54 protein-coding genes, 4 tRNA genes and 1 pseudogene (2 of these 59 cut by a window edge) are annotated in these 55,951 nt (G+C 61.0%); 34 read left to right on the top strand and 25 right to left on the bottom strand.

The window, feature by feature from the left end:
- A protein-coding gene (locus PSH80_RS08300) for a PLP-dependent aminotransferase family protein (protein ID WP_170045000.1) crosses the window boundary here: on the bottom strand, window positions 1–873 show its 5' portion. The gene continues 294 nt to the left of window position 1, outside the view; 873 of the gene's 1,167 nt are visible here — the first part of the coding sequence; it begins with the start codon at window positions 871–873; its stop codon lies beyond the left edge, outside the window.
- Between the two features lie 81 nt (window positions 874–954).
- Between PSH80_RS08300 and PSH80_RS08295 the strand changes: the two genes are divergently transcribed.
- The 3 genes from PSH80_RS08295 to PSH80_RS08285 all read left to right on the top strand — a co-directional run bounded on the left by PSH80_RS08295 (window position 955) and on the right by PSH80_RS08285 (window position 3,631).
- A complete protein-coding gene (locus PSH80_RS08295) occupies window positions 955–1,386 on the top strand; it encodes a MarR family winged helix-turn-helix transcriptional regulator (protein WP_057959041.1) in 432 nt (143 codons plus the stop codon).
- Window positions 1,387–1,609: 223 nt separating this feature from the next.
- Entirely contained in the window at window positions 1,610–2,941 is a 1,332-nt protein-coding gene (locus tag PSH80_RS08290) for an NCS2 family permease (RefSeq protein ID WP_178112265.1), read from the top strand.
- A gap of 63 nt (window positions 2,942–3,004) precedes the next feature.
- A complete protein-coding gene (locus PSH80_RS08285; protein WP_057440711.1) occupies window positions 3,005–3,631 on the top strand; it encodes a LysE family translocator in 627 nt (208 codons plus the stop codon).
- A gap of 155 nt (window positions 3,632–3,786) precedes the next feature.
- On the opposite strand, the gene uraH is transcribed toward PSH80_RS08285, so the two are convergent.
- Complete coding sequence (gene uraH / locus PSH80_RS08280; protein WP_057440709.1) at window positions 3,787–4,140, bottom strand: hydroxyisourate hydrolase; 354 nt, start codon at window positions 4,138–4,140, stop codon at window positions 3,787–3,789.
- Window positions 4,141–4,558: 418 nt separating this feature from the next.
- On the opposite strand from uraH, the gene puuE reads away from it, so the two are divergent.
- From puuE to PSH80_RS08240, 8 genes are all read left to right on the top strand, one after another.
- The gene (gene puuE, locus PSH80_RS08275) at window positions 4,559–5,485 is read left to right on the top strand and encodes an allantoinase PuuE (protein WP_057440707.1); all 927 of its coding nucleotides are present in this window, start codon (window positions 4,559–4,561) and stop codon (window positions 5,483–5,485) included.
- Entirely contained in the window at window positions 5,482–5,997 is a 516-nt protein-coding gene (uraD, locus tag PSH80_RS08270) for a 2-oxo-4-hydroxy-4-carboxy-5-ureidoimidazoline decarboxylase (RefSeq protein ID WP_170059797.1), read from the top strand. Before puuE ends, uraD begins: the two co-directional genes overlap by 4 nt.
- 41 nt (window positions 5,998–6,038) lie before the next feature.
- Entirely contained in the window at window positions 6,039–7,034 is a 996-nt protein-coding gene (gene alc / locus PSH80_RS08265) for an allantoicase (protein WP_057440703.1), read from the top strand.
- Window positions 7,035–7,154: 120 nt separating this feature from the next.
- Window positions 7,155–7,658, top strand: a complete 504-nt coding sequence (locus PSH80_RS08260; protein WP_057440701.1) for an ureidoglycolate lyase — start codon at window positions 7,155–7,157, stop codon at window positions 7,656–7,658.
- A 51-nt stretch (window positions 7,659–7,709) separates the two neighbouring features.
- Window positions 7,710–9,008, top strand: coding sequence for a urate hydroxylase PuuD (locus PSH80_RS08255; protein ID WP_057959037.1), 1,299 nt, complete (start codon window positions 7,710–7,712; stop codon window positions 9,006–9,008).
- A gap of 136 nt (window positions 9,009–9,144) precedes the next feature.
- A complete protein-coding gene (locus PSH80_RS08250; protein ID WP_305419787.1) occupies window positions 9,145–10,491 on the top strand; it encodes a nucleobase:cation symporter-2 family protein in 1,347 nt (448 codons plus the stop codon).
- A gap of 44 nt (window positions 10,492–10,535) precedes the next feature.
- Window positions 10,536–10,931 (top strand): hypothetical protein, encoded by a 396-nt coding sequence (locus PSH80_RS08245; protein ID WP_147283328.1) that lies wholly within the window; start codon window positions 10,536–10,538, stop codon window positions 10,929–10,931.
- Window positions 10,928–11,713, top strand: a complete 786-nt coding sequence (locus PSH80_RS08240) for an outer membrane protein OmpK (protein ID WP_057959035.1) — start codon at window positions 10,928–10,930, stop codon at window positions 11,711–11,713. The genes PSH80_RS08245 and PSH80_RS08240 overlap by 4 nt, the downstream gene beginning before the upstream one ends.
- A 116-nt stretch (window positions 11,714–11,829) precedes the next feature.
- On the opposite strand, the gene PSH80_RS08235 is transcribed toward PSH80_RS08240, so the two are convergent.
- Complete coding sequence (locus PSH80_RS08235; RefSeq protein ID WP_057959034.1) at window positions 11,830–12,984, bottom strand: patatin-like phospholipase family protein; 1,155 nt, start codon at window positions 12,982–12,984, stop codon at window positions 11,830–11,832.
- Window positions 12,985–13,019: 35 nt separating this feature from the next.
- Window positions 13,020–13,952 (bottom strand): lipid A biosynthesis lauroyl acyltransferase, encoded by a 933-nt coding sequence (locus PSH80_RS08230; protein ID WP_057440694.1) that lies wholly within the window; start codon window positions 13,950–13,952, stop codon window positions 13,020–13,022.
- A gap of 117 nt (window positions 13,953–14,069) precedes the next feature.
- Between PSH80_RS08230 and minC the strand changes: the two genes are divergently transcribed.
- The 7 genes from minC to PSH80_RS08195 all read left to right on the top strand — a co-directional run bounded on the left by minC (window position 14,070) and on the right by PSH80_RS08195 (window position 20,970).
- Window positions 14,070–14,807, top strand: a complete 738-nt coding sequence (minC, locus tag PSH80_RS08225) for a septum site-determining protein MinC (RefSeq protein WP_115127724.1) — start codon at window positions 14,070–14,072, stop codon at window positions 14,805–14,807.
- Between the two features lie 201 nt (window positions 14,808–15,008).
- Window positions 15,009–15,821, top strand: a complete 813-nt coding sequence (gene minD, locus PSH80_RS08220) for a septum site-determining protein MinD (protein WP_057440689.1) — start codon at window positions 15,009–15,011, stop codon at window positions 15,819–15,821.
- A gap of 3 nt (window positions 15,822–15,824) precedes the next feature.
- Window positions 15,825–16,079: a cell division topological specificity factor MinE gene (gene minE, locus PSH80_RS08215; protein WP_003175252.1), complete on the top strand. Its 255-nt coding sequence runs from the start codon at window positions 15,825–15,827 to the stop codon at window positions 16,077–16,079.
- 96 nt (window positions 16,080–16,175) lie between these two features.
- The gene (locus tag PSH80_RS08210) at window positions 16,176–16,811 is read left to right on the top strand and encodes an RluA family pseudouridine synthase (RefSeq protein ID WP_120732313.1); all 636 of its coding nucleotides are present in this window, start codon (window positions 16,176–16,178) and stop codon (window positions 16,809–16,811) included.
- A gap of 135 nt (window positions 16,812–16,946) precedes the next feature.
- Window positions 16,947–18,236 (top strand): M18 family aminopeptidase, encoded by a 1,290-nt coding sequence (locus PSH80_RS08205; RefSeq protein ID WP_029300406.1) that lies wholly within the window; start codon window positions 16,947–16,949, stop codon window positions 18,234–18,236.
- A gap of 307 nt (window positions 18,237–18,543) precedes the next feature.
- A complete protein-coding gene (locus tag PSH80_RS08200; RefSeq protein WP_162947716.1) occupies window positions 18,544–18,720 on the top strand; it encodes a hypothetical protein in 177 nt (58 codons plus the stop codon).
- Window positions 18,721–18,792: 72 nt separating this feature from the next.
- Window positions 18,793–20,970 carry a mechanosensitive ion channel family protein gene (locus PSH80_RS08195; protein WP_057959033.1) on the top strand — a complete coding sequence of 726 codons (2,178 nt, stop codon included), beginning with the start codon at window positions 18,793–18,795 and terminating at the stop codon, window positions 20,968–20,970.
- Here PSH80_RS08195 and PSH80_RS08190 read toward each other — a convergent pair.
- A complete protein-coding gene (locus tag PSH80_RS08190) occupies window positions 20,946–21,659 on the bottom strand; it encodes a UTRA domain-containing protein (RefSeq protein WP_057959032.1) in 714 nt (237 codons plus the stop codon). The genes PSH80_RS08195 and PSH80_RS08190 overlap by 25 nt on opposite strands.
- A 349-nt stretch (window positions 21,660–22,008) precedes the next feature.
- On the opposite strand from PSH80_RS08190, the gene PSH80_RS08185 reads away from it, so the two are divergent.
- The 6 genes from PSH80_RS08185 (at window position 22,009) to PSH80_RS08160 (ending at window position 27,341) form a co-directional block, all read left to right on the top strand.
- The gene (locus PSH80_RS08185) at window positions 22,009–23,076 is read left to right on the top strand and encodes an ABC transporter substrate-binding protein (protein ID WP_057440683.1); all 1,068 of its coding nucleotides are present in this window, start codon (window positions 22,009–22,011) and stop codon (window positions 23,074–23,076) included.
- A gap of 158 nt (window positions 23,077–23,234) precedes the next feature.
- The gene (locus PSH80_RS08180) at window positions 23,235–24,041 is read left to right on the top strand and encodes an alkaline phosphatase family protein (RefSeq protein WP_057959031.1); all 807 of its coding nucleotides are present in this window, start codon (window positions 23,235–23,237) and stop codon (window positions 24,039–24,041) included.
- The gene (locus PSH80_RS08175) at window positions 24,038–24,883 is read left to right on the top strand and encodes an ABC transporter permease subunit (RefSeq protein WP_057959030.1); all 846 of its coding nucleotides are present in this window, start codon (window positions 24,038–24,040) and stop codon (window positions 24,881–24,883) included. Before PSH80_RS08180 ends, PSH80_RS08175 begins: the two co-directional genes overlap by 4 nt.
- Window positions 24,870–25,670 carry an ABC transporter permease gene (locus tag PSH80_RS08170; RefSeq protein WP_057440678.1) on the top strand — a complete coding sequence of 267 codons (801 nt, stop codon included), beginning with the start codon at window positions 24,870–24,872 and terminating at the stop codon, window positions 25,668–25,670. Before PSH80_RS08175 ends, PSH80_RS08170 begins: the two co-directional genes overlap by 14 nt.
- Window positions 25,667–26,656 (top strand): ABC transporter ATP-binding protein, encoded by a 990-nt coding sequence (locus tag PSH80_RS08165; RefSeq protein WP_057445233.1) that lies wholly within the window; start codon window positions 25,667–25,669, stop codon window positions 26,654–26,656. Before PSH80_RS08170 ends, PSH80_RS08165 begins: the two co-directional genes overlap by 4 nt.
- A 31-nt stretch (window positions 26,657–26,687) precedes the next feature.
- Window positions 26,688–27,341 (top strand): HAD family phosphatase, encoded by a 654-nt coding sequence (locus PSH80_RS08160; protein WP_120732310.1) that lies wholly within the window; start codon window positions 26,688–26,690, stop codon window positions 27,339–27,341.
- A 149-nt stretch (window positions 27,342–27,490) separates the two neighbouring features.
- Here the strand turns inward: PSH80_RS08160 and PSH80_RS08155 are convergent, their stop codons facing one another.
- Window positions 27,491–28,453 carry a zinc-binding dehydrogenase gene (locus tag PSH80_RS08155; RefSeq protein WP_198792477.1) on the bottom strand — a complete coding sequence of 321 codons (963 nt, stop codon included), beginning with the start codon at window positions 28,451–28,453 and terminating at the stop codon, window positions 27,491–27,493.
- 138 nt (window positions 28,454–28,591) lie between these two features.
- Between PSH80_RS08155 and PSH80_RS08150 the strand changes: the two genes are divergently transcribed.
- Window positions 28,592–30,673, top strand: coding sequence for a carboxy terminal-processing peptidase (locus tag PSH80_RS08150; RefSeq protein ID WP_169989423.1), 2,082 nt, complete (start codon window positions 28,592–28,594; stop codon window positions 30,671–30,673).
- 118 nt (window positions 30,674–30,791) lie between these two features.
- A complete protein-coding gene (locus PSH80_RS08145; RefSeq protein ID WP_057440674.1) occupies window positions 30,792–32,549 on the top strand; it encodes a bifunctional diguanylate cyclase/phosphodiesterase in 1,758 nt (585 codons plus the stop codon).
- 9 nt (window positions 32,550–32,558) lie between these two features.
- On the opposite strand, the gene PSH80_RS08140 is transcribed toward PSH80_RS08145, so the two are convergent.
- The 5 genes from PSH80_RS08140 to PSH80_RS08120 all read right to left on the bottom strand — a co-directional run bounded on the left by PSH80_RS08140 (window position 32,559) and on the right by PSH80_RS08120 (window position 35,363).
- Window positions 32,559–32,945 (bottom strand): tetratricopeptide repeat protein, encoded by a 387-nt coding sequence (locus PSH80_RS08140; RefSeq protein WP_057440672.1) that lies wholly within the window; start codon window positions 32,943–32,945, stop codon window positions 32,559–32,561.
- Entirely contained in the window at window positions 32,946–33,317 is a 372-nt protein-coding gene (locus tag PSH80_RS08135) for a hypothetical protein (RefSeq protein ID WP_057440671.1), read from the bottom strand.
- Window positions 33,314–33,652 carry a helix-turn-helix transcriptional regulator gene (locus PSH80_RS08130; protein ID WP_115127719.1) on the bottom strand — a complete coding sequence of 113 codons (339 nt, stop codon included), beginning with the start codon at window positions 33,650–33,652 and terminating at the stop codon, window positions 33,314–33,316. The genes PSH80_RS08135 and PSH80_RS08130 overlap by 4 nt, the downstream gene beginning before the upstream one ends.
- Window positions 33,653–33,749: 97 nt before the next feature.
- A complete protein-coding gene (locus tag PSH80_RS08125) occupies window positions 33,750–34,205 on the bottom strand; it encodes a YkvA family protein (protein ID WP_032863275.1) in 456 nt (151 codons plus the stop codon).
- A 429-nt stretch (window positions 34,206–34,634) separates the two neighbouring features.
- Window positions 34,635–35,363 carry an FKBP-type peptidyl-prolyl cis-trans isomerase gene (locus PSH80_RS08120; RefSeq protein WP_057959025.1) on the bottom strand — a complete coding sequence of 243 codons (729 nt, stop codon included), beginning with the start codon at window positions 35,361–35,363 and terminating at the stop codon, window positions 34,635–34,637.
- A 258-nt stretch (window positions 35,364–35,621) separates the two neighbouring features.
- On the opposite strand from PSH80_RS08120, the gene PSH80_RS08115 reads away from it, so the two are divergent.
- A complete protein-coding gene (locus tag PSH80_RS08115) occupies window positions 35,622–37,430 on the top strand; it encodes a di-heme-cytochrome C peroxidase (RefSeq protein ID WP_120732306.1) in 1,809 nt (602 codons plus the stop codon).
- Between the two features lie 29 nt (window positions 37,431–37,459).
- Window positions 37,460–38,593, top strand: coding sequence for a catalase family protein (locus PSH80_RS08110; RefSeq protein ID WP_120732304.1), 1,134 nt, complete (start codon window positions 37,460–37,462; stop codon window positions 38,591–38,593).
- A 46-nt stretch (window positions 38,594–38,639) separates the two neighbouring features.
- Here the strand turns inward: PSH80_RS08110 and PSH80_RS08105 are convergent, their stop codons facing one another.
- Genes PSH80_RS08105 through PSH80_RS08095 form a run of 3 tightly spaced genes read right to left on the bottom strand, consistent with a single transcriptional unit; the run spans window position 38,640 to window position 43,279 of the window.
- Complete coding sequence (locus PSH80_RS08105; RefSeq protein ID WP_169989425.1) at window positions 38,640–39,608, bottom strand: LysR substrate-binding domain-containing protein; 969 nt, start codon at window positions 39,606–39,608, stop codon at window positions 38,640–38,642.
- A gap of 50 nt (window positions 39,609–39,658) precedes the next feature.
- The gene (locus PSH80_RS08100; RefSeq protein ID WP_120732300.1) at window positions 39,659–41,668 is read right to left on the bottom strand and encodes a CocE/NonD family hydrolase; all 2,010 of its coding nucleotides are present in this window, start codon (window positions 41,666–41,668) and stop codon (window positions 39,659–39,661) included.
- 27 nt (window positions 41,669–41,695) lie between these two features.
- Complete coding sequence (locus PSH80_RS08095; RefSeq protein WP_057959020.1) at window positions 41,696–43,279, bottom strand: BCCT family transporter; 1,584 nt, start codon at window positions 43,277–43,279, stop codon at window positions 41,696–41,698.
- A gap of 643 nt (window positions 43,280–43,922) precedes the next feature.
- Here PSH80_RS08095 and PSH80_RS08090 point away from each other — a divergent pair.
- Together PSH80_RS08090 and PSH80_RS27330 are read left to right on the top strand one after the other, a co-directional pair.
- Window positions 43,923–44,117 (top strand): hypothetical protein, encoded by a 195-nt coding sequence (locus tag PSH80_RS08090; RefSeq protein ID WP_198800033.1) that lies wholly within the window; start codon window positions 43,923–43,925, stop codon window positions 44,115–44,117.
- Window positions 44,118–44,336: 219 nt separating this feature from the next.
- A pseudogene (locus tag PSH80_RS27330) lies at window positions 44,337–44,435 on the top strand (winged helix-turn-helix domain-containing protein); the annotation flags it as partial.
- Window positions 44,436–44,522: 87 nt separating this feature from the next.
- Here the strand turns inward: PSH80_RS27330 and PSH80_RS08080 are convergent.
- The 4 genes from PSH80_RS08080 to PSH80_RS08065 form a co-directional block, all read right to left on the bottom strand.
- Window positions 44,523–44,599, bottom strand: a tRNA-Asp gene (locus tag PSH80_RS08080).
- Between the two features lie 18 nt (window positions 44,600–44,617).
- Window positions 44,618–44,693 (bottom strand) — tRNA-Val (locus PSH80_RS08075).
- A gap of 301 nt (window positions 44,694–44,994) precedes the next feature.
- Window positions 44,995–45,071 (bottom strand) — tRNA-Asp (locus tag PSH80_RS08070).
- A 19-nt stretch (window positions 45,072–45,090) separates the two neighbouring features.
- Window positions 45,091–45,166: transfer RNA gene (locus PSH80_RS08065), tRNA-Val, on the bottom strand.
- Window positions 45,167–45,325: 159 nt separating this feature from the next.
- On the opposite strand from PSH80_RS08065, the gene rdgC reads away from it, so the two are divergent.
- The 3 genes from rdgC to sugE all read left to right on the top strand — a co-directional run bounded on the left by rdgC (window position 45,326) and on the right by sugE (window position 47,770).
- Window positions 45,326–46,246 (top strand): recombination-associated protein RdgC, encoded by a 921-nt coding sequence (gene rdgC / locus PSH80_RS08060; protein WP_057438902.1) that lies wholly within the window; start codon window positions 45,326–45,328, stop codon window positions 46,244–46,246.
- A 147-nt stretch (window positions 46,247–46,393) separates the two neighbouring features.
- Window positions 46,394–47,350: a bile acid:sodium symporter family protein gene (locus tag PSH80_RS08055; RefSeq protein WP_057438901.1), complete on the top strand. Its 957-nt coding sequence runs from the start codon at window positions 46,394–46,396 to the stop codon at window positions 47,348–47,350.
- A 105-nt stretch (window positions 47,351–47,455) separates the two neighbouring features.
- Entirely contained in the window at window positions 47,456–47,770 is a 315-nt protein-coding gene (gene sugE, locus PSH80_RS08050) for a quaternary ammonium compound efflux SMR transporter SugE (RefSeq protein WP_057438900.1), read from the top strand.
- Window positions 47,771–47,839: 69 nt separating this feature from the next.
- On the opposite strand, the gene PSH80_RS08045 is transcribed toward sugE, so the two are convergent.
- From PSH80_RS08045 to PSH80_RS08035, 3 genes are all read right to left on the bottom strand, one after another.
- Entirely contained in the window at window positions 47,840–49,714 is a 1,875-nt protein-coding gene (locus tag PSH80_RS08045) for an MFS transporter (RefSeq protein WP_305419768.1), read from the bottom strand.
- A 67-nt stretch (window positions 49,715–49,781) separates the two neighbouring features.
- A complete protein-coding gene (locus tag PSH80_RS08040; RefSeq protein ID WP_305419766.1) occupies window positions 49,782–50,936 on the bottom strand; it encodes a TDT family transporter in 1,155 nt (384 codons plus the stop codon).
- Window positions 50,937–51,028: 92 nt separating this feature from the next.
- Window positions 51,029–52,213, bottom strand: coding sequence for an MFS transporter (locus PSH80_RS08035; protein ID WP_198830557.1), 1,185 nt, complete (start codon window positions 52,211–52,213; stop codon window positions 51,029–51,031).
- A gap of 90 nt (window positions 52,214–52,303) precedes the next feature.
- Here PSH80_RS08035 and PSH80_RS08030 point away from each other — a divergent pair, with 90 nt between their 5' ends.
- Window positions 52,304–52,849, top strand: coding sequence for a TetR/AcrR family transcriptional regulator (locus PSH80_RS08030; protein WP_057959012.1), 546 nt, complete (start codon window positions 52,304–52,306; stop codon window positions 52,847–52,849).
- Window positions 52,850–52,988: 139 nt separating this feature from the next.
- Here the strand turns inward: PSH80_RS08030 and PSH80_RS08025 are convergent, their stop codons facing one another.
- From PSH80_RS08025 to PSH80_RS08010, 4 genes are all read right to left on the bottom strand, one after another.
- Window positions 52,989–53,768, bottom strand: a complete 780-nt coding sequence (locus PSH80_RS08025) for an ABC transporter permease (RefSeq protein ID WP_057438896.1) — start codon at window positions 53,766–53,768, stop codon at window positions 52,989–52,991.
- On the bottom strand, window positions 53,765–54,697 hold the full coding sequence (locus PSH80_RS08020) for an ABC transporter ATP-binding protein (RefSeq protein ID WP_057438895.1): 933 nt from the start codon (window positions 54,695–54,697) through the stop codon (window positions 53,765–53,767). The genes PSH80_RS08025 and PSH80_RS08020 overlap by 4 nt, the downstream gene beginning before the upstream one ends.
- A gap of 134 nt (window positions 54,698–54,831) precedes the next feature.
- Window positions 54,832–55,449 (bottom strand): glutathione S-transferase family protein, encoded by a 618-nt coding sequence (locus PSH80_RS08015; protein WP_057959011.1) that lies wholly within the window; start codon window positions 55,447–55,449, stop codon window positions 54,832–54,834.
- Window positions 55,450–55,492: 43 nt separating this feature from the next.
- Window positions 55,493–55,951: the 3' portion of a transglutaminase family protein gene (locus PSH80_RS08010; RefSeq protein WP_057438894.1), read on the bottom strand. The gene runs 201 nt beyond the window's last position; 459 of the gene's 660 nt are visible here — the last part of the coding sequence; its start codon lies beyond the right edge, outside the window; the stop codon is at window positions 55,493–55,495.

Genomic DNA, 55,951 nt, shown 5'->3' with positions numbered 1-55,951 from the left:
TCCATCGCGCCGCTCACGGTAGAAACTGCGCAATTGCCCCAGGTGTTGCTGGTAGCGCTCGGTGCCGATCCACTGCATGGCCTGCCACTGGCCGACGCGGTTGGTGTGCAGGTCCGCCGACTGCTTGAGCTTGAGCAGGTGGGGAAACAGGTCGGGGCTGGCGATCAGGTAGCCGACCCGTAAACCGGGGAGCAAGGTCTTGGATACGGTGCCAGTGTAGATCCAACTGGCCTTGCGTAACCGGCTGACAATCGGCCGCGCACTGCCGCCGTCGAAGGTCAGCTCGCGGTAGGGCTCGTCTTCGATCAGGGTCACGCCGAACTCATCCAGCAGCGCCGCTACCGCATCGCGCTTGGCTTCGCTGTAGCGCACCGCCGAGGGGTTCTGGAAGGTCGGGATCAGGTAGATGAACGCCGGGCGATGGCGTTCCAGGCGGCTGCGCAGTGCCGTCAGGTCCGGGCCATCGGCTTCCAGTTCCACGGTCAGGCAATCGGCGCCGAACAGTTGGAAGATCTGCAGGGCGGCCAGGTAGGTCGGGCCTTCCAACAGGATCTGCGTGCCTTGGTCGATATACAGCTTGGCCGCCAGGTCCAGGGTTTGCTGCGAGCCGCTGACCACCAGGACCTGGCTGGCATCGCAGGCCACCCCCAGCGCCCGCGCTTCGGCCGCCAGCAACTCGCGCAATTGCGGCTCGCCTTCACTCATGCCGTACTGGCCCATGGCCGGTGGCATAGCTTGCCAATCCAGCGCCGGCAGCATGGCTTCGGCTGGCAGGCCACCGGCAAATGACATGACCTGCGGGCGCTGGGCCGCCGCGAGGATCTCACGGATCAAGGAGCTTTTAAGGCGCGAAACACGTTCTGAGAAAGCCATGGGGTCACCGGTAGCAAAGCCTGGGGAAAATACGTCAAACTGGTTGACCAAAATTACGACGACCCAGGTAGATACGTCAATATGCTTGACCTTAAAAACCAGACCTCGCAGCAAGCCGCCATGGAAGCGTTCTTCTTCGGCTACCAGGCCTTTACCGCCAAGGCCGATGAAATGCTGGAGCGCCGAGGCTTGAGCCGGGTGCATCAGCGCATTGTGTTTTTTATCGCCCGCTACCCGGCCTTGAGCGTCAAACAACTGCTGGAACTGCTGGGGGTGAGCAAGCAGGCGCTGAATATGCCGTTGCGCCAATTGCAGGAAATGCACCTGGTCGACAGCTTGGCCTCGGACACCGACAAACGTAAGCGCCTGCTGCACTTGACCGAGGAAGGCCAGCGCTTCGAACACGCCCTGCGCCGCGAGCAAGTCAAGTTGCTGCAGCGCGCCTTTGCCGAAGCCGGCGAGGACGCGGTGAATGGTTGGCTGGCGGTGAACAAGGCGCTGACCCTGCCTTGAAATTGGCCTTTCATCTTTTTTGCACACATAATCGCAAACATTATTTGCTTTATTTGTATACAAAAGCATAATTCGCTTCGTGCGAGTTCCTGACCTACTGGTCAACAAAGCCCGCTGGTACCTCAAAGCGCCGCTGCCCCACTCATGTGTCCGGCGCTGGAAATAACAATAAAACTCTTGAGGAGTACTTGCTGTGGAAAGCCATAAATCCGACGCCCCGACCCTGGACCTCAGTCCGCCGCATCTTGCGACTACAAAGCAGGGTTGGCTGGAACGCCTGTTCAAACTCAGCCTGCATGGCACCACAGTGAAGACCGAACTGATCGCCGGCCTCACCACGTTTATCACCATGGCCTACATCATTTTCGTCAACCCCAACATCATGGCCGACGCCGGCATCGACCACGGCGCCGCCTTTGTCGCGACCTGTATCGCCGCCGCGCTCGGTTGCCTGTTGATGGGCCTGTACGCCAACTGGCCGGTCGGCCTGGCGCCGGGCATGGGCTTGAATGCGTTTTTTACCTACACCGTGGTCGGCACCATGGGCTACACCTGGGAGACCGCGCTGGGTGCGGTGTTTATCTCCGGCGTGCTGTTCATGATCCTGACGCTGTCGCGCATCCGCGAATGGCTGCTCAACAGCATCCCGGTGAGCCTGCGCCACGCCATGGGCGCCGGGGTGGGTCTGTTCCTGGGGGTGATCGGCCTGAAAACCGCCGGCATCATCGTGGCCAGCCCCGCCACCCTGATCAAGCTCGGTTCCCTGCATGAGCCGGCGCCGCTGCTGGCGGCCGTGTGCTTCCTGCTGATCGCGATCCTCAGCTATCACCGGGTGTTCGGCGCGATCCTGATCAGCATCATCGCCGTCACCCTGGCCGGCTGGGGCCTGGGCCTGGTGCAGTACCAGGGTATCGTTGCCGCACCGCCGAGCCTGGCGCCCACCTGGATGGCGATGGACGTGATGGGCGTGTTCAACGTGAGCATGATCAGCGTGGTATTCGCCTTCCTGTTTGTACACATGTTCGACACCGCCGGCACCTTGATGGGCGTCGCCCAGCGTGCAGGCCTGGTGAAGGCCGATGGCAAGATCGAAAACCTCTCGCGGGCCTTGAAAGCCGACAGTGCCTCCAGCGTGTTTGGCGCGGTGGTCGGTGTGCCGCCGGTCACCAGTTACGTGGAAAGCGCTGCGGGTGTGGCGGCCGGTGGGCGCACCGGGCTGACGGCCGTGACCGTGGGCGTGCTGTTTGTGGCGGCGATGTTTTTCGCCCCGCTGGCGGGCATGATTCCTGCGTATGCCACGGCCGGTGCGCTGATTTATGTAGCGATGCTGATGATGAGCGGCATGGCCCATATCGAATGGGACGACGCCACCGACAGCATTCCGGCGATTGTCACGGCAATCATGATGCCCCTGACCTTCTCGGTCGCCGACGGCATCGCTCTGGGCTTTATCACCTACGTGGCGCTCAAGGCCGGCACGGGCAAGTACAAACAGATTTCCATCAGCCTGTGGGTGCTGTGCGCGATTTTCATCGCCAAGTTTGTGTTCCTGTAACGCGAAAGCTGGCGAAAACCGCCTCACCTCCGGGTGGGGCTTTTGCATGTATGGAGGAATGTAATGAGCGTGGAAACCTGGCTGCTGTTCAGCGGCGCTGCTTTGATCGTGATCCTGATTCCGGGGCCGCTGTCGCTGCTGATGATCAGCAACAGCCTGAACTACGGCCTGCGCCGTTCGTATCCGGCGTTTCTGGGCGGGGTGTTCGCCTCGATCTGCCTGTTGAGCGCCTCGGCCCTGGGCCTGGGCGCGCTGTTGCTGGCGTCGGAGCAGTTGTTCAGCGCCCTGAAGATCGTCGGTGCGCTGTACTTGTTCTACCTCGCCTGGCAGAGCTGGCAGCAATCGCGCCTGCCGTCCAAGGGCGCCGTGGTACCGGACGCAGCGCCTGTGCCGCGTTTTCGTGCACTGTTTGGCCGGGCGTTTGTGCTGGGCGCCAGCAACCCCAAGGACATTCTGTTTTTCGCCGCCTTCCTGCCGCAGTTTCTCAGCAGCCAGCAACCGTTCCTGCCACAACTGCTGATCATGATCGCCACCTGGACCGTGCTGGACCTGCTGTGCAAACTGGCCTATGGCCTGGGTGCCCACGGCGCCGCGCGCTACCTGCGCACCGGCAAGGGCCAGAGCTGGTTCAATCGCTTCAGTGCCGGGCTGTTTGGCAGCGCTGGGGCGGCGTCGCTGCTCAGGGGCTAACACACAACCCTGTGGGGCTCGACAGCTCCCACAAGGGTTCCTCTGGTTCGCTGGCATTGGCTCATGACCCGCCTTTTGGCGGGCAAAAAAAAGCCCGCAGTGTGCGCGGGCGAAACCAACGAAGAGCATTTGGGGGTGTGAAGCCAGGTGACGACTCAGCTACCGCGATAGGTGGAGTAGCTGTAGGGCGAAATCAGCAGGGGCACATGGTAGTGATCCTGTTCGGCGCTGATGCCAAAGCGCAGCACCACCACATCGAGAAACGCCGGCTGGGGTAATTGCACACCACGGGCGCGGTAGTAATCCCCGGCACTGAACTGCAACTGGTAGACACCACTGCGGTAGTCATCACCTTGCAGCAACGGGGCGTCGCAACGGCCATCGCTGTTGGTCAGGGTGCTGGCGACCAGTTCCAGCTGGGCGCCTTCGACGCGATACAGTTCAACCTTGATGGCGCTGCCTGGGCAGCCGTGCGCGGCGTCCAGTACGTGTGTGGTCAGTCGTCCCATGGATCGGAGCTCCCAAGTCATCAGTTAATAAGCGGCCGCACCTTTGCGGGGCACTGAAAAGCCGGCGATGGCTGATTAAGACACTTTTCAAAAAAATTGTACACAATAAATTCAACAAATCCCCTTCCCCCCTGCAGCAGCAGGCTTGTCGACCGTGCCGGTGTATCCCTCAGCAATGCCGTCACTCGACGTTGGCCATCGTCGGCAAGCCAGGGCCTACAGTAAAGCTGCGTCGTAGGTTTGCATATTTTAGTTGACCAGTCGGGCAAGTTTCTTGCAAGGATAGGTCGAGGCGACCGCCTGGAAAAAATGCAAAAATACAGGCTTACAAAGTGAGCATTAAGTTGTATACAATCAGTCCATCGCTGTGACGCAACAGCCGCCACACCCTTGATCACGAACAAGAAGGAAGACTGCAGTGAGCGCTGACTACCCACGCGACCTGATCGGTTACGGCAGTAACCCTGCGCACCCACACTGGCCTGGCAAGGCGCGTATCGCCCTGTCGTTCGTACTCAATTACGAAGAAGGCGGTGAGCGCAACATCCTGCATGGCGACAAAGAGTCCGAAGCCTTCCTCTCGGAAATGGTCTCGGCCCAACCGCTGCAAGGCGCGCGCAACATGAGCATGGAGTCGCTGTACGAATACGGCAGCCGTGCCGGCGTGTGGCGAATCCTCAAGCTGTTCAAGGAATTCGACATTCCGCTGACCATCTTCGCCGTGGCCATGGCCGCCCAGCGCCACCCCGAGGTGATCCGCGCGATGGTCGCCGCCGGCCACGAGATCTGCAGCCACGGCTACCGCTGGATCGACTACCAGTACATGGACGAGGCCCAGGAGCGTGAGCACATGCTCGAGGCCATCCGCATCCTCACCGAGCTGACCGGCGAGCGCCCGCTGGGCTGGTACACCGGGCGCACCGGCCCCAATACGCGGCGGCTGGTGATGGAGGAAGGTGGCTTTCTGTATGACTGCGACACCTATGACGACGACCTGCCCTACTGGGAACCCAACAACCCCACCGGCAAGCCGCACTTGGTGATCCCCTACACCCTGGACACCAACGACATGCGCTTTACCCAGGTCCAGGGGTTCAACAAGGGCGATGACTTTTTCGAGTACCTCAAAGACGCGTTCGACGTGCTGTATGCCGAAGGGGCAGAGGCGCCGAAGATGCTGTCTATCGGCCTGCATTGCCGCCTGATCGGCCGCCCGGCGCGCCTGGCTGCACTCAAGCGCTTTATCGAATACGCCAAGGGCCATGACCAGGTGTGGTTCGCCCGCCGCGTCGATATTGCCCGCCACTGGCATGACGTCCACCCTTTCCAGGGAGCCGCCAAATGACTGCTTTCCAGACCTTGAAACCATCGACCCTCGGCCGCGACGCATTCGTCGCAGCCTTTGCCGATATCTACGAACACTCGCCATGGGTGGCCGAAAAGGCCTTCGACCTGGGCCAGGACGCCTCGATCGACGAGATCGAAACCCTGCACCAGCGCATGAGCGATATCCTATTGAGCGCCGATCACACCAGGCAACTGGCCCTGATCAACGCTCACCCGGACCTGGCGGGCAAAGCTGCCGTCCAGGGCCAACTGACCGAAGCCAGCACGAATGAACAAGCTGGCGCCGGTATCCACCAATGCACGGCCGAAGAGTTTTCTCGCTTCACCGAGCTGAACGACGCCTACAAGGCCAAGTTCAAGTTTCCCTTCATCATGGCGGTAAAAGGCAGCAACCGGCATCAGATCCTCGCCGCGTTTGAAACGCGCATCCACAACCCGGTCGACACCGAGTTCAAGTGCGCGCTGGCAGAGATCAACAAGATCGCGTTGTTCCGTTTATTGACCCTCTAAACGACCATCCCCAGCCACTCTATCTAAGGCAGACAAGAAGAATGAAAGCTTACGCCGTACCTTTCGAAAAGTTCGTCAACCTGGCCGACGCCCGCCTGGGCACCAAGATCATCTCGGTGACCGATGACTGGTTCGCCGACGCCAACCGACTGTTCCAGCCGACCCCGGCCGTATGGAAGGAGGGCGTTTTCGATGATAACGGCAAGTGGATGGACGGCTGGGAGTCACGCCGCAAGCGCTTCGAAGGCTTCGACAGCGCAGTGATCCGCCTGGGCGTACCGGGTTCGATCAAGGGCGTGGACATCGACACTTCATTCTTCACCGGCAACTTCCCGCCATCGGCGTCCCTGGAAGGCTGCTTCCTGGCTACCGGCGAGCCCGATGACAACACCCAGTGGGTCGAAGTGCTGTCTGCCGTGGAGTTGCAGGGCAACAGCCATCACTTCCACGAGATCAACAACGACCAGGCGTTCAGCCACCTGCGCTTCAACATCTACCCGGATGGTGGCGTGGCCCGTCTGCGCGTGTACGGTATTCCGTTCCGCGACTGGTCGGCCGTGGGCGACAACGAACAAGTGGACCTGGCCTCCTCCCTCAATGGCGGGCGTGCCCTGGCGTGTTCCGACGAGCACTTCGGGCGCATGGGCAACATCCTCAACCCGGGCCGTGGCATCAACATGGGCGATGGCTGGGAAACCGCGCGCCGTCGCACGCCAGGCAATGACTGGGTAATCGTCGCGCTGGGACATGCCGGCGAGATCGACAAAGTAGTGGTCGACACCCTGCACTTCAAGGGCAACTACCCGGACACGTGCTCGATCCAGGGCGCGTTCGTCAAGGGCGGTACCGACAGCCAGATCGAAACCCAATCGCTGTTCTGGCGTGAACTGCTGCCAGCACAGAAGCTGGAAATGCACGCCGAACACACCTTCGCCGAGCAGATCAAGGCACTGGGCCCGATCACCCACATCCGCCTCAACGTGTTCCCGGACGGTGGTGTAAGCCGCCTGCGGGTGTTCGGCAAGGTCGCTAAGTAAGCGGTGAACCCAATCGCGGGCAAGCCCGCTCCCACAGGGGAATGCATTCCAAATGTGGGAGCGGGCTTGCCCGCGATAGCAACAGCCCCAACAACACAGCATTCGGATAAGAAGACAGCCATGCGCACACTGATGATCGAACCCTTGACCAAAGAAGCCTTCGCCCCTTTCGGAGACGTTATCGAAACCGATGGCAGCGATCACTTCATGATCAACAACGGCTCGACCATGCGCTTTCATAAACTGGCGACGGTTGAAACCGCCACGCCAGAAGATCACGCCATCATCAGCATCTTCCGCGCCGACGCGCAGGACATGCCGCTGACCGTGTGCATGCTGGAAAGACACCCGCTGGGCAGCCAGGCCTTTATTCCGCTGCTCGGCAACCCCTTTCTGATCGTGGTCGCGCCCATTGGCGATGCACCTGTATCAGGCTTGGTCCGCGCCTTCGTCACCAACGGCAGGCAGGGCATTAATTACCATCGCGGCGTCTGGCACCACCCGGTGCTGACGATCGAAAAGCGGGATGACTTCCTGGTGGTTGATCGCAGTGGCACAGGCAATAACTGCGATGAGCATTTTTTCAAAGAGGATGAGCGGTTGATCCTTGCCCCCCACCAATAAGAGAAGGTCCGATCACCCGACAACAAGGGTGACGGGCGAGAGGTAAAGACTGTGGAAGCACATCTGTTGGAATGGCTGAACCTGAGCGTGCGCTGGGTTCATATGATCACTGGCGTGGCCTGGATCGGTGCGTCTTTCTATTTTGTATGGCTGGAAAACAACCTTAACCGCGTCAACCCAAAAAGCGGCCTGGCTGGCGATTTATGGGCGATCCACGGTGGCGGTATCTACCACCTGGAAAAATACAAACTGGCCCCACCGACCATGCCGGACAACCTGCACTGGTTTAAATGGGAAGCCTATTTCACCTGGATGTCGGGCGTCGCGCTGCTGTGCGTGGTGTTCTACCTCAACCCGACGCTGTACCTGCTCGCCCCCGGCAGCAGCCTCAGTGGTACCGAAGGCGTGTTGCTGGGCATTGGCTCACTGTTCGCTGGCTGGTTCATCTACTCCTTTCTTTGCGACTCGGCCCTGGGCAAACGCCCTGCCCTGCTCGGTTTTATCCTGTTCGTCCTGTTGATCGGCGCGGCCTACGGCTTCAGCAAGGTGTTCAGCGGTCGCGGTGCATACCTGCATGTGGGTGCGATCATCGGCACCATCATGGTCGGCAACGTGTTCCGCATCATCATGCCGGCCCAGCGTGCGCTGGTGGCAGCGATTGCAGAAAACCGCACGCCAGACCCGGCACTGCCGGCCAAGGGCCTGCTGCGTTCGCGACACAACAACTACTTCACCCTGCCCGTGCTGTTCATCATGATCAGCAACCACTTCCCGAGCACCTACGGCAGCCAGTACAACTGGTTGATCCTGGCCGGGATCGCGGTGGCGGCGGTGTTGGTGCGCCACTACTTCAACACCCGTCATGACAGCCAGAAATACGCATGGACCCTGCCGGTCGGCGCCCTGGCGATGATCTGCCTGGCCTATGTCACCGGGCCAAAACCTGTGGCGACTGCACCGGATGTGGCCAAGGCGCCAGCGGCCATCGAGTATCAGCCGTTGCCGGAAACCGCAGTGGGCGGTGGTCTCAAGCCAGCCGCCCCTGCCGCTCCAGCCCCGGCCGCCGAACCGGCTCCGGCCCAGGCTTCGACGGACTTTGGCAAGGTCCACAGCGTGATTGAACAACGCTGCACCGTGTGCCATTCGGCCAAGCCCACCAGCCCGCTGTTCAGTGCCGCGCCGGCCGGGGTGATGTTCGATACCCCGGCGCAGATCCAGCAGCAGGCGGCGCGCATCCAGGCGCAGGCGGTTGCCAGCCAGATCATGCCACTGGGCAACATCACCCAGATGACCCAGCAGGAGCGGGAGTTGATTGGTAGTTGGATCAATCAAGGAGCGCGCACCAATTAACTGATTAGCGCAGATCACACTGTAGGAGCTGGCAAGCCCGCTCCTACAGTTGAGAGGTGCAGTGTTTTGAAGATTGGGTTTCACCTGGCAATTGACTGCCAAACAACACAAAAATAAAAAAGATCCGAGGTGTTGCATGTCCGAGTTAGCCGAGCCGCAGATTCCTGCCGCACCCGCCATGGTGCGGCTGCCCCTTTTGCAACTGATCCTGGTAGGCCTGCAACATGTACTGCTGATGTACGGCGGCGCAGTAGCCGTGCCGCTGATCATCGGACAAGCCGCGGGCTTGAGTCGTGAAGAAATCGCCTTTTTGATCAACGCCGACCTGCTGGTGGCGGGGATCGCGACCATGGTCCAATCCTTCGGGATCGGCCCGCTGGGCATCCGTATGCCGGTGATGATGGGCGCCAGTTTCGCCGCAGTCGGCAGCATGGTCGCCATGGCGGGCATGCCGGGTATCGGCCTGCAAGGGATCTTCGGCGCAACCATCGCCGCCGGGTTCTTTGGCATGCTCATCGCGCCATTCATGTCCAAGGTGGTGCGCTTCTTCCCACCGCTGGTGACCGGCACGGTGATCACGGCCATCGGTCTTTCGTTGTTTCCAGTGGCGGTGAACTGGGCTGGCGGTGGTGCTACCGCCGTGCAATTCGGCTCGCCGATCTACCTGGCCATCGCCGGCCTGGTGCTGGTCACCATTCTGTTGATCAACCGTTTCATGCGTGGCTTCTGGGTCAATATCTCGGTACTGATCGGCATGGCCCTGGGCTACGCCTTGTGCGGACTGCTCGGCATGGTCGACCTCGGCGGCCTGGAGCAGGCGCCGTGGGTGCAAGTGGTCACGCCCTTGCACTTCGGCATGCCCACATTCGAATTGGCACCGATCCTGTCGATGTGCCTGGTGGTGGTGATTATCTTCGTCGAATCCACCGGCATGTTCCTCGCGCTGGGCAAGATCACCGGCCAGGAAGTCACCCCGAAAATGCTGCGACGCGGCCTGCTGTGCGATGCCGGCGCGTCGTTCTTTGCCGGGTTCTTCAATACCTTCACCCATTCTTCTTTCGCCCAGAACATCGGCCTGGTGCAGATGACCGGGGTGCGTTGCCGCTCGGTGACGATCATGGCCGGGGCCTTTTTGATTGTCCTCAGCCTGCTGCCCAAGGCGGCGTTTTTGGTGGCTTCGATTCCTCCTGCGGTGCTGGGCGGCGCGGCCATCGCGATGTTCGGCATGGTGGCCGCGACCGGGATCAAGATCCTCCAGGAAGCCGACATTGCCGACCGGCGCAACCAGTTGCTGGTGGCGGTCAGCATCGGCATGGGCCTGATCCCGGTGGTACGCCCGGAGTTCTTTGCCCAGTTACCGTTGTGGATGAGCCCGATTACCCATAGCGGCATTGCCATGGCCACGCTTAGCGCGTTGTCGCTGAACGTGCTGTTCAACATCCTGGGCGGCTCAGAACGCCCCGCAGTTGCCCATACGCATTGATTCCTTCGTTACGACAAAAATAACAACGAACAGGGAACATCCACATGCACACCCTAGACCTGGGGCCGGCCACACGCCGTGCCCCATTCTCGCCCCCCGCGCTCTTTTACAGCGCACTTGAGCACAGGCTCTGGAGCCAGTATTCTCCGCGCCCGCTCGAATCGACTCAAAAAAAAACAGCGAATGTAAAAGCTGACTTAAAGGCCAACTTATCCCGGCCTTATGTTGGCTGCCAAAGTGCGCAAAAGTCCTCTGTATCCGACTGCATCCCATGTAGCCGGCGGGGATTTTTTGGCTTTTCAAACACTTTGGCGCAGCTCTTGCTAAAAGCATTAAAGCTGACCGAACAGACGATTTTTGCAGCGAACCAAAAGGCGCCACACCAGAGCGCCTGCGTAGAAGAAAAACCACAAAACTTTAGCTCGGGAGCAACCGAATGAAACGTACCGTGAACAGCCTGATGTTGGCCGGATCCCTGCTGGCCGGGGGCCAGGCAATGGCGGGTGACTGGCTGCAGTGGCAGAACAACAGCCTGACTTACCTGTGGGGCAAGAACTTCAAGGTCAACCCAGAGATCCAGCAAACCGTCACCTTTGAACACGCCGATGCGTGGAAGTACGGCGACAACTTCTTCTTCCTCGACCGTATCTTTTACAACGGCAAGGAAGACGGCAACGTCGGCCCCAATACTTACTACGGCGAGTTCAGCCCACGGCTGTCGTTTGGCAAGATCCTGGATAAGGACTTGTCCTTCGGCCCGATCAAAGATGTATTACTGGCGTTCACTTACGAGTTCGGCGAAGGCGACAACGAGTCCTACCTGGTAGGCCCGGCCTTCGACCTGAACATCCCCGGCTTCGACTACTTCCAGTTGAACTTCTACCAGCGCCAGACCGAAGGCAATCGCCCGGGTGATGGTGTCTGGCAGATCACGCCGGTATGGTCTTACACCATTCCCGTGGGCAACTCCGACGTGCTGATCGACGGCTTCATGGACTGGGTGGTGGATAACGACAAGAACGCCCGTGGTACTTACCACGCCAACTTGCACTTCAACCCGCAGGTCAAGTATGACCTGGGCAAAGCCATGAACTGGGGCGCCAAGCAGTTGTATGTCGGTTTTGAATACGACTACTGGAAGAACAAGTACGGGATCCAGGACAGCGGCGCGTTCGAGACCAACCAGGACACGGCCAGCCTGTTGGTCAAGTACCACTTCTAAGGCCTCCCCTGTGGGAGCGGGCTTGCCCGCGATAGCGGAGTGTCAGCCAGCCCAAGTATTGGCTGATTCACCGCCATCGCGGGCAAGCCCGCTCCCACACAAGCCCGCGCCCCGATTCAGTTCGGGGTCAGGCCCAGGAACCGCTGCAACTCCTCGCGCTTGGCCAATGCATCGCGGCGCCCCAACTCGATCAACTCGCTGCAATACCCTGCCTCGAACAACAGATAGCTGAGCACCCCTGCCCCGCTGGTCTTGGTCGCCCCTGGCCCACGCAAGAACAACCGCAATGCCGCCGGCAGTTCCTGGCGATGGCGGGCCGCTATCTCGTCGATCGGCTGGCTGGGCGCAATCACCAACACATCGACCGGTGAAAGCCCCCGCGCGGCGCTGTTGGCCGGTTGCAGATGGCTGAACTGGTTAAGACGCTCCAGCAACTCGATGTCACTCTCGAGGCTATCAATAAAGGTGCTGTTGAGCATATGCCCACCAATCTGCGCCAGGGTGGGCTGCTGGCCGGTGTAGCTGCGCTCCTGCGGCGCCGAAGGGTCAGGGGAACGCGGGTTGCCACTGACCCCCACCACCAGCACCCGGGTGGCCCCCAGGTGCAGCGCAGGACTGATGGGCGCTGATTGCCGGACGGCACCATCGCCAAAATATTCCTGGTCCAGTTTGACCGGCGCAAACAGCAATGGGATCGCCGAACTGGCCAGCAGGTGCTCCACCGTCAACTGCGTGGGCAGGCCGATGCGCCGGTGGCGCAGCCAGGCATCGATGGTGCCGCCGCCCTGATAGAACGTCACCGCCTGGCCCGACTCATAGCCGAACGCCGTCACCGCTACGGCATGCAGGTGCTTGTGGCGGATCGCCTCATTGATACCTTCAAAATGCAGCTTGTCTTGCAGCAACTCCCGCAACGGCGAGCTGTCGAGCAGCGCCACTGGCACCGGCGAGCCCAGGCCCAGCAGGCTGCGGGAGAGGAAACGGCTGGCCTGGTGAATCACCCCCGGCCAGTCGCTGCGCAGCACCAGATGGCTGCGAAAGCCCTGCCAGAATGCGGTGAGGCGCGCGATGGCGGCAGTAAAGTCCATGGCGCCACTGGCCAGGCTCACCGCGTTGATCGCCCCGGCCGAGGTGCCGACAATCACCGGGAAGGGATTGGCGGCCCCCGGAGGCAACAACTCGGCAATCGCCGCCAGCACCCCGACCTGATACGCCGCACGCGCCCCGCCGCCGGAAAGAATCAAGCCTGTGACCGGTTCAGTGGGGCGCATTGCATAACTCCATGGGCGAGGGACAATCCGTTTGTTCAGCGGCGCTTTTCGTACAACTTGGGTTCGCCCGGTGGCCGGCTCTTGAAGCGGCGATGGGCCCACAGGTATTGCTCGGGGCACTCGCGCACCGCAGTTTCCACCCATTGGTTGATGCGCAGGCAATCGACTTCGTCGGATTCACCGGGGAAGTCGCGCAACGGCGGATGAATCACCATGCGGTAGCCGCTGCCATCGGCCAGGCGCTGCTGGGTAAAGGGCACCACCAACGCCTTGCCCAGGCGCGCAAACTTGCTGGTAGCGGTGACAGTGGCGGCCTGGATGCCGAACAACGGCACGAAAATGCTTTGCTTGGCGCCATAGTCCTGGTCCGGCGCGTACCAGATCGCCCGGCCGGCGCGCAGCAGCTTGAGCATGCCGCGCACGTCTTCACGCTCTACCGCCAGGGAGTCGAGGTTGTGGCGCTCGCGGCCACGGCGCTGGATAAAATCGAACAACGGGTTGCCGTGCTCGCGGTACATGCCGTCGATGGTGTGCTTCTGGCCGAGCAAAGCCGCGCCGATCTCCAGGGTGGTGAAATGCAGGGCCATGAGGATCACGCCCTTGCCTTCCAGTTGTGCCTGCTTGAGGTGCTCCAGCCCTTCAACATGGGCCAGGCGCGCCAGACGCTGTTTGGACCACCACCAGCTCATGGCCATCTCGAAAAAGGCGATGCCGGTGGAGGCAAAGTTTTCCTTGAGCAAATGTTTACGCTCTTGCGCGGACATCTGCGGGAAGCACAGTTCCAGGTTTCGCGCGGCAATGCGTCGACGTTCGCCGGCCACCCGGTACATAAACGCACCCAGTACACGACCAATGCCCAGCAGCGCCCGGTATGGCAGTTGGGTAATCAGCCACAACAGGCCGAGCCCCAGCCATAGCAGCCAGAAACGCGGGTGAAAAAATACAGCTCGAAAACGCGGGCGATCCATTACAGATTCCGGTAAAGACAGGGCCGCGCATTCTACAACGGTTCGACCCGGCTTGCGGCTAGCGGTTGTTCTCGTTATAAGTCTCGACACTTTTCGTGACAAGCCGCTTTGCCGACCATGAGCCAAACTGAATCGCTAGACCAAGATCCCGTATTCCAGCTCAAGGGCAGCATGCTCGCCATTACTGTGCTGGAACTGGCCCGTAACGACCTTGACGCCCTGGACCGCCAGCTCGCCGCCAAGGTCGCCCTGGCGCCGAATTTCTTCAACAATGCGCCGCTGGTGCTGGCCCTGGATAAATTGCCGGCCGGCCAGGGCGCGGTTGACCTGCCCGGGCTGATGCGCGTTTGCCGCCAACATGGCCTGCGCACCCTGGCCATCCGTGCCAACCGTATTGAAGACATCGCGGCGGCCATCGCTATTGAATTGCCAGTATTGCCACCGTCCGGTGCCCGCGAGCGTGTGCTCGACCCGGTAGAAGCTGAAGTGAAGAAAAAACCGGAAAAACCGGCAGAGCCGACGGTCAAGCCTACAAGGATCATCACCTCTCCCGTACGCGGTGGGCAGCAGATTTACGCCCAGGGCGGCGACCTGGTGGTGGTCGCTCCGGTCAGTCCCGGCGCGGAACTTCTCGCCGATGGCAACATCCATGTATACGGCCCAATGCGCGGTCGGGCACTGGCTGGGGTCAAGGGCGATACCAAGGCACGGATTTTCTGCCAGCAATTGAGCGCTGAGCTGGTGTCGATCGCCGGCCAGTACAAGGTTTCGGAAGATTTGCGCCGTGATCCGCTGTGGGGGGCCGGGGTACAAGTCAGCCTGTCGGGCGATGTGTTGAACATCATCCGTCTTTAACGGATACTGCCGCATTTTCCAAGCATCTCTGGACTCTGATAGCACAGCGAAACCGGCAAGACTTGTGTAGGAATAATTGAAAGCTGGCGTTTCCCTTACGGGAGGCACATCTTTTTCCTACGAAGGCTGTCCGCCTGCAGCGAGTTTCAAGAGATGTTTTTCAGGGACTGAGAGGTCCTTTTTCCTTAGGGGTGAAACACCTTGGCCAAGATTCTCGTGGTTACATCCGGCAAGGGTGGTGTGGGTAAGACCACCACCAGCGCCGCTATCGGTACCGGTCTCGCTCTGCGCGGCCACAAGACAGTCATCGTCGACTTCGACGTCGGTTTGCGTAACCTCGACCTGATCATGGGCTGCGAACGCCGCGTGGTGTATGACTTCGTCAACGTGGTCAACGGCGAAGCCAACCTGCAACAGGCCCTGATCAAGGACAAGCGCCTTGAGAACCTGTATGTACTGGCCGCCAGCCAGACCCGCGACAAAGACGCGCTGACCAAAGAAGGCGTGGAAAAAGTCCTGATGGAACTCAAGGAAACCTTTGAGTACGTGGTCTGCGACTCCCCGGCTGGTATCGAGACCGGTGCTCACCTGGCGATGTATTTCGCCGATGAAGCCATCGTCGTGACCAACCCGGAAGTGTCCTCGGTACGTGACTCGGACCGTATGCTGGGCCTGCTGGCCAGCAAATCCCGGCGCGCCGAGAAGGGCGAAGACCCGATCAAGGAACACCTGCTGCTGACCCGCTACAACCCTGACCGTGTCAGCAAGGGCGAAATGCTCGGCGTTGAAGACGTCAAGGAAATCCTGGCCGTGGCTCTGCTGGGTGTGATCCCGGAATCCCAGGCGGTGCTGAAAGCATCCAACCAGGGCGTACCGGTCATCCTCGACGACCAGAGCGACGCCGGCCAGGCGTACAGCGATGCCGTTGACCGCCTGTTGGGAAAAACCGTGGAACACCGCTTCCTCGATGTCGCGAAGAAGGGATTCTTCGAGCGCCTGTTTGGAGGCAACTAAACAATGAAATTTCTCGACTTCTTTCGCGCCAACAAAAAGCCAAGCACCGCATCGGTAGCGAAAGAGCGTCTACAGATCATCGTGGCGCACGAACGCGGCCAACGCAGCACGCCGGACTACCTGCCAGCCTTGCAGAAGGAACTGGTCGAGGTGATCCGCAAGTACGTCAATATCGGCAACGATGACGTGCATGTCGCCCTGGAAAACGACGGCAGCTGCTCGATTCTGGAACTCAATATCACCCTGCCTGATCGTTGATCGAACAGGCGGTCGCCACGGCGGCTCCGTCACCTTGATCCCCTTTGGGGAACCGGGTGGCCGAGCCGCCGTTGGCGTTTGTTACGAGGCTGTTTAATGCCGTTGTCCAATATCCATATCCTTCACCAGGATGACGCTGTCCTGGTGGTGAACAAGCCTACCCTGCTGCTGTCGGTGCCAGGTCGCGCCGACGACAACAAGGACTGCCTGATCACCCGCCTGCAGGAAAACGGTTACCCAGAGGCGCGTATCGTTCATCGCCTGGACTGGGAAACGTCGGGAATCATCCTGCTGGCCAGGGATGCCGACACCCACCGCGAACTGTCCCGCCAGTTTCACGACCGAGAAACAGAAAAGGCCTACACCGCCTTGTGCTGGGGCCAGCCGGAACTGGACAGCGGCAGCATCGACCTGCCGCTGCGCTATGACCCGCCGACCAAGCCGCGACATGTGGTGGACCATGAGTTCGGCAAACATGCGCTGACCTTCTGGAAAGTCCTGGAGCGTTGCGAGGATTGGTGCCGGGTCGAGCTGACGCCGATTACCGGGCGTTCGCACCAACTGCGGGTACACATGCTGTCCATCGGGCACCCGCTGCTCGGTGATGGCCTGTATGCCCATGAACAGGCCCTGGCCGCCTGGCCGCGCCTGTGCCTGCACGCGAGCATGTTGAGCTTTACCCACCCGCAAAGCGGCGAGCGCCTGCGCTTCGAGTGCCCTGCGCCTTTTTGAAGTGGTAACCCGATCCCCTGTGGGAGCTGGCGTGCCTGCTCCCATAGAGGTCTTGTGTTGCACTTAAGAAAGTAGCTTCAAGCCAAATCCTGAGCCAATACGGTAAACTCCGCGCATTGCTGTCTGGAGCTACTTATGCGCGAAGCGTTGAATCAAGGCCTGATCGACTTCCTCAAGGCCTCTCCCACTCCCTTTCATGCCACTGCGGCCCTCGCCCAGCGCCTGGAAGCTGCCGGTTTCCAGCGCCTCGACGAGCGCGAAACGTGGACCACCGAGGCCAACGGTCGCTACTACGTGACCCGCAACGACTCCTCGATCATCGCCTTCAAGATGGGCCGCCAGTCGCCCCTGCACGACGGCATCCGCCTGGTCGGCGCCCATACCGACAGCCCGTGCCTGCGGGTCAAGCCGCAACCTGAACTGCAACGCCAGGGCTTCTGGCAGTTGGGTGTGGAAGTCTATGGCGGTGCGCTGCTGGCACCGTGGTTCGACCGCGACCTTTCCCTCGCCGGCCGCGTGACGTTCCGGCGTGACGGCAAGGTCGAAAGCCAGTTGATCGACTTCAAACTGCCGATTGCCATCATCCCCAACCTGGCCATCCACCTGAACCGTGAAGCCAACCAGGGCTGGGCGATCAATGCCCAGACCGAGCTGCCGCCGATCCTCGCGCAGTTTGCCGGTGATGAGCGCGTGGACTTCCGCGCCGTGCTCACCGACCAACTGGCCCGCGAACATGGGCTGAACGCTGATGTGGTGCTCGACTACGAGTTGAGCTTCTACGACACCCAGGGCGCAGCGGTGATTGGCCTGCATGGCGACTTTATCGCCGGTGCCCGCCTGGACAACCTGCTGTCGTGCTATGCCGGCCTGCAAGCCCTGCTCACCAGCGAGACCGACGAAACCTGCGTGCTGGTATGTACCGACCACGAAGAAGTCGGCTCCTGCTCGGCCTGCGGTGCCGACGGCCCGATGCTGGAACAGACCCTGCGTCGCCTGCTGCCTGAAGGTGATGAGTTCGTACGGGCGATTCAGAAGTCGCTGCTGGTGTCTGCCGACAATGCCCACGGCATCCACCCCAACTATGCCGACAAGCATGACGCCAACCATGGCCCGAAACTCAATGCCGGCCCGGTAATCAAGGTCAACAGCAACCAGCGCTACGCCACCAACAGCGAAACCGCCGGGTTCTTCCGCCACCTGTGCATGGCTGAAGAAGTGCCGGTGCAGAGCTTCGTGGTGCGCAGTGACATGGGCTGTGGCTCGACCATCGGCCCGATTACCGCCAGCCACCTGGGCGTGCGCACCGTGGATATCGGCTTGCCGACATTCGCCATGCACTCGATCCGCGAGTTGTGCGGCAGCCACGATTTGGCGCACCTGGTAAAGGTGCTGAGTGCGTTTTACGCAAGTCGCGACCTGCCCTGAAAGGGGCGGCGCTTGCCCTCAAGCCGATCAGTTAAGCGAACGCAATACTCAAAGCAGCGAAGATCAAATGTGGGAGCGGGCTTGCTCGCGAAGACGTCCGCCCAGCAAACATTGATGTTGACTGACCCACCGCTTTCGCGAGCAAGCCCGCTCCCACCGGGGATCTGCGCTTAACTGAACGGCATTAGGACTTGCCCGCGATGGCGATTCCCACCGCACTGCGGCGCTATCTGACACACATCAAGGCACCCCGCGCCAATCCCGCCTAGACTGACACTCATCCCTCAACGACAAGGCCGTCCCCACCATGATCCCGATGTCCGCCTTCCACGCCATGCTCATCCCCATCCTCACGGGCATGATCCTGCTGGCCGTTGGCTTCAACTTCCGCGACAAAAACCTCGGTGTATTTGGCATGTGGATCGGCATGCTGCTGATCCTCGCCACCATCGTCTACCGGATCCTGGCGAAACTGGCCGAATAATAAATGCACTCGCATTGGGCATAGCGCCCTCGTACACTCGGGCGATCCATCGTATTCAAGGTTGACCGCCTCGTGCTTGCCCGTCTGTTTGCTCTGCCACACTGCCTGCTCCTTTGCCTGCTGATCCTGTTGCCCATCGCCCCTGCCCAGGCGGTCGGCCTGCCCGGCATGCTGGGCAGCACCACCAAAGCCCAGCCACAGGCCGACGTGCCGCTGGGGCAGTCTTTGGACGAGGTGATCAAGACCCTGGAAAACGACCAGCAGCGCACCAAGCTGCTGGCCGACCTGAAAAAGCTGCGCGAAGCCACGAAAAAAGCCCAGCCGGCTGCCGAGCAAGGGGTGCTGAGCCTGATCGGCGGCACCCTGGCCAGCCTGGAGCAACAGCTGTCCGGCGCCGACAGCCCACTCAATCGCTGGTCCGTCGAATTCGCCCAGGCCAGGACCGAGCTGGGCGCGCTGATGCTGCCCGCCAGCGAATGGCTGCCGATTATCTTTGGCTTTGCCGTGGTGCTGATGCTCTGGAGCCTGCTCGCGGCCGCGCTGATCTGGCTCAGCCATCGGGTGCGCCTGCGCTTTGGCCTCAGTGAAGAATTGCCGCAACACCCCAAGACCTGGGACATGCTGCGCTTTGCCCTGCGCAAGCTCGGCCCCTGGCTGATTGCCCTGGTGATCACCGTCTACCTCAGCTACGCCCTGCCCTCGTCCCTGGGCAAATCCCTGGCGATGGTGCTGGCGTACGCGCTGGTGGTCGGCACGTGTTTTTCAGCGATCTGCGTCATCGCCTTTTCCGTGCTCGACGGCCCGCACCGTCACCGGGCGCTGTATATCCTGCGCCACCAGGCGTTTCGCCCGCTGTGGCTGATCGGCAGCTTCGCCGCTTTCGGCGAGGCCTTGAGTGATCCGCGCCTGACCGAAGCCCTGGGTACCCACCTGGCCCACAGCGCCGCGACCGTCGCCAATGTCCTCGCGGCACTGTCCACCGGCGTGTTTATCCTGCGTTTCCGCCGGCCCATCGCCCACCTGATCCGCAACCAGCCACTGTCCCGGCGCCTGACCCGCCGCGCATTGAGCGATACGATCGAGATCGTCGGCACCTTCTGGTACCTGCCCGCGCTGCTGCTGGTGGGCATTTCGCTGTTTGCCACCTTCGTGTCGGCCGGCGATACCAGCACCGCCTTGCGCCAATCATTGCTGTGCACGGTGTTGCTGGTGCTGTGCATGGTGATCAACGGCCTGGTGCGCCGCCACGCCCTCAAGCCCCAGCGCGGGCACAAGCGCCATGCACTGTATTCCGAGCGCCTGAAAAGCTTTGTCTACACCCTGGCCCATCTGATGGTGTGGCTGGTGTTTATCGAACTCGGCCTGCGGGTCTGGGGCTGGTCGCTGATCCGCTTTACCGAAGGCGACGGACATGAAATCAGCGTCAAGCTGTTCGGCCTTGCCGGTACCCTGCTGTTTGCCTGGCTGATCTGGATCCTCAGCGACACCGCGATCCACCACGCCCTCACCCGCTCGCGCAAAGGCCTGGCCAATGCGCGGGCGCAGACCATGATGCCGTTGATCCGCAACGTGCTGTTCGTGACCATCTTCATCATCGCCGCCATTGTCGCCCTGGCGAACATGGGCATGAACGTCACGCCCCTGCTGGCCGGTGCCGGTGTGATCGGCCTGGCCATCGGTTTTGGTGCGCAGTCACTGGTGGCGGACTTGATCACCGGCCTGTTCATCATCATCGAAGACTCCCTGGCCATTGATGACTATGTGGATGTCGGCGGCCACCTTGGCACCGTCGAGGGCCTGACCATCCGTACCGTGCGCCTGCGCGATATCGACGGCATCGTCCACACCATCCCGTTCAGCGAGATCAAGAGCATCAAGAACTACTCGCGGGAATTCGGCTACGCGATTTTCCGCGTAGCGGTGCCAGCCAGCATGGACATCGACACCGCGATCAAGCTGATGCGCGACGTCGGCCAGAAAATGCGCGCCGACCCGCTGCAACGCCGCAATATCTGGTCGCCCCTGGAGTTCCAGGGTGTGGAAAGCTTCGAGTCCGGCAACGCCATCCTGCGTGCGCGCTTCAAGACCGCGCCGATCAAGCAGTGGGAAGTGTCGCGGGCGTTCAACCTGTCGCTCAAGCGCCACCTCGATGAGGCCGGGATGGACCTGGCGATGCCGCGCTTGAGCGTGCAAGTGGTGACGGCGGCGAGTGGGCCGCAGGAAGCTCAGGTCACATCCACCCCGACATGAATCGCATCATGGCGCCAGAACTCCAGATCGCAGTCGATCAGGCGCTGATGCTGATCGTAATTGACCCGGGCGATCCGCAGCCCGGGGCTGCCCGCCGAGACTTTCAAGGCGGCTGCCGCTTCTACCTGTAGAGAAGTCGGCACAATCTCAAAGCGCACGCGACCGTAGTGCAGGTCGTACTTGCGGGCGTACAACTCGGTCATCGACTCGTTCAGGTCACACGCCAGGATCCCCGGAAAATACTGGGGGTTGAGGTAGTGCTCCACATACAGCACAAGCCGCCCATCAATACGCCGCCGCCGGCAGATCTGGATCACGCTGGACAGTGCCGGCAGTTGCAGCCACGCGCAGACCGCGGCCGAAGCCGGTTGCAGGCGTGCCGAGATGACTTCGGTAGAAGGCACTCGCCCCTGGGCGCTGACCATGGCGTGGAAGTGGCTGCGCTGCATCAGGTTGTAGGCCAACCGGGGCGGCGAGACAAACCAGCCACGGCGCTCCTCGCGGTAGATCTGGCCCTGGGCCTCCAGTTGCAGCAAGGCCTCGCGCACCGTAATGCGGGTGGTACTAAACAACTCACTGAGTTTGCGCTCGGCGGGCAGTTTGCTCGTCGGGCTCAACAAACCGTGGCTGATCTGCTCTTGCAGCGCCAGGCCAATGGCTGTCACCGCTTTGGTTGCCTCATCACGCATCAACGTTACCTATCTGGACTAGGCCAGCACTGTTTGGGTGCGCCAAATGCCCCTGGAATGAGCGGCGGCTGTTGCGTGCCAGCCTAGGCATCACACATGACCGACAGATGACAGCGCCTCGTGACACTGCCCCACACGCCCTGCAATACATCGGCCAAGTCCAAGAGTTACGGGGGCCTGGCCTTGGTCTACGCTTACCCGGCAAGTACCTGCCCAGGCGCTTTAAAAACGACACCGACATAAAACTGTCATCCATCGCGCCTAAATTGGCTCGTGTATTGCTGACCTAGACCAAACCCACCGCGCCATCAAAAAATCGCAGCGTTGAAAACGCCCAAAGGAGCTTCGGATGAAACAGCTTTTCCTGGCATCACTGTTAGGCTCGACCATTGCCATGTGCACCGCCGCCATGGCCGCTGACACCGATTTGAAAACCCTGGAAGCTGCCGCCAAGGCAGAAGGCGCTGTGAACAGCGTCGGCATGCCCGATAACTGGGCCAACTGGAAAGGCACCTGGGAAGACCTGGCGGCCAAGTACGGCCTCAAGCACATGGACACCGATATGAGCTCGGCCCAGGAAATCGCCAAGTTCGCCGCAGAAAAAGACAATGCCAGCGCCGATATCGGCGACGTGGGCGCAGCCTTCGGGCCGATTGCGGTCAAGCAGGGCGTGACCCAACCCTACAAGCCAAGCACCTGGGAACAGATCCCGGACTGGGCCAAGGACAAGGACGGCAACTGGGCCCTGGCCTACACCGGCACCATTGCGTTTATCGTCAACAAAAAGCTGTTGCACGGCTCCGAAGTGCCGACCAAATGGTCTGACCTGAAAACCGGCAAATACAAGGTTTCGATTGGTGACGTGAGCACCGCCGCCCAGGCCGCCAACGGTGTACTGGCCGCCGCCCTGGCCACTGGCGGCGACGAGAAGAACATCCAGCCGGCGCTGCTGATGTTTGCCGAAATCGCCAAGCAGGGCCGTATCTCCCTGGCCAACCCGACCATCGCCACCATGGAAAAGGGCGAAGTGGAAGTGGGCGTGGTCTGGGACTTCAACGGCCTGAGCTACAAGGCCAAGATGGCCAACCCGGATGACTACGTGGTGCTGATCCCCTCGGATGGCTCGGTGATTTCCGGCTACACCACCATCATCAATAAATACGCCAAGCACCCCAACGCGGCCAAGCTGACCCGCGAATACATCTTCAGTGATGCCGGGCAAATCAACCTGGCCAAGGGCAATGCGCGGCCGATCCGTGCCGAACACCTGACCCTGCCACCTGAAGTGAAAGCCAAGCTGCTGCCTGACGAGCAATACAAAGGCGTGACTCCGATCAAGGACGCCGATGCCTGGGAGAAGACCTCCAAGGCGCTGCCGCAGAAGTGGCAGGAAGAAGTCATCATCAATATGCAATAAGCCCCGGGTGGGAGCTGGCTTGCCGGCGATAGCGGTATGACATTCAGCACGTGTATCGGCTGATGCACCGTTATCGCCGGCAAGCCAGCTCCCACAGTTGATCCGTTTCCGGAAGATCCACCGAATCAAGCCCAATTTGTCGCGGAGCCCCTGCCCCTATGAAGCACAACGTCATCCTTGTGGTGCTCGACGGCCTCAATTACGAGGTTGCCCGGCATGCCATGGGGCATCTCCAGGCCTACGTCGGCGCCGGGCGCGCAGCGCTGTACAAGCTGGAATGCGAATTGCCCGCCCTGTCGCGCCCGCTGTACGAATGCATCCTGACCGGCGTAACGCCGATCGACAGTGGCATTGTCCACAACAACGTCTCGCGCCTGTCCAACCAGCGCAGCATTTTCCATTACGCCACCGACGCCGGCTTGACCACTGCGGCGGCGGCCTACCATTGGGTCAGCGAGCTGTATAACCGCTCGCCGTTTATCGCCGCCCGCGACCGGCATACCGACGACCCGGCGCTGGCAATCCAGCACGGGCACTTCTACTGGAGCGATCATTACCCCGACGCTCACCTGTTTGCCGATGCCGAGAGCCTGCGCCTCAAGCACGCGCCGAACTTTTTGCTGGTACACCCGATGAACATCGACGACGCCGGCCACAGGCACGGCCTCGACACCGCGCAATACCGCAACAGCGCCCGCTCGGCGGACGTCATCCTCGCCGACTACCTGCAAGGCTGGCTCGACACCGGCTACCAGGTGCTGGTCACCGCCGACCACGGCATGAACAACGACCGCTCCCACAACGGCCTGCTGCCGGAAGAGCGCGAAGTGCCGCTGTTTGTGTTCGGTGATGCCTTCAGCCTCGAGCCCGAGGCCCAACCCAGGCAAACCGATATCTGCGGCACCGTCTGCGCCCTGCTTGGCGTTGCCCACGACAAACCTGTCTGCCAGGAGCTGTTGAAGTGAGTTCAGTGATCCGTGGTAAGTGGCTGGCCGCCTTGTGCCTGGTGCCTTTCGCCCTGTTTTTTATCGTGTTCCAGATCGCGCCGCTGTTCTGGGTGATGGTCAACAGCCTGCAATCGGAAGAATTCGGCTGGGGCCTGGCCAACTTCAGCAAGATCTTCAGCTCGAAGTTCTACTTGCAGGCGATCCAGTACAGCCTGGAGCTGAGTTTCTACTCCAGCGTCTTCGGCATCATCATTGCCGTGCTCGGCAGTTACTCGTTGCGCAAGGTGGATTCGCCGCTGCGCAACTTCGTCACTGCCTTCGCCAACATGACCAGCAACTTCTCCGGCGTGCCCCTGGCCTTTGCCTTCATCATCCTGCTGGGGTTCAACGGCAGCATCACCATCATGCTCAAGCAGGCCGGGATCATTCAGGACTTCAACCTGTACTCCAAGACCGGCCTGATCATCCTGTACACCTATTTCCAGATCCCCCTGGGCGTGTTGCTGCTGTACCCGGCCTTCGATGCCCTGCGTGAAGACTGGCGCGAGTCCGCAGCACTCCTGGGCGCCAATGGCTGGCAGTACTGGCGGCATATCGGCCTGCCGGTGCTGACGCCGGCGTTGCTGGGCACCTTCGTGATCCTGGTGGCCAATGCCCTTGGCGCCTATGCCACGGTGTATGCGTTGACCACCGGCAACTTCAACGTGCTGCCGATCCGCATTGCGGCGATGGTCTCCGGCGATATTTCCCTGGACCCGAACATGGCCAGCGCCCTGGCCGTCATCCTGGTGGCGCTGATGACCGTGGTCACCGTGGTCCATCAACTGTTGCTCAAGAGGAGCTACCATGTCTCGCGCTGAAGCCAGCCCCGTCGCCCTCTATCATCGCGTGGTGGTGTACCTGCTGTTCGCGATCCTGGTGCTGCCGCTGATTGGCACCCTGGTGTACTCCCTTGCCAGCAGTTGGTCGGCCACCATCCTGCCCGCCGGTTTTACCTTTGAATGGTATGTACAGCTGTGGAGCGACCCGCGCTTTTTGCATGCCTTTGGCCAATCGCTGCTGGTGTGTGTCGGCGCACTGATCCTGTCGGTGGTGCTGATCCTGCCGCTGCTGTTCGTGGTGCACTACCACTTCCCCAGGCTCGACGCGCTGATGAATATCCTGATCCTGCTGCCTTTCGCGGTGCCACCGGTGGTGTCCTCGGTGGGCCTGTTACAGCTGTATGGCTCGGGGCCGCTGGCGATGGTCGGCACACCGTGGATCCTGATTGGCTGCTACTTCACCGTGGCACTGCCGTTCATGTACCGCGCGATCACCAACAACCTGCAGGCGATCAACCTGCGTGACCTGATGGACGCCGCCCAACTGCTCGGCGCCAGCACCTGGCAGGCGGCGATCCTGGTGGTGCTGCCGAACCTGCGCAAGGGCTTGATGGTGGCGTTGCTGCTGTCGTTCTCGTTCCTGTTCGGCGAGTTTGTGTTCGCCAACATCCTTGTCGGCACGCGCTACGAGACCTTGCAGGTGTACCTCAACAACATGCGTAACAGCAGCGGCCACTTCACCAGCGCCGTGGTCATCTCCTATTTCCTTTTCGTGCTGCTGCTCACCTGGGCCGCCAACTTCTTGAACAAGGACAAAAGCCAATGAGCTTCGTCAGCGTCCAGCACCTGCAAAAAAGCTACGCCGCCACCCCGGTGTTCAGTGATATCAACTGCCAGATCGCCAAGGGCGAATTCGTCACCCTGCTTGGCCCGTCCGGTTGCGGCAAATCCACGCTGCTGCGCTGCATCGCCGGGCTGACGCCGGTGGACAGTGGGCAGATCCTCCTGGACGGCCAGGATATCGTGCCGCTGAGCCCGCAGAAGCGCCATATCGGCATGGTGTTCCAGAGCTACGCGCTGTTCCCCAACATGACCGTGGAACAGAACGTCGCCTTCGGCCTGCGTATGCAGAAGGTCAACGCCGATGACAGCCACCAGCGGGTGCAGGAAGTGCTGCAACTGGTCGAGCTCAAGGACCTGGCCGGGCGCTATCCGCACCAGATGTCCGGCGGCCAGTGCCAGCGCGTCGCCCTCGCCCGCTCCCTGGTCACCCGCCCGCGCCTGCTGCTGCTCGATGAGCCGCTGTCGGCACTGGATGCGCGGATTCGCAAACACCTGCGCGAGCAGATCCGTCAGATCCAGCGCGAACTGGGGCTGACCACGATTTTTGTGACCCATGACCAGGAAGAAGCCCTGGTCATGTCCGACCGCATCTTCCTGATGAACCAGGGCAAGATCGTACAAAGCGGCGACGCTGAAACCCTGTACACCGCCCCCGTGGACGCCTTCGCCGCCGGTTTTATCGGCAACTACAACCTGCTGGACGCCGAGCAGGCCAGCAAGCTATTGCAGCGTCCGGTCAGCAGCCGTATTGCGATCCGTCCCGAGTCCATCGAACTGAACCGCAACGGTGAGCTGGACGCTCTGGTGCGCAGCCACAGCCTGCTGGGTAATGTGATTCGCTATCGCGTCGAAGCCCGGGGCGTTGAATTGGTGGTGGACGTACTCAACCGCTCGGCCCAGGATCTTCACCCAGACGGGCAACGCCTGGCACTTTCCATCGATCCCAGCGCACTGTGTGAGGTAGCCTGAGGATGCAGTGTTTATTGAGGAAGCATGACTGATGGCTTTGGTAATTTTTGATCTGGACGACACCCTGATCCACGGCGACTGCGCCACCTTGTGGAGCGAACAAATGGGCCGCCTGGGCTGGGTGGACCCCGATTCGTTCATGCGCAAGAACAACGAACTGATGGCCGCCTACAGCCGCGGCGAGCTGGCCATGGAAGAGTTCATGGACTTCAGCCTGGAACCGATGATCGGGCGCACCCCGGAAGAAGTCGCGCACCTGGTCGAGCCGTGGGTGGAAGATATTATCGAGCCGCTGATCTACAGCGACGCCACCAAGACCATCGCCCGCCACCGGCAGAACGGGGACCGGATCCTGGTGATCTCGGCCTCGGGCACGCACCTGGTCACGCCGATTGCCGCACGCATTGGCATTGATGAAGTACTGGGGATTGAACTGGACGTAGCCCACGGGGTGTACAGCGGCAAGACCGTGGGTGTACTGACGTACCGTGAAGGCAAGGTCGCCCGCTTGACGCAATGGCTGGAGCAGGAAGGTGAAAGCCTGGAGGGTGCGTATTTCTATTCGGATTCGCGCAATGACTTGCCGCTGTTGAGCAAGGTCGATTTCCCGCAGGTGGTGAACCCGGACCCGGTGCTGCAGGCCCACGCAGAACAGGCCGGATGGCCGATCCACCAGTGGGCCTGAAGGCCCATTTTGGGCATTGAAACCCAATCAAATGTGGGAGCTGGCTTGCCTGCGATAGCGGTGTATCAAGTTAAGGTCTGTTACTGACACACCGCTATCGCAAGCAGCCCCGCTCCCACCTTGGGCTGCATTTCAACCCTGGACTGGCCTCAAACCAGGCTCTCGTCGATCACCAGCACCAGCTTCCCGGAAATCTGGTTGGTCGCCAGCTCCGCAAACGCTGCTTCCGCGTCCTTGATCGGGAAGGTCTTGGCCAACTGCGGGCTCAGCCGCCCTTCGCCAAACAACGGCCACACTTGCTGGCCCAGATCGCTCAACAGATCCGCTTTGAATTGATCATCACGGCTGCGCAAGGTCGAGCCCAGCACCTGCACGCGCTTGGCCAGCACCTGCGCCAGGTCCAACTGGGCCTCGCGCCCGCCCATCAAGCCGATCAATACCCAACGCCCATCGCGGGCCAGGAGTTTGAGGTTAATGGCCGCATAGTTGCCGCCCACCGGGTCGAGAATCACGTCGAACGGGCCAAAATCCCCCAGGCTCTCGATGCCGTCGGTACGTACCACACCGCCCTGGGCGCCGAGGTCTTCACAATAGGCCAGGCGGTCCGCCGAGCCGACGCTGACCCAACACGGGCTGCCAAAGGCCTTGCACAGCTGGATCGCTGCCGAGCCAACACCACTGGCACCAGCGTGCAACAGCACCTTTTCCCCGGGCTTGAGCGCCGCCAGTTGGAACAGGTTGAGCCAGGCGGTGCTGTACACCTCGGGCAGCGCAGCGGCTTCGGCCAGGGACAGACCTTCCGGCACCGGCAGCACGTGGCGCGCATCCACCACCACTTCATGGGCCATGCCGCCGCCCGCCAGCAGCGCACAGACCCGGTCCCCCACTTGCCAGGACGAGCCGGCGCCAACCTCGCTGATTACCCCGGAACACTCCAGGCCCAGCACCTCGCTGGCCCCGGGCGGTGGCGGATAGAGCCCTGCACGCTGTAATAAATCCGCCCGATTCAGGCCGGCTGCCGCCACCTGAATGCGAACTTGCCCTACATCGCACGTAGGACTCGGGGTCTCAACCCACTCCACATGACCTTCAACGCCTTGCAATGCTTTCACAGTGCCTCCATAGTGAGTCTGGACTGAGCCCGTTGCTGTAGCGCCGGGCTTTTTGCATTATGCGACCGGCCCAAATGGAACCGGCGACTTCAAAGACGGCCTAATATGCGTTATCAATTGCCCCCGCGTCGAATCAGCATGAAGCATTTGTTCCCCAGTACCGCCCTCGCTCTTTTCATTGGTCTCGGCCTGTTGCCGCTGTCGACCAATACGTTCGCAGCCAACAGCTGGGACAAACTTCAGCCTGATCGCGATGAGGTGATTGCCAGCCTTAACGTCGTTGAGTTGCTCAAGCGCCACCATTACAGCAAACCGCCGTTGGACGATGCGCGCTCGGTGATTATCTATGACAGCTATCTCAAGCTGCTGGATCCCTCGCGCAGCTACTTCCTGGCCAGCGATGTGGCCGAGTTCGACAAATGGAAGACCCAGTTCGACGACTTCCTCAAGAGCGGCGACCTGCAACCTGGCTTCACCATCTATAAGCGTTACCTGGACCGTGTCAAAGCGCGTCTGGACTTCGCTCTGGGTGAGTTGAACAAAGGCGTCGACAAGCTCGACTTCACCCAGAAGGAAACCCTGCTGGTGGATCGCAAGGAGGCCCCATGGCTGACCAGCACCGCCGCCCTGGATGACCTGTGGCGCAAGCGCGTCAAAGATGAAGTCCTGCGCCTGAAGATCGCCGGCAAAGAGCCCAAGGCGATCCAGGAGCTGCTGACCAAGCGCTACAAGAATCAATTGAGCCGCCTGGACCAGACCCGCGCCGAGGATATCTTCCAGGCGTATATCAACACCTTCGCGATGTCCTACGATCCGCACACCAATTATCTGTCGCCAGATAACGCGGAAAATTTTGATATCAACATGAGTCTGTCCCTCGAAGGCATCGGGGCCGTGCTGCAGAGCGACAACGATCAGGTGAAGATCGTGCGCCTGGTGCCGGCAGGCCCTGCGGACAAGACCAAGCAGGTCGCCCCGGCCGACAAGATCATCGGCGTGGCCCAGGCTGACAAAGAGATGGTCGACGTGGTCGGCTGGCGCCTGGACGAAGTGGTCAAGCTGATCCGCGGGCCCAAGGGCAGCGTGGTGCGCCTGGAAGTGATTCCCCACACCAATGCGCCAAATGACCAGACCAGCAAGATCGTGTCGATCACCCGCGAAGCGGTGAAGCTCGAAGACCAGGCTGTGCAGAAGAAAGTCCTCAACCTCAAGCAGGATGGCAAGGACTACAAGCTGGGCATCATTGAGATCCCGGCGTTCTATCTGGACTTCAAGGCCTTCCGTGCCGGCGATCCGGACTACAAGAGCACCACCCGCGATGTGAAAAAAATCCTCACCGAGCTGACCAAAGAGAAGGTCGACGGCGTGGTCATCGACCTGCGCAACAACGGCGGCGGCTCGTTGCAGGAAGCCACCGAGCTGACCAGCCTGTTCATCGACAAGGGTCCGACCGTGTTGGTGCGCAACGCTGACGGCCGCGTGGATGTGCTCGAAGACGAAAACCCGGGTGCCTTCTACAAGGGCCCGCTGGCACTGCTGGTCAACCGTCTCTCGGCCTCGGCCTCGGAGATTTTTGCCGGCGCGATGCAGGACTACCACCGCGCGCTGATCATCGGTGGCCAGACCTTCGGCAAAGGCACAGTGCAGACAATCCAGCCGCTTAACCATGGCGAACTGAAGCTGACCCTGGCCAAGTTCTACCGGGTTTCCGGCCAGAGCACCCAGCACCAGGGCGTACTGCCGGACATTGATTTCCCGTCGCTCATCGACACCAAGGAAATCGGCGAAAGCGCCCTGCCTGAAGCCATGCCGTGGGACACCATCCGCCCGGCTATCAAGCCGGCGTCCGATCCCTTCAAGCCGTACCTGGCCCAGCTCAAGGCCGAACATGACCTGCGCTCCGCCAAGGATGCCGAGTTTGTGTTTATCCGCGACAAGCTGGCCCTGGCCAAGAAGCTGATGGCCGAGAAGACCGTCAGCCTCAATGAAGTGGACCGTCGCGCGCAGCACACTGCGATCGAGAACCAGCAACTGGCCCTGGAAAACATCCGTCGCAAGGCCAAGGGTGAAGACCCGCTCAAGGAGCTGAAGAAAGAAGACGAAGACGCGCTGCCGACCGAACCTGAAAAGACCAAGCCGGAAGACGACGCCTACCTGAGCGAGACCGGGCGGATTCTGCTGGACTACCTGAAAACCAGTAAGGCAGTCGCCAAGCAGTAGATGATGGCAATTTAATGTCTCCGCTCCACTGAGCGTCATCAAACAGACATCATTCTGTCGTGAAATAAAGGACCGGGTACCCCAGGCACCCGGTCCTTTTTTTTCGACCGAGATCATCATGACCATGACCGAACAGCTGCATGCCCTGGGCTCCATCCTGGCTCAAGGCAGTCTGCACAGTCTGTTCCAACCGATTATCAGCCTCAGCGAACGCCGTATCCTTGGCTACGAAGCCCTGAGCCGCGGCCCGTCCAACAGCCCGCTGCACTCGCCCCTTGCGTTGTTTTGCGTGGCGCGCCAGGCCGGACGCCTGAATGAACTGGAGATAGCCTGCAGGCAAAGTGCCTGCAAGCGCTTCAGCGAGCAGGCGCTGCCAGGCAAGCTGTTTCTCAACGTCTCACCCGAGTCCCTGCTGGAAACCACCCATCAACCGGGGCGCACCCTGCAGATGCTGCGCGAGTACGGAATCGCGCCCAGCCAGATCGTGATCGAACTCACGGAGCAAGCGCCGACCGACGACTTCCAACTGCTGCAGACCGCCCTGCACCACTACCGCGACATGGGTTTTTCGATTGCCCTGGATGACTTGGGCGCCGGTTACTCCAGCCTGCGCCTGTGGTCTGAGTTACGCCCGGACTACGTGAAAATCGACCGGCACTTTATCGACGGCATTCATCAGGATGCGCTCAAGCGCGAGTTCGTCGGCTCGATCCTACAGATCGCCAAGGCCTCCCGCGCACAGGTGATTGCCGAAGGCATCGAGTTGCCGGAGGAACTGGCGGTGCTCACGGAAATGGGCGTGGACCTGATCCAGGGCTACCTGCTGTGCCGTCCCCAGGAACATCCGCCGATCGAAGCAAGGTTGATGCTGGCCAAGCCTGACAGCACCAGCGTCTCGCTCAATGAAGACGCCAGTGACCTCAGCGCCCTGCTCAACGAGCAACCGGCCGTGGCCCAGGACACCGCCACAGCAAAAGTCCTGGAAGCGTTTCGCAGCCAGGCCAATCTCAACTCCCTGGCGGTCCTGGATGGGCGCGGCCAGCCCATCGGCATCGTGCATCGGCACTCGTTGTCCGACGTCCTGCTCAAGCCATTTGCCACCGACCTGTTTGCGCGCAAGCCGATCAGCCGCCTGATGAGCGACGACTTCCTGGCCGTGGAGTTGAGCCAGTCGTTGCAACAGGTCAGCCGCCTGCTGACCAGCCGCGCGCGGCAGCGCATCGAAGAAGATTTCATCATCACCCAGAACGGCAACTACCTGGGCCTGGGACGAGTGATCGACGTGCTCAAGCTGATTACCGAACTGAAAATCCAGCAGGCGCGCTACGCCAACCCACTGACCCTGCTACCGGGCAACGTGCCGATCCAGCAGTGCCTGACGCGACTGTTGCAGCAGCAGCGCGAATCGGTGATTTGCTATGTGGATATCGACAGTTTCAAGCCGTTCAATGACATCTACGGCTATGGCCGAGGCGATGAGGTATTGCTGTGCCTGGCACAGTGCCTGAACGACCGGGTGGACCCCAGCCGCGATTTTGTCGGGCATATCGGCGGCGATGATTTTCTCCTGGTACTGGGTGCCCAGGACTGGCGCAAGCGTCTCAACCAATTGGTGGACGATTTCCAGACCCAATGCCGGCGCTTCTACCGCAGCGAGCATTTGGACGCGGGCTGTTTTATCGCCCTGAATCGCCAGGGGGTGCGCCAGGAGTTTGCCTTGCTGTCGCTGTCCATTGGCGTGGTGCACCTGCATCCGCTGAGCTGTGGATATCTGGATGCCAGCCAGTTGGCGGAACTGGCCTCGCAGGCCAAGCATCACGCCAAGAACGTGGCCGGCTACAGCATCCACGTCCTCGACAGCCGCGAACTTCTGTAAGGCCGGCCCTTACAACTGCTCCAGGCGTATCTGCGCCAGCGGATGCCCGGCCTTGGCGGCAATGGTCCACCAGCGTGCGGCTTCGGCCGGGTCTGGGGCCTTGCCCAGGCTGCCCGCCAGGCTCAACACCCCCACCTGATAAGCGGCCTTGCCATCACCGGCCTGGCCCGCCAGGCGCAGCAAGCGCACGCCCTCTTCCCGCGCGCCAAGCCCTTGGCCGCGAAAGGTCAGGATATGCCCATAGAAACTTTGGGCCTCGACATTACCCAGGTTGGCCATGCGCGCAAACTGACCCTCCAGCCAGTGCCAGCCACGGGGCTGACGCACAAACCATGACCAATGAAACAACCTGCGGGCCAACCAATAGCTGGCGTACGCTTTAAGCTTCCAGAACACTCAGGCCTCCGCTGACTCAGGATATTCGTACTCGAACACACGCACCACTTCCGAGGCATGCCACGACGCCGCAGCAACGCCATCGGACGGTCCGCAAAAGCGCCCGAGGCGCTCGACACATTCAAAAAAACCGGTGCGCGGCAAGCGGCTGGCGCCCTGGCTGATCACCAGTGAACTGCGCAGCGGTTGATCCGCCTTGGCATCCAGAGCCGCCAGGTGCTCCAGGGCGGCGGTCAGGGTTTGCATGGCTGGCGTGGGGAATTGCAGACGCTCCAGCAACGCACGGTAGGTCAAAAGATGTCGCTGGCGACGGGCCTGATCGAGTTCATTGAGCAACCCATCCCAATGTTGACGACTGATGCGCACACTCACACTTCATCCCTCCAACCCGCAATCCCCAACTCCCAGGCCAGGCTGCGACGAATCGCAGCATCCGGCTGGCGCTCACCACTTTCAATCAACCCCAGGTAGGACGGGCTGATGCCCACGGTGCGGGCCAAGGTCTCGATGGCCAGGCCTTTGGCTTCGCGCAGGCTGCGCAATTGTGCCAGGGGACGCAGGTCCTGCTCGGTAGCGACGGGAGGGGTCTGTGCAGAAGAAGTGGCGGGTTGCGGCACACCGGCGGCTTTTAGCAGCGCCTGGTACTGAGCCCATGGCAGAACCGCGTATTCGGGTTCGCCATCCCGTGAAATGATTTGTATATCCATGACTGCCCCGTAGGATCACAACACTTACGAAGTAAGTACTTTCCTTAGGAGTGTAATCCTAACAGCCCCAAAGAGCGCAGGGGGATAATCCGCGCCTTCAGTTTTTTTTCGGGTTTTCCTGCTCCAGAAGCTGCGGCGTTGCAGGCAGACGCTCCACCACCACCAGCTTCTCCGGGCGCTGGCGTTCACGCCAGGCGCGGAAGGCACTCAACTCGCCGTCCAGGCTCTTCATGACCCAGGCCAGTACCGCAATGTCATCGAGCATGCCGAACATGGGCAAGAAGTCCGGGATCGCATCAATCGGGCTGAGGAAGTACATCAGCCCCGCCACCACCGAGATCAGCGCCTTGGGGCTAATAGCCCGGTACTCGCCACGCCAGTAGGCCAGGCACAGCGCCTGAAGCAGCTTCAGGTCGTCCTTGAGCTTACCCAGGCGATTGCCCTGGCTTGAGCCTTTGGCAGCCACAGCGAACAACAGGGTGGGCAGGCGCCCACGCCCGATCAGGCGGGCGGCCAACGGTAGGAAGCGGGTGAAATTCCAGGGTGCTTTCATCGTCACTCCAGTTCCAGGCAAGAGAAAAGGTTATCCACACAACTTGTGGATAACCTTGTGAACAGAGCCCATTTTCGCGGCTGAAAGCCACGTAATACAAGGCCCTGAGTCAGATCGGGCGTTTTTTGCGCACATAAAAAAAACCCAAGAATTCATTGACTTGAAGCGCGCCTGCGGCTAGCCGTGCCGAGGTATTGCATCAGACTGCTCTAAGTCGCAGGTGTTCGTTTTGATTTGCCCCACGGTCAACTGTGGGAGCTATCGAGCCCCAGCGAGGCTGCGATGGCGGCGGCATGGCCAACAGGAGTGTTGCCTGCACCGCTATCGCAGCCTCGCCAGCGCTCGACAGCTTCCATACGGATTGGATCAAGCCCCACACCAGAAACAACAACGCCCCGTAAAACGGGGCGTTGGGTGTTTTGCAGCGGCTTACTTGGCAGCCGGTGCCTCAGGCGCATCGGCCTTGGCCGGGTCCTTGATTGCCAGCAGCTCCAGGTCGAAGACCAGTACGGAGTTGGCTGGAATTGCCGGGCTCGGGCTCTGGGCGCCATAGGCCAGGTCGGACGGGATGTACAACTCGACCTTCTCACCCACGTGCATCAGTTGCAGGCCTTCGACCCAACCCGGGATCACGCCGCTGACCGGCAGGTCAATCGGGCTACCGCGATCCACGGAGCTGTCAAAGGTGGTGCCGTTGGTCAGCTTGCCGGTGTAGTGAACAGTCACTACGTCGGTTGGCTTGGGCTGGGCGCCTTCGGCTTTCTTCACGATCTTGTACTGCAGACCGGAAGCGGTGGTGACTACACCGTCTTTCTTGGCATTTTCTTCGAGGTATTTCTTGCCGGCAGCTGCCGACTCTTCACTCATCTTGGTCATGCGTTCTTCAGCACGCTTCTGCAGTGCGGAAAACGCTTCCACCAGTTCTTCGTCTTTCAGCTTCTGTTCTTTCTTGCCGACGGCATCTTCGATGCCTTGGGCCACGGCCTTGGAGTCCAGGTCGTCCATACCTTCCTGAGCCAGGCTTTTGCCCATGTTCAGGCCGATACCGTAGGAAGCTTTCTGCGCCGGGGTTTTCAGCTCTACGCTGGTTTGCGAATCACAACCCGCAAGTACCAGGCTAACCAGGGCCACCGCCGCCGCCAACCGATGCTGTTTCATGCTATTTCCTTGTTCATGCGCCAAAAGGGCATTCGAATAAAGTCGCGAGCTTATCAGGCGGCCACGACCAATGGCTACCGGCATGTGAGCAGGAAACTTCTGATAAGTTCACGTGTTTAAAAGCATTTTCATCTGCCCCAAAGCCCGGCGAAGGACAGCAGGCAAGCCGAAAACCGCCGCAACAGACCGATCATGGCTACTTGCCGCCTGCTACGCTCGGTGGCATAAGGACGCAACAACTCGACAAGGATAGTTATCTTGCGCATTTTTTCCCGTGTTTTACTCCTGATCCTGTCATTTATGGGACTGGCCCTGGCCGTGGTCCTCTATTACGTGGTCAACCCCAAGCTGCCGGATTACGTGCCGGTGCAGCAGGTGCACTACCAGGACCAATGGACCGCCACCGACCGCCAGGTCTACTACTTCACGCCCCAGGGCACCCAGGTCAAGGGCCTGCGCTATAACTGGTTCACCGCGCTGGAGCTGCCGTTTTCCCAGCAGCGTTTTGCCGAACCGGCCAACCTGGCGCGTTTCGGTTTCCTCGTGGACCCGCGACAACAGGCCACAGCCCAGAACCCTGGCAACCTGCCCGTCGGCTTCGCCCGGCACAAGAATGCCGGCAGCGACGACGAGTTTCTCGATATCACTTGTGCCGCCTGCCACACCGGCGAATTGCACTTCAATGGCCAGGCCCTGCGCATCGACGGCGGCGCTGCACAGCATGTGCTGCCCTCCAGCGTGCCGACCCTGCGCGGTGGCAGCTTCGGCCAGGCGTTGGTGGCCAGTCTCGCCTCCACCTATTACAACCCGCTGAAGTTCAGGCGCTTCGCCCACAGCGTGCTGGGGGATCAATACGACGCCCAGTACGATCAGTTGCGCCAGGACTTCAAAAAGTCCCTGGACAACTTCCTCAAGGTGGCCTGGAACGATACCCACCGTGGTCTCTACCCCACCGAAGAAGGCCCGGGGCGCACCGATGCGTTCGGCCGCATCGCCAACGCGAGCTTTGGTGATGCGATTTCGCCGGACAACTACCGCATCGCCAACGCGCCGGTGGACTACCCGCAACTGTGGGACATGTGGACCTTCGACTGGGTGCAATGGAACGGCTCGGCCCAGCAACCCATGGCGCGCAATATCGGCGAAGCCTTGGGCGTAGGCGCGACCCTGGCGTTCTTCGACAACGCCGGCCAGCCGCTCAAGGGCGATGCACGCTACCCTTCCAGCGTACGCGTGCGTGACCTGAACCGCATCGAAGAAACCCTGCAACGGCTCAAGCCGCCGACCTGGCCTGAAGCGCTGTTCGGCACCATCGACAAACCCCTGGCCGCCCGTGGCCGCGCGCTGTTCGCAGAGAACTGCGCAGCTTGCCATGTGCCCAGCGTGAGCGAAGTCAACGGGCGCCCGGTGCAGCAGTTGAAGATGCTGCCAGTGGACTACATCGGCACCGACCCAGGCACCGCCAGCAACATTGCCGACCAGCGCTACGACCTCAGCGCCCTGCAATGGGACCCGGCCGAACTGGCGCAGTTGAATGTGGAGTTGCACCCGACGCCGACCGAACCGCTGGACTTGCGCAGCCTGTCCGTGGCCAAGGGCCTGGCCTATGTCACGGCGTTTGTCGAAGAGCACGCCTACCGCGCCGCCGGCATCACCCCGGCCGAACGCCCGCGCCTGGACGGCTACGGCCTGCCTATCGGCGTGCGCGAACTGCGCGCCTACAAGGCCCGCCCCCTGGCTGGCGTGTGGGCCACGCCGCCGTTCCTGCACAATGGTTCGGTGCCGACGATCTACCAGTTGCTTTCGCCCCAGTACGAGCGCAGCCGCACCTTCTATAAAGGCACCTTCGATTACAACCCGCGTCACCTGGGTTATCGCACCGAAGCCTTTAAAAATGCGTTCCTGTTCGATACCCGCATCACCGGCAACCACAACAGCGGCCACGAATTCCGCGCCGGCAAGCGTGGCAATGGGGTAATTGGCCGGGGCCTGGAGCCTGAGGAGCGCTGGGCGCTGCTGGAATACCTCAAAGTACTGGGCGGCCCCCTGGAGCAACAACTGCCATGACTTCCCCATTTCGATACAAGGACCGTTCCATGCTCGCTCGACTGTGGCTGCGCCTCGGCGCGTTTCTCGGCAAGACGCTGTTATGGCTGGTGGGCCTGGGCTTGCTCGGCTGGTTGCTGGCGACCCTGTGGTTTGCCTGGCACCACCGCGGCCCGGTGTCGGCCGATGAACAGATTCCACCCGGCGAAGCCGCCATGACCCAAGGCATCATTCAGACGGCCGTGCGTATCGTCGACCAGCACCGCGAAGGCACCCGCTACCTGCGTGATGCCCATGCCAAGGCCCATGGCTGCGTGAAGGCCGAAGTCAGTGTGCTGCCAGGTCTCGACCCGGCGCTGCGCCAGGGCGTGTTCGCCGAGCCGGGCAAGACCTGGCAGGCGATGATGCGCCTGTCCAACGGCAACGCTTATCCACAGTTCGATAGCATCCGCGACGCCCGCGGCTTGGCGATCAAACTGCTGGACGTGCCGGGCAAGCAACTGCTGTCCGATCAGCAGGCGCGCACCGAGCAGGACTTTGTGATGTTCAGCCACCCCAACTTCTTTGTCAGCGACGTGGCGGAATACGCGCAGAACGTCGGGGCCCAGGCCGATGGCAAGAAGGCCATGGCGTTTTTCCCCAGCCTCGACCCGCGCAGTTGGCAGGTGCGCCATCTGTTCATCGCCCTGGCGACGTTGGCGCCGGCCCCCGCCAGCCCGACCGAGGCGACATACTTTTCGGTATCGCCCTACAAATTTGGCACGGCCAACGCCAAGTTCCGCGTCGCCCCGGACCCGCAAAGCTGCCCGGAGTACAGCTTGCCCAAGCAGAACCAGGACTTGCCGAACTTCCTGCGCAGCGCCTTGAGCCAGCAGTTGTCCACCGACCGGGTCGACGCGTGTTTTGTGTTGCAGATCCAGCGCCAGAACCCACAGAAATACATGCCCATCGAAGACACCAGCATCGAATGGAAGGAAAGCGACGCGCCCTACGAGAGCGTGGCAAAAATCCGCATTCCGGCGCAGGACTTTGATACCCCAGCCTTGAACCTGGCCTGCGACAACCAGTCGTTCAACCCATGGTTTGGTGTGGAAGAGCACCGGCCGATTGGGGGGATCAATCGGCTGCGCAAGGCGGTGTATGAAGCGGTGAGTGATTATCGGCATAGCCGCAACGCCCCGTGAACAACGCCCGCGCTGACGTCAGCAAGAACGCCTCACCGCGTCATCGTTAACGATCATCGCGGGCAAGCCCGCTCCCACCGAACAGCCCCTGCGGCGTTGTATCGGACGCCGTCAGCAACCATTGCTGAAAACTACGCGCTGCCGAAGGCGGGTTGCGATGCTGTGGTTGCATCAGTTGCAGGCGGCCACGGCTGTGCATGTGGTGCGCCAAGGCCAGTTGCAGGCGCCCGGCAGCCAGCTCGCCTTCGAGCAAGCGCTTCCAGCCCAGGGCCACGCCATGCCCCATCACCGCCGACTGCATCAGCAACTGATAGCTGTTGGTGCGCAAAGCGTGCCGGGGCGTGTGGTATTGCGCGCCGATATCGGCGAACCAGTCGGTCCAGGTCAACCAATCGTGATAGTGGTCCTCGACGATCAACAAGGTATGGCTGTGCAACAGGTGTTGGGCGTCGCGTATCGCGCCATAACGCTCGATGTAGGCGGGGCTGCACACGGCGATGACCTGCTCGCTGGCAAACACCGGGGTCAGTTCCAGGCCAAGGGGCGCCGGCAGTTCGTCGAGGTGGTAGAACAGGCCCAGGTCATATTCGCTGACATCCAGGTGGCTCGGGCTTTCACTGCACAGGATGCGGATATCCAGGTCCGGGTGCGCATGCTGGAACGCCGGCAGCAGCGCGGCGAGCCAGATCGAGCTGATGGTCGGCGTGCTGGCCAGGGTCAGTTGGCGATCGGCACCGCGTCGGCGCAGCTCCGCCGACTCACGGTCGAGCTCGCGCAGCAGGCGCTGGATGGTGCGAAAGTAACGCACCCCGGCCGGGGTCAGGCTCAGCCCCAACGCCAACCGATAAAACAGCGGCCGTGCCAGGTCCTCTTCGAGGCGCTTGATCTGCCGGCTCACCGCGCTTTGGGTCAGGTTCAGTTCGTGGGCCGCCTGGGTAAAGCTCAGATGACGGGCGGCCGCTTCAAACGTCTGCAAACAATTGAGCGGTGGAAGGTCGACATTTCGGCGCGACATGCAGGGATCCGTGGCTGATCAGATGAGCAGGCATCCTGCCATTTGCCCGCTCACAACGCGACCCGCGCGACCCGTTTGCTCCAGGTGCGGTGATGCACCTGCACCCCGTTTTCCAGGGCCTGCTGCTGCGCCTCAATGTAGAACCACTGGGCGTCGGCGCGCACCTGCAGGCGGCTGTCGACCGCCACCGACCACGGCGCTCGCTCGACGCGGTACTGCCAGTGGATATCGGCCTGGGTCGACAACGGGTCCCAGGGCAAGGTGCGATATTGCTCGGTACAGCGCTGGTCCACCGCCAGGCCATGCTCGGTGAAACGCACGGCGCCCAGGTCGTCCTCGATGGTGACGCAGACTTCGCCACTGCCCACATCCTCGCTCAAGGTGCGTTTAGGCGCTGCCGCCCGCAGCACCTCCAGCGCAACCGGGCTAGCCGCTTGCGGGGCCTCGAACGGGCACGGCACGGCCGCGCCGCTGAAGATCGGCAATTGCACACGCTGCACGGCGGGCAGCACAGTCAGGGTGGTCAACTCGCGACTGGGCCACAGCAACGGGAAGCTCGCGGTACTCAGGGCCAGACGCAGGCGGTGGCCGGCCGGCACGCGCACGCCGACGTGATCCAGGTTCAATTGCACGTCCATGGGCTCGCCCGGCACAGGCGGCGTCAGACGGGAGAAATCTTCACGTAGGACAAGGTTAAGCACGCCGTAGGTGATCTGCGTGACTTGGCCGTCGGGCGCCACCGCATTCAGACGTGCCACCAGTTGCCCGCAGGGGGTATCGCTGGCCAGGCGCAGGTGCAAGCGCACATCCCCCAGCAGCGCCAGGGGTTCAGCCAACGGCGGCGAGTCGAAACACAGCGACTGCGCATCGTCGCGACGCTGATCGGTGGGGCCATCGGGGCCGAACCAGATGGCGCAGTACTCGCCCTGGTGCAGACCGGTGGTCAGTGGCGAACAGATACTGCGCGGGCCGCCCAGTGCCTGCTGGCCGGGGCTGAGGCCATGGTCGTTGAGGCTGTAGTCGGTCCATTGCACCTGGGGATCGGGCCAGCCCGAGGTCTGCACCCAGATCCCTGGGCGCTCGGCATAACTGCCCTTGGGTGCCAGCACATCCTGTAGGTAAAAGGTGCAGGCAGCGTCGTCCATCACCCGATTGTCGATACCTTTAAGCCAGTGGTCCCACCAGCGCCTGGCCTCCTGCAGGAAGCCAATGGCCGGGTTGGGCACGGCGAAGTGCGGGTACTTGTGAATCCACGGGCCGATCATGGCTTTCTTCGGTCCCGGCAGATGTTGCATCAGGCGCGGCACCGCATTCTTGTAGGCATCGCCCCAACCGCCCACGGCATACACCGCCGCCTTGATCGCCGAGTAGTCCTCGCAGACCGAACCGTGACGCCAATAGGCATCGCGGGTCTGGTGCTGCAGCCAGGTCTCGGCCAGCAGCGGCATGGCGTCGAGGCGTTGTTGCCACAGGCTTTTCCAGGCATCGCCGACCAGCAGCGGGTCGGGCGCCGCCGCGCTGAAGTTGAGCATGGTCGCGGCCCAGCCGAAGTTCTCCAGCAGCAGGTTGCCGCCCTTGTAATGGATGTCATCGGCATAGCGGTCATCGGTGGAGCACAGGGTGATGATCGCCTTCAATGCTTCGGGCTGGCGCGCGGCGACTTGCAGGCTGTTGAAGCCGCCCCAGGAGATGCCCATCATTCCCAGGTTGCCGTCGCACCAGGGCTGCTGGCACAGCCAGTCGATCACTTCGAGGGCGTCATCCTGCTCCTGCAACAGGTACTCATCGGCCATCAGGCCCTGGGATTCGCCATTACCGCGCATATCGACCCGCACGCAGACATAGCCCTGCCCCGCCATCCACGGATGGGTCAGCGCATCGCGTAGCGCCGTACCATCACGCTTGCGATAGGGCAGGTATTCGAGGATCGCCGGGAAGGCCTGCACACTGGCGGTGTCAGGCAGCCAGATACGCGCTGCCAGTTGCGTGCCGTCGCTCAGGGGGATCAGGCAGTGCTCGATTTCAAGGACCTTGTAGGCAAATTCGGTGACGATTTCCATCGGTAACTCCAGCAACAAAGAGGCAAGTCAGCGGGCAAAATCCGCCACGGGGCTGGCACCACGCAGGCCAGGTTCGACGTGGACCGCAGGGGCCTTTACGTCCAGCAGCGCGGGGTTCTTCAACCAGTAGAGCAACGACGTGCTGGCCAGCAGCACCAGGATCATTCCCGGCAGGCCGCCGAGGTTGGAGAGCATCTTCACCCCGTCGATGCCGACAAAGGCCACCATGACCCACGACACCGTGCCGATGATCACGCCCCAGACAATCTTCAGCAGCGGGTTGCCGTCCAGGTCCGAATCGGCGGTGACGCCTTTGCTGCACAGGTTGGCGATCACGTCGGTGCTGGAGTCGGCGGCGGTGACAAAGGAGATAAAGGCAACAAACAACAAAAACGCGATCATCAGGCCGCTGGCCGGCAACTGCTGGAACATCTGGTACAGCACATGCTCCACGCCTTGCTCGTTGAGCACGCGGTTCAAACTGCCATCGCCGAGGGCATCGAAGTACAGGCTGCTACCGGAGAAAATGCAGATCCACAGCGCGGTAAACAGCGCCGGGTACAACATATTGATCTGGATAAATTCGCGCACCCTGTAGCCCCGGCCGATCTTGCCGAGGAACAGCGCACTGACCGGGGCCCAGGCGAACCACACCGACCAGTAGAACACCGTCCAGCTCTGCGGCCAGCTGTCGCCACTGGCGGCACCGGTGGACAGGCTGCGGCTGAAGAAGGTGTCGAGGTACACCCCCAGGGACTCGACGCCCAGGCTGAAGATGTACAGGGTTGGCCCACACACCAACACGAACGCGCCCAGGGCCAGCATGATCCAGGTGTTGAACGACGACAGCATGACGATGCCGCGCTGCAGGCCGCTGGCGGCCGAGGCGACAAAGGTGAACACGATCACCGCGATGATCAGGCCCAGGCGCAACGGCGTGGTCTCACCGCCGATGTACTGGCTCAGGCCACCGGACAGGGTCAGCGCCCCGGTGCCCAGGGACGACGCCATGCCTGCGACCAGGGCGAACATCGCCAGGGTGTCGATCAACCCGGCATAGCGTTTGACCCGCTCGGCGCCGAGCAAGGGTTGCAACATGGCGCCAATCGAGAAGTGGCTGCGCAGGTTGTAGAACACCAGGGCAAACACCAGGGAGGGCACCAGGTAAATCGCGTAGGGCGTGAGGGTCCAGTGCAGGAACATTGTCGACAAGGCAAAGCTCTTGGCCGCCGCGCTGCCCGCCTCGATCGGCAGGCTGGAGGGTGGCGAGTACAGATGGTAGAGCGGTTCGGCCGTGGTCCAGAACAGCACGCCCACCGCCAGGGTGGTGCACAGCGCGACCATGAACCAGCGCCATTTGCTCAACAGCGGCGTGGCGCCCTCCCCGCCGATACGCACCTGGCCCAGGGGCGAAAAATACACAATGGCCGTGAGCACCAGCATGGCGAAAGAACCGGCACTGAATAGCCAGGAAAAGTTTTGCAGGATCACCGTATTGAGCTGTTTGCTCACGGCGAGGAATGCGGTGAGGTCAACGTAGCTGGCGATCACCGCCGCCAGCAAGATCAGAAAGGTTGGCCAGAAGACCAAAGGACGCAATGGGTATTTCATCTCGTGCGCTTCCCCAGACAGACTATTTTTATTGCCTTTGCAGGCCATTGTTAGAAGCGGGCACTGTGCCGCCTTGAAGTCTTCGCGTGGCTATAGATAAGCGTGGGTGCCGGCCGCGGTGCAATCGACCAATGGGTATGGGGGTATTCCGTCAGGTCATGGCTGAGCAAGAGCAAAACCGCGATTGCTGTGGCGAGCGGGCTTGCCCGCGTTGGGTCGCGCAGCGGCCCCAGTAGGGTCGCGCCGAGTCTTCCAGGTAGACCGGGGGGATGGCTTTGGGGCTGCTACGCAGCCCAACGCGGGCAAGCCCGCTCGCCACAACAAGCCCGCTCGCCATAATTGAGTCTCAGGTTTTAGGGTTTTTATCCGCCCCCTGTAAAGAGTTCATATAGTTTGCCTGTTCACCATAACGTTTACGTCGCCGCTATTGAGTAACTAAGTCCAAACCCTCTACCGTCACCTCCTACCCCAACACCCGTAGGAAGTTATCGTGGAAAGTTCAACTTTAGGCATGGTCGTCCTGTCGATGATTGCGCTCTTCGGCACTGCCGCGTTTTGCTTCGAACACCTCGCCACCCGCAGCGAGAAGAAAAAGAAAACCAAATAAGCGGGTCGTCAACCTCAGCAGCACCACAGCGTTTAAATGACGGGGCTCGCCGTACTGATGGGCAAATGGCTGACCCGGGGCTTCACCGGAACCCACCATGCCTTGCCGGAACGTTATACCTATCGCCTGCTGGGCATCGACCCACAGGAAACAATGGGCTGGGCCCGCTTCGGTTCGGCGCTGTTGTTATCGAACGCGGCGTGCTGGAACTGGCCCAGCGCGATCGCCTGAACGACCCACAGGAACACCGCCTGGTGGAAGCCTGCATGAGCCAACTGGCGATTGCCCTGGAGCGTGTGCATTTCGTCGAAGTGGCGCAAAGCAACCTGGTGCAGATGGAAGGCGAAAAAATGCGCAACACCCTGCTCGGTGTCGCCGGGACCGCCTTGCGCCTGAACCGCCAATGGCACTCGCTGGAAGAAATCGTCGGCAGTGCGCCGGCCAATCTGTCATATTGCGCATCTACGGCAAAAGCTGGAGGTGGATCCGGCGCAGCCGCAGTACTTTATTACCGAATTGCAGGTGGGCTACCGGCTGGTGGGGTTGTAGGACAGCAAATCCCAGGCACAAAAAAGCCCGCTCAATGAGCGGGCTTTGCGTGGTGACCTGGCGTTCAGCGTTCCAGGTAACCTAATATGGCGCAGCGGACGGGACTCGAACCCGCGACCCCCGGCGTGACAGGCCGGTATTCTAACCGACTGAACTACCGCTGCGCGTAGCGTTGGACGTAATGGTGGGTGATGACGGGATCGAACCGCCGACCCTCTGCTTGTAAGGCAGATGCTCTCCCAGCTGAGCTAATCACCCTTTACGTTCGGTGCGGGGCGCATCATATACGAAAAATCCGCAATGTGTTGATTTAAATGCAATTTATTTTAAATATTTTTTCGCCGGCAGCCTACACCCCGGAAAACCGGCGCGTGTAGCGGGTAGATGCGAGTCTATTGGTTACCCCGCCCCAACCCCACAAAAGAACGACGCGGCGCTCTCAGGTGCTTCGCGAGCAAGCCCGTCCCCACAGAAAGGCAAACCCCAGACAGCAAAAAGCCCGCTCGATGAGCGGGCTTTCCGTGGTGACCTGGCGTTCAGTGTTCCAGGTTACCGAATATGGCGCAGCGGACGGGACTCGAACCCGCGACCCCCGGCGTGACAGGCCGGTATTCTAACCGACTGAACTACCGCTGCGCGTAACACATGAAGCGAATGGTGGGTGATGACGGGATCGAACCGCCGACCCTCTGCTTGTAAGGCAGATGCTCTCCCAGCTGAGCTAATCACCCTTCGTTTCGGTGTGGCGCGCATTCTACGGAGCGTCCCCTGGTCTGGCAAGCACTTTCTTAAATCTTTTTTTTCAGCCCTTCCAATGGCTTAGGCAGGGTTGGCCTCAGGCCTTATCAAGAGAATAATGCCCCACTTTGTATAAAGGAGAGACTCACCCCATGTGGTTCAAGAACCTGCTTATCTATCGCCTGACCCAAGATCTGCCTGTTGATGCCGAGGCGTTGGAAACTGCAATGGCCACCAAACTGGCGCGCCCTTGTGCAAGCCAGGAGTTGACCACTTACGGTTTCGTCGCGCCTTTTGGCAAAGGCGAAGACGCGCCCCTGGTGCACGTCAGCGGTGACTTCATGCTGATCGCTGCGCGCAAGGAAGAACGTATCCTGCCGGGTAGCGTGGTGCGTGATGCGGTGAAGGAAAAGGTCGAAGAGATCGAAGCCGAGCAAATGCGCAAGGTCTACAAAAAGGAGCGCGACCAGATCAAGGATGAAATCATCCAGGCCTTCCTGCCTCGTGCGTTTATCCGTCGCTCGTCGACCTTCGCTGCCATCGCGCCGAAACAGGGCCTGATCCTGGTGAACTCGGCCAGCCCCAAGCGCGCCGAAGACCTGCTGTCGACCCTGCGTGAAGTGATCGGCACCCTGCCGGTACGCCCACTGACCGTGAAAACCGCGCCGACTGCGGTGATGACCGACTGGGTCACCACCCAGAAGCCAGCCGATGACTTCTTCGTGCTCGACGAATGCGAACTGCGCGACACCCACGAAGACGGCGGCATCGTGCGCTGCAAGCGCCAGGACCTGACCGGCGAAGAAATCCAGCTGCACCTGACCACCGGCAAAGTCGTGACCCAACTGTCCCTGGCCTGGCAGGACAAGCTGTCGTTCATGCTCGACGACAAAATGACCGTCAAACGCCTGAAGTTTGAAGACCTGCTGCAAGACCAGGCCGAACAGGACGGCGGCGACGAAGCCCTGGGCCAACTGGATGCCAGCTTTACCCTGATGATGCTGACCTTCGGCGACTTCCTGCCGGCGCTGGTGGAAGCATTGGGTGGTGAAGAGACCCCGCAAGGCATCTAAACGCGCACGTTCAATGTAGGAGCTTGGCCTGCGATGGCGGCGTATCAGTTACAGAGTCACTGACTGACACACCGCTATCGCAGGCAAGCCAGCTCCCACAGTTGATGGGGTTACCACTCCCAGTACTCTAATAATAAGGACATCGCCATGCGCGCACTCGCCGCCTTGAGCCGTTTCGCCGGCACTACCTTCGCCTACTGGGTGCTGATTTTTGCTGTGCTCGCCTTCCTTCAGCCCCACTGGTTTATCGACCTGAAAAGCGCCATCGTGCCGCTGCTGGGCCTGGTGATGTTCGGCATGGGCCTGACCCTCAAACTGGAAGATTTCGCCGAAGTCGCGCGCCATCCGTGGCGCGTGGCCCTGGGCGTGATCGCGCAATTTGTGATCATGCCCAGCGTGGCCTGGCTGCTGTGCCAGACCTTCAACCTGCCAGCGGAAATCGCCGTTGGCGTGATTCTGGTCGGTTGCTGCCCTAGTGGCACCTCTTCCAACGTCATGACGTGGCTGGGCCGTGGCGACCTGGCGCTGTCAGTGGCCATCTCTTCCATCACCACCCTCCTCGCCCCGCTGCTGACGCCGGCCTTGATCTGGCTGCTGGCCTCGGCCTGGTTGCCGGTGTCGTTCATGGACCTGCTCTGGTCGATCCTGCAAATGGTGTTGCTGCCTATCGTGCTGGGTGTCTTGGCGCAGCGTCTGCTGGGTGAGCGCGTACGTCATGCCGTCGAGGTGCTGCCGCTGGTCTCAGTGGTCAGCATCGTGACCATCGTCGCTGCCGTGGTGGCTGCAAGCCAGGCGAAGATTGCCGAGTCGGGCCTGCTGATCATGGCGGTGGTGATGCTGCACAACAGCTTTGGCTACCTGCTGGGTTACCTCACCGCCCGCGTATTCGGACTGCCACTGGCCCAACGCAAGTCATTGGCGCTGGAAGTCGGCATGCAGAACTCGGGGCTGGGCGCCGCATTGGCCAGTGCGCACTTCTCGCCACTGGCGGCGGTGCCCAGCGCGTTGTTCAGTGTCTGGCACAATATTTCCGGGGCGTTGTTGTCGACGTATTTCCGCCGGATGAGCGAGAAGGAAGATCGCAAAGCCCTCGCCGAAACTTGATCGGCTGCGGGCTTTTCGGCACTCTACGAACCTTCGCGGGGACGACCCCGCGACTCGTTTGAGCACTTACCAGGGGACGACCCCACTTCTAAAAGGAAGGTCTTTATGTCCTGGGTCATTCTGTTTTTCGCCGGGTTGTTTGAAGTTGGCTGGGCCGTCGGCCTGAAATACACCGACGGTTTCAGCAAGCCAATGCCCACCGCCCTGACGATTGCCGCCATGGCCGTCAGCCTTGGCCTGCTGGGGCTGGCCATGAAGGAGCTGCCGCTGGGTACCGCCTATGCCATCTGGACCGGCGTCGGTGCAGTGGGCACGGTGATTGCCGGGATTATCCTGTTTGGGGAGTCCATGGCGCTGTTCCGACTGGCCAGTGTGGCGTTGATCATTGCCGGGTTGATCGGGCTCAAGATTAGCGCGTAAGCCACTAACGCTATCGCAGGCAAGTCGAATCGTCGACTTGCCTGCGATGAGGCCCTTAAATCCGAAAACCTACCTGACACTCCCCCGCAACGCCCCAACCTGTTCCTGCAAGGCCTGTGGCGTCGCCTGCTCCACCGCCAACGGCGGCCCCGCCACCAACGTCACCCGCGACCAGATCCGGTGAAAGATCCCCTTGTTCGGGTCACGGCTGAAAAAGCTCCCCCACAACCCCTGCAACGCCATGGGAATCACCGGTACCGGGGTTTCCTCGAGAATCCGTGTCACACCACTCTTGAACTCGTTCATCTCACCGTCGGCAGTCAACTTGCCTTCGGGGAAAATGCACACCAACTCGCCATCCTTCAGGTACTGGCTGATGCGCTGGAAAGCCTTTTCGTAGATCTGCAGGTCTTCATGGCGTCCGGCAATCGGAATGGTGCCAGCGGTGCGGAAGATAAAGTTGAGCACCGGCAAACGGTAGATCTTGTAATACATCACAAAGCGAATCGGCCGACGCACCGCGCCGCCAATCAGCAGTGCATCGACAAACGACACATGGTTGCACACCAGCAACGCCGCGCCTTCGTCCGGTATATGTTGCAGGTCGCGATGCTGCACGCGGTACATGGAGTGGCCGAGCAGCCAGATCATGAAGCGCATGGTGAACTCGGGAACAATCCTGAAGATGTAGGTGTTGACCGCGATATTAAGCAGCGACACCACCAGGAACAGCTCGGGGATCGACAGCTTGGCCACACTCAACAGCACGATGGTGACAATCGCCGAGACCACCATGAACAGCGCATTGAGAATATTGTTGGCGGCAATCACCCGCGCCCGCTCGTTTTCAGCGGTACGCGACTGGATCAAGGCATACAGCGGCACGATATAGAACCCGCCAAACACCCCCAGGCCGAGGATGTCAGCCAGCACCCACCAGGCCTGGCCGTACCCCAACACCGCCAGCCAGTCGTTGGCCTGGACGTTTTGCGGGAAGCCGCCGGAATGCCACCAGAGCAACAGGCCAAACACCGTCAGGCCGAATGAACCAAAGGGCACCAGACCGATTTCCACCTTACGCCCGGAGAGTTTTTCGCAGAGCATCGAGCCCAACGCGATACCGACCGAGAACACCGTGAGAATCAGGGTCACCACGGTCTCATCGCCATACAGCCACTCTTTGGCGTAGGCCGGGATTTGCGTGAGGTAGATCGCCCCGACAAACCAGAACCACGAGTTGCCGACAATCGAGCGCGACACGGCGGGCGTCTGCCCCAGGCCCAGGCGCAAGGTGGCCCAGGACTGGCTGAAGATGTTCCAGTCCAGGCGCATCTGGGGGCTGGACGCCGCGGCGCGCGGGATACCCCGGCTGGCCAGGTAACCCAGCACGGCAATCGCGACAATCGCAGTCGACACCACCGGCGCGTACTGCGCAGAGGACATCATGACCCCGGCCCCGATGGTCCCGGCGAGGATCGCCAGGAATGTGCCCATTTCCACCAGGCCATTGCCGCCCACCAACTCATCTTCGCGCAAGGCTTGCGGCATGATCGAGTACTTCACCGGGCCAAACAGCGCCGAGTGGGTGCCCATGGCAAACAGCGCCAGCAGCATCAGTTCCAGGTGGTTGGTCATAAAGCCGACGGCCCCCACGGCCATGATCACGATCTCGCCGAGCTTGATTGCGCGGATCAACGCATCCTTGTTGAATTTCTCGCCAAACTGCCCGGCCAGGGCCGAGAACAGGAAGAACGGCAGGATAAACAGCAAGGCGCACAGGTTGACCCAGATCGAGCGGTCACCTTCGATGGTCAGCTTGTAGAGAATGGCGAGGATCAACGACTGCTTGAAAATATTGTCGTTGAACGCCCCCAGGGACTGGGTAATGAAGAACGGCAGAAAACGCCGTTTGCGCAGCAAAGTAAATTGCGAGGGGTGACTCATCGTCAGTGTTCCTGCGTGGCCTGAAGGCTTTATTGATTTTTCAGGCCACGACTTTACCTAATCCTGCTTACTTATTCCCCAATCCTGCAATGCACGGTGAAACAAACAGCTCACCTTTATAGGCACCCTGCACCGTGCGCTTGCTGACCACCAGCCACATCAGGGCCAGCGCGGCGACCAGCACGCTGCCGGTCACGCTGAAAAATGCCAGGTGCAAGGTACTGCCCAGTTTCAACGTGGTCAGGGCATACACCACCAGCGGGAAGGTAAAACCCCACCAGCCCAGGTTGAATGGAATCCCGGCACGCAGGTAACGCAGGGTGATCAGCACCGCGATCAACATCCACCACAGGCCCAGGCCCCACAGGGTGATGCCGGCAACCAGCCCCAGGCCGGCGGCAATCTCGCCGATACCGGCAAAGCCATTGGCGGCGAAGATCGCCGGCGCGTCCTGGCCCAGCAGCAACATGCCCAGGGCGCCGGTGCCGATCGGGCCCAGGGCCAGCCAGCTCGACGCGGCCATGTTGGCGTGGGGCAGTTTATGCAGGGCCATGCGCAGCATCAGGATCGTCAGAATGCTGAACGCAACCGGCAAAGAAAACGCCCAGAGCACGTAGCTGGTCACCAGCATCACCAGTTGCGAATGGGCGTCGACCAGATGCGGCGCCAACAGGCCACCACTGGCGGCGGCGACTTCGGCAGCCACCACCGGCAACAGCCAGACCGCTGTCATCTGGTCGATGCTGTGTTCCTGGCGGGTAAACATCATGAACGGGATCAACACCCCGCACGCCAGGGCCATGGCGACGTCCAGCCACCACAGGGCCTCGGCCAGTTGCACCACGCCCTCGCCCCAGCGCGGCAGGCCAAACAGCAGCAGGCCATTGATAATGGTCGCCAGGCCCATGGGGATGGTGCCGAAGAACATCGAGACCGTGGAGTGTCCGAAGATTCGCCGCGCCTCGTGAAAAAACATCACCCAGCGCGCCGCGTATAAACCGCTGAACAACACAAACAAAACGATCGTCAGCAGCCACAGCCCTTCGGCGATGGCATAGACACCCGGCAGTTGCACCGGCAATTGCGCCAGGGCCAACGCCAGCACGCCGGTGCCCATGGTGGCGGCGAACCAGTTGGGGGTGAACTGGCGAATCACTTCCCTGGGGGCGGCCAAATGGCTGAAAGGTTTGTAACTGGGGGTGATGCTATTGGGGCAGGTCATGGCTCAATCCTCTTCCTCGTATGAGGTTGAGCCCATGATAGAAGCTTAAGGAATATCTATATAACGGGTAATATCTCTAACTGTTATCTGTTTTACCTATATGCAGACTTGGCCGGCGCTTGCCTCATCAAGCCAATCAAGGCGCCGAGGGCCAATACGATCAACACCCCGCCGTAGCCATAAGTGGTAGCGATCAGGCCAAAACTGCGGGTCAGGTTGCCCGCCAACAGGGTCGGCAGGCAGAACGCCAGGTAACTGAGGACGTAGAACGCCGACATCAACCCGGCCCGCTCATGGGGCAAGGCCAGGGGGACTATGCTGCGCAACGCGCCGAGAAAACCTGCGCCAAATCCGCTGCCAGCCACCAGCGTGGCGAAGAAAAACAAGCTCAGGTTGGCGCTGTGAACCGCACCGAGGATCAGTGCGACGCCCACGGCCAACAGGCCGGCTCCCAGGCGCAGCACCTTGTCCGCCGGGCGATTGCGCAGGCTGAAAATCATCACCGCACCGCTCAAGGTCAACACCGCAACCAGGCCGCCACCGATCAGGTTGGAGGTGGATCCGGTCGCCGCCCTTACCAGCGACGGCGCCAGCGACAAGTAGAAACCGCTCATGGCCCACACCGCGATATCCACCGGCAGCGACAGCCACAAGGCCCGGCGCGCCTGGGCCGGCACATGCAGGGTCGGCCATAGCGAGGCGAGCGCGCCAGGGATGGAGCTGACGCTTTCCGGCAAGCGCCAGACATACAGGCTCTGCAACAGCATCAGCGCGAACAAGGCCAAATAGATCAACTGGGTCGGCAGCGGCGCGAACTCCACCAGCACACTGCTGCCCATGGCGCCACAGGCCATGCCCAGCAATGGCGCGACACTGTTGACCAGCGGGCCCTGCCGACGGTCGGTGTCGAGCAACGCAGCGCCGAGCACGGCGGTGGCCATGCCTGTGGCAAACCCCTGCAAGGTGCGGGCGGCAATCAGCCAGGCGACACTGTCGGCGTAGATAAACAGCAGCATCGCCAGCATATTCAGCACCAGCGCGGCGAAGATCACTGGCTTGCGCCCCAGGTAATCCGACAGCGAACCGACGGTCAACAACGCAGCCAGCAGGCTCAAGGCATAGACGCCGAAGATCAGCGTCAAGGTGCCAGCAGAAAAGTGCAGGCCCTCCTGGTAAAGGTGATACAACGGCGTCGGCGCGCTGGAGGCGGCGAGAAACGTCAGCATGGTGCTCGCCAGAAACACCAGGCTGGAACGATGAGAAGTGACGCTGGACATGGGCACGCTCCGCTAAAGCTAATATTTTGCTTTTGTGCAGTGTGCTACTGGGTCGCGCTTAAAGCAAATTCTTTGTGTTAAGGTTTTGGCATGGCGATAAAAGAAGGCCTCCGCCCGGGGGGCCGTAGTGCCCGGGTACAAGAATCGGTTCATTCGGCGGTGCGCCAGCTACTGCAAGAGCAAGAGCGCGCCAGCGTGACAGTACCGCAAATTGCCACACGGGCCGGGGTCACGCCGTCGACCATCTACCGGCGCTGGGGCGACCTCGCAGCCCTGCTCGCCGACGTCGCCCTGGCCCGCATGCGCCCCGACAGCGAGCCCGCCAACACCGGCAGCCTGCGCGGCGACCTGCAAGCCTGGGCAGAGCAGTACCTGGACGAGATGAGTTCGGAACCGGGGCGCACGATGATGCGCGATGTGCAGTGCAGCCAGACGCCGGGGTACTGCGTGACGATTCTGGGTGGGCAACTGCAGGTGATCCTGGACCGTTACCAAGGCAGCGGCCAGGCATTGCCCAGCGTGGATCGACTGATCAATCTGCTGGCGGCGCCAACGGTGTTTCGGATTCTGTTTGACGCGGCGCCGATGCAGGTTGAGGAGTTGCATGAGCTGATTGAGATTGCCCTGCACACCTGACCCGACTGTGTGTATGCGGGCTTATGTGGGAGCGGGCTTGCCCGCGATTGCAAGGTGTCAGTCAATACCTCTTTAACTGACCCGCCGCTATCGCGGGCAAGCCCGCTCCCACACAGGCCCGTACATCTTTAGACCTGGCTTAGGTACGCATCCCACGCCCGCTCACCAGCAGCCGTGCGCAGCCCAGATACAACACCACCGTCGCCACGATCATAAAGGTGATCGCCACGCTGATCTTGATATCCGACACGCCCAGGATCCCGTAGCGGAAGGCATTGACCATATGCAGCACCGGGTTGGCCAGCGACACGGTCTGCCAGAACGGCGGCAGCAGGGTAATCGAGTAGAACACGCCGCCCAGGTAGGTCAGCGGGGTCAGCACAAAGGTCGGGATGATCGAGATGTCATCGAAGTTGCGCGCAAACACGGCGTTGATAAAGCCCAGCAGCGAGAAGATTGTCGCCGTGAGCACCACCACCAGGATGGTCACCCCCAGGTGATGCACCTGCAGGTCGGTGAAGAACATCGACAGCACCGTCACAATCGCCCCGACCATCAAGCCACGCAGCACGCCGCCCAGGGTGTAGCCGATCAGGATGGTGTGTGGCGACACCGGCGAAACCATCAATTCCTCAATGGAACGCTGGAACTTGCTGCCAAAGAAACTCGACACCACGTTGCCGTAGGAGTTGGTGATCACCGACATCATGATCAGCCCAGGCACGATGTATTCCATATAGGTGAAGCCACCCATATCGCCAATCTGCCGGCCGATCAGGTTCCCGAAGATCACGAAGTACAGAACCATGGTGATCGCTGGCGGCAGCAGGGTCTGCGGCCAGATGCGCATAAAGCGCTTCACTTCGCGGTAGACGATGGTGTTGAGCGCTACCAGATTGGGTTGGAACTCGGAATTCATACCGCCACCTTCGCCAGATTCTTCTCCACCAGGGACACGAACAACTCCTCCAGGCGATTGGTTTTGTTGCGCAGGCTCTGCACTTCAATGTTCTGCAAGGCCAGTTGGCTGAACAGCGCGGTGATGCCCACGGTTTTATCGACCTGCACTTCCAGGGTATGGCTGTCCACCAGGCGGTTGGGGTAGCCGATCAACGCAGGGGGCGCGGACAGGTTGTTTTTCAGGTCAAGCAGGAACGTCTCCACATGCAACTGGCCCAGCAAGTTACGCATGCTGGTGTTCTCGACAATGGTGCCGTGGTCGATGATGCCAATGTTGCGGCACAGCTGTTCAGCCTCTTCCAGGTAATGGGTGGTGAGGATGATGGTGATGCCTTTCTGGTTCAGCTCGGTGAGGAAGGTCCACATTGAGCGGCGCAATTCGATGTCCACGCCGGCCGTCGGTTCGTCGAGGATCAGCAGGCGCGGCTCATGCACCAGGGCGCGGGCGATCATCAGGCGCCGCTTCATGCCGCCGGACAAGGAACGTGATGGCACGTCGCGCTTGTCCCACAACCCCAGCTGGGTCAGGTACTGCTCGGCGCGCTCCTTGGCGATTTTCGGCGGGATGCCGTAGTAACCGGCCTGGGTCACGACGATATCGAAGGTCTTTTCAAACTGGTTGAAATTGAACTCCTGGGGCACCACACCAATGCAGCGCTTGAGCGCGGCCGGGGATTTATCCAGGTCATGGCCAAAGATATTCACCGTGCCACTGGTCTTGTTGACCAGGGTCGACAGAATACCGATGGTGGTGGATTTGCCGGCACCGTTGGGGCCGAGCAATGCGAAGAAATCACCTTCGGCGACATCCAGATCAATACCACTCAGGGCCTGGAAACCGTTGCCGTAGGTTTTGGTTAGCTGCCGGATGGACAGAGCGGAACTCATATCGGATTACGCACCAAGGAAGGGAATAGAAGAAATAGATAAGGGCGCGCCACACCTAATACAACCGCAGCGCACGGCAAGCATGGTGCTTGCCTGCGCCGCACAAGTACAGTCACCTGTATTAATAGTCAGTATTAAGTCAACGCGGTCATTACCGCTTTTTGATAGGCCGGACGTTGCTGCAAACGCCGGTACCACGCCTCCAGATGGGGCATCGCCGGGCGTTCGATCGGCATCTCGAACCAGGCATAAATAAAGCTGCCCAGGGGAATATCACCCATGCCGATCTCGTTGCCGGACAGGTAGGGCTGCTCAGCCAGGGCCTGGTCCACGGTTTTCAACACCTCGATACAGGCATTGCGCCCGGCATGGATGCTGTCCCAGTCCTGCCGCTCGGCCGGCGTGCGCAAAATGCCCCAGAACACCGTCTTGAACGGTTCGGCAAAGGTCGAGGTGGTCCAGTCCATCCACTTCTCGGCATTGGCCCGCGCCTGCAGATCGGCGGGGTACCAGCTCGAAGCCTGTTTGGCGCAGAGGTAACGCACGATGGTGTTGGATTCCCACAACACAAACTCGCCGTCCTCGATCATCGGCACCCGGCCATTGGGATTCAATGCCCGGTACTGCGGTGTATCGACCACACCAAAGGCCCCGCCCGCATCAATTGCCTCATAGTCCAGGCCGAGTTCCTCGGCGCACCACAGTGCTTTCCTGACGTTTGACGAATTTTTACGACCCCAGATCTTCAGCATGACCGCCTCCCAGTGGATGAATGCCGGAGCAGCATACGCCGGTTCAGCCGCGACTCAAATCGCTCTGCATATCACCTAACAATTGCGGCGAATGCTCGCCAAACAGGTGCGGGTAACACTTTTCCAGGTGGGCAAAGAAGAATTCCTCGGGCACCTCGGCAAATTGCCCATGGTCCACCACATACTCCATGGAGCGCTGGCCCTGGCGGTTGAACGGGTGGAAAACGCTGTCGTTGATTCCGTCGAAATCCAAGGGCGGCACATCGAACAATTCGCACAATTGCTGGTTGAACGCCGGGGTCGCCTTGACCCAGCGCCCATCCAGATACAACTCCGTGTAGCCATGCATGGCGAACACATCACTCTTGAGCAACTCGATCAGGCGCGGGGTCGACAGATGGTTGCGCACATCGGCCAGGCCAATGCGCGACGCTATGCCGCAATGCCGGGCGCACGCCGCCAGCAGGGTGGCCTTGGGCACGCAATAGCTCTGCCCGGCAGC

Origin of the sequence: Pseudomonas sp. FP818, assembly GCF_030687335.1 — a bacterium.
GTDB lineage: Bacteria > Pseudomonadota > Gammaproteobacteria > Pseudomonadales > Pseudomonadaceae > Aquipseudomonas > Aquipseudomonas shahriarae.
This window is presented reverse-complemented; position numbering and strand designations above follow the sequence as displayed.

What these genes read in the sequence shown, in the direction of transcription:
- PSH80_RS08295 (WP_057959041.1), top strand. Translation starts at nt 955, where the DNA reads ATGCTTGACCTTAAAAACCAGACCTCGCAGCAAGCCGCCATGGAAGCG.
- PSH80_RS08285 (WP_057440711.1), top strand. Translation starts at nt 3,005, where the DNA reads ATGAGCGTGGAAACCTGGCTGCTGTTCAGCGGCGCTGCTTTGATCGTG.
- uraH (WP_057440709.1), bottom strand. Translation starts at nt 4,140, where the DNA reads ATGGGACGACTGACCACACACGTACTGGACGCCGCGCACGGCTGCCCA.
- uraD (WP_170059797.1), top strand. Translation starts at nt 5,482, where the DNA reads ATGACTGCTTTCCAGACCTTGAAACCATCGACCCTCGGCCGCGACGCA.
- alc (WP_057440703.1), top strand. Translation starts at nt 6,039, where the DNA reads ATGAAAGCTTACGCCGTACCTTTCGAAAAGTTCGTCAACCTGGCCGAC.
- PSH80_RS08260 (WP_057440701.1), top strand. Translation starts at nt 7,155, where the DNA reads ATGCGCACACTGATGATCGAACCCTTGACCAAAGAAGCCTTCGCCCCT.
- PSH80_RS08250 (WP_305419787.1), top strand. Translation starts at nt 9,145, where the DNA reads ATGTCCGAGTTAGCCGAGCCGCAGATTCCTGCCGCACCCGCCATGGTG.
- PSH80_RS08245 (WP_147283328.1), top strand. Translation starts at nt 10,536, where the DNA reads ATGCACACCCTAGACCTGGGGCCGGCCACACGCCGTGCCCCATTCTCG.
- PSH80_RS08240 (WP_057959035.1), top strand. Translation starts at nt 10,928, where the DNA reads ATGAAACGTACCGTGAACAGCCTGATGTTGGCCGGATCCCTGCTGGCC.
- PSH80_RS08235 (WP_057959034.1), bottom strand. Translation starts at nt 12,984, where the DNA reads ATGCGCCCCACTGAACCGGTCACAGGCTTGATTCTTTCCGGCGGCGGG.
- PSH80_RS08230 (WP_057440694.1), bottom strand. Translation starts at nt 13,952, where the DNA reads ATGGATCGCCCGCGTTTTCGAGCTGTATTTTTTCACCCGCGTTTCTGG.
- minC (WP_115127724.1), top strand. Translation starts at nt 14,070, where the DNA reads ATGAGCCAAACTGAATCGCTAGACCAAGATCCCGTATTCCAGCTCAAG.
- minE (WP_003175252.1), top strand. Translation starts at nt 15,825, where the DNA reads ATGAAATTTCTCGACTTCTTTCGCGCCAACAAAAAGCCAAGCACCGCA.
- PSH80_RS08210 (WP_120732313.1), top strand. Translation starts at nt 16,176, where the DNA reads ATGCCGTTGTCCAATATCCATATCCTTCACCAGGATGACGCTGTCCTG.
- PSH80_RS08205 (WP_029300406.1), top strand. Translation starts at nt 16,947, where the DNA reads ATGCGCGAAGCGTTGAATCAAGGCCTGATCGACTTCCTCAAGGCCTCT.
- PSH80_RS08200 (WP_162947716.1), top strand. Translation starts at nt 18,544, where the DNA reads ATGATCCCGATGTCCGCCTTCCACGCCATGCTCATCCCCATCCTCACG.
- PSH80_RS08190 (WP_057959032.1), bottom strand. Translation starts at nt 21,659, where the DNA reads ATGCGTGATGAGGCAACCAAAGCGGTGACAGCCATTGGCCTGGCGCTG.
- PSH80_RS08185 (WP_057440683.1), top strand. Translation starts at nt 22,009, where the DNA reads ATGAAACAGCTTTTCCTGGCATCACTGTTAGGCTCGACCATTGCCATG.
- PSH80_RS08180 (WP_057959031.1), top strand. Translation starts at nt 23,235, where the DNA reads ATGAAGCACAACGTCATCCTTGTGGTGCTCGACGGCCTCAATTACGAG.
- PSH80_RS08170 (WP_057440678.1), top strand. Translation starts at nt 24,870, where the DNA reads ATGTCTCGCGCTGAAGCCAGCCCCGTCGCCCTCTATCATCGCGTGGTG.
- PSH80_RS08165 (WP_057445233.1), top strand. Translation starts at nt 25,667, where the DNA reads ATGAGCTTCGTCAGCGTCCAGCACCTGCAAAAAAGCTACGCCGCCACC.
- PSH80_RS08160 (WP_120732310.1), top strand. Translation starts at nt 26,688, where the DNA reads ATGGCTTTGGTAATTTTTGATCTGGACGACACCCTGATCCACGGCGAC.
- PSH80_RS08150 (WP_169989423.1), top strand. Translation starts at nt 28,592, where the DNA reads ATGAAGCATTTGTTCCCCAGTACCGCCCTCGCTCTTTTCATTGGTCTC.
- PSH80_RS08145 (WP_057440674.1), top strand. Translation starts at nt 30,792, where the DNA reads ATGACCATGACCGAACAGCTGCATGCCCTGGGCTCCATCCTGGCTCAA.
- PSH80_RS08130 (WP_115127719.1), bottom strand. Translation starts at nt 33,652, where the DNA reads ATGGATATACAAATCATTTCACGGGATGGCGAACCCGAATACGCGGTT.
- PSH80_RS08125 (WP_032863275.1), bottom strand. Translation starts at nt 34,205, where the DNA reads ATGAAAGCACCCTGGAATTTCACCCGCTTCCTACCGTTGGCCGCCCGC.
- PSH80_RS08120 (WP_057959025.1), bottom strand. Translation starts at nt 35,363, where the DNA reads ATGAAACAGCATCGGTTGGCGGCGGCGGTGGCCCTGGTTAGCCTGGTA.
- PSH80_RS08110 (WP_120732304.1), top strand. Translation starts at nt 37,460, where the DNA reads ATGCTCGCTCGACTGTGGCTGCGCCTCGGCGCGTTTCTCGGCAAGACG.
- PSH80_RS08105 (WP_169989425.1), bottom strand. Translation starts at nt 39,608, where the DNA reads ATGTCGCGCCGAAATGTCGACCTTCCACCGCTCAATTGTTTGCAGACG.
- PSH80_RS08100 (WP_120732300.1), bottom strand. Translation starts at nt 41,668, where the DNA reads ATGGAAATCGTCACCGAATTTGCCTACAAGGTCCTTGAAATCGAGCAC.
- PSH80_RS08095 (WP_057959020.1), bottom strand. Translation starts at nt 43,279, where the DNA reads ATGAAATACCCATTGCGTCCTTTGGTCTTCTGGCCAACCTTTCTGATC.
- PSH80_RS08090 (WP_198800033.1), top strand. Translation starts at nt 43,923, where the DNA reads ATGACGGGGCTCGCCGTACTGATGGGCAAATGGCTGACCCGGGGCTTC.
- rdgC (WP_057438902.1), top strand. Translation starts at nt 45,326, where the DNA reads ATGTGGTTCAAGAACCTGCTTATCTATCGCCTGACCCAAGATCTGCCT.
- PSH80_RS08055 (WP_057438901.1), top strand. Translation starts at nt 46,394, where the DNA reads ATGCGCGCACTCGCCGCCTTGAGCCGTTTCGCCGGCACTACCTTCGCC.
- sugE (WP_057438900.1), top strand. Translation starts at nt 47,456, where the DNA reads ATGTCCTGGGTCATTCTGTTTTTCGCCGGGTTGTTTGAAGTTGGCTGG.
- PSH80_RS08045 (WP_305419768.1), bottom strand. Translation starts at nt 49,714, where the DNA reads ATGAGTCACCCCTCGCAATTTACTTTGCTGCGCAAACGGCGTTTTCTG.
- PSH80_RS08040 (WP_305419766.1), bottom strand. Translation starts at nt 50,936, where the DNA reads ATGACCTGCCCCAATAGCATCACCCCCAGTTACAAACCTTTCAGCCAT.
- PSH80_RS08035 (WP_198830557.1), bottom strand. Translation starts at nt 52,213, where the DNA reads ATGTCCAGCGTCACTTCTCATCGTTCCAGCCTGGTGTTTCTGGCGAGC.
- PSH80_RS08030 (WP_057959012.1), top strand. Translation starts at nt 52,304, where the DNA reads ATGGCGATAAAAGAAGGCCTCCGCCCGGGGGGCCGTAGTGCCCGGGTA.
- PSH80_RS08025 (WP_057438896.1), bottom strand. Translation starts at nt 53,768, where the DNA reads ATGAATTCCGAGTTCCAACCCAATCTGGTAGCGCTCAACACCATCGTC.
- PSH80_RS08020 (WP_057438895.1), bottom strand. Translation starts at nt 54,697, where the DNA reads ATGAGTTCCGCTCTGTCCATCCGGCAGCTAACCAAAACCTACGGCAAC.
- PSH80_RS08015 (WP_057959011.1), bottom strand. Translation starts at nt 55,449, where the DNA reads ATGCTGAAGATCTGGGGTCGTAAAAATTCGTCAAACGTCAGGAAAGCA.